General features: G+C 48.4%; 47 protein-coding genes (2 of these 47 running past the window's edge). 8 read left to right on the forward strand and 39 right to left on the reverse strand.

Translation table 11 applies throughout. The annotated features are described in order from the left end of the window. Nucleotides 1-478 carry the 3' portion of a lipid II flippase Amj family protein gene (locus HP570_RS15165; RefSeq protein WP_015893659.1) on the forward strand. 317 nt of this gene lie to the left of the window's left edge, so only the last 478 of its 795 coding nucleotides appear in the window; the start codon falls outside the window, past its left edge; the stop codon is at nucleotides 476-478. A 73-nt stretch (nucleotides 479-551) separates the two neighbouring features. Here HP570_RS15165 and HP570_RS15170 read toward each other — a convergent pair whose 3' ends face one another. The 18 genes from HP570_RS15170 to speE all read right to left on the reverse strand — a co-directional run bounded on the left by HP570_RS15170 (nucleotide 552) and on the right by speE (nucleotide 23,123). After that, nucleotides 552-2,147 (reverse strand): CTP synthase, encoded by a 1,596-nt coding sequence (locus tag HP570_RS15170; protein ID WP_015893660.1) that lies wholly within the window; start codon nucleotides 2,145-2,147, stop codon nucleotides 552-554. Nucleotides 2,148-2,353: 206 nt separating this feature from the next. Next, the gene (rpoE, locus tag HP570_RS15175) at nucleotides 2,354-2,914 is read right to left on the reverse strand and encodes a DNA-directed RNA polymerase subunit delta (protein WP_173626249.1); all 561 of its coding nucleotides are present in this window, start codon (nucleotides 2,912-2,914) and stop codon (nucleotides 2,354-2,356) included. Between the two features lie 257 nt (nucleotides 2,915-3,171). Beyond that, the gene (gene icmF, locus HP570_RS15180; protein WP_173626250.1) at nucleotides 3,172-6,423 is read right to left on the reverse strand and encodes a fused isobutyryl-CoA mutase/GTPase IcmF; all 3,252 of its coding nucleotides are present in this window, start codon (nucleotides 6,421-6,423) and stop codon (nucleotides 3,172-3,174) included. A gap of 121 nt (nucleotides 6,424-6,544) precedes the next feature. Continuing rightward, a complete protein-coding gene (locus HP570_RS15185) occupies nucleotides 6,545-7,177 on the reverse strand; it encodes a TetR/AcrR family transcriptional regulator (protein ID WP_015893663.1) in 633 nt (210 codons plus the stop codon). Between the two features lie 169 nt (nucleotides 7,178-7,346). Continuing rightward, complete coding sequence (locus HP570_RS15190) at nucleotides 7,347-8,489, reverse strand: acyl-CoA dehydrogenase (protein ID WP_015893664.1); 1,143 nt, start codon at nucleotides 8,487-8,489, stop codon at nucleotides 7,347-7,349. A 35-nt stretch (nucleotides 8,490-8,524) separates the two neighbouring features. Further along, nucleotides 8,525-9,667, reverse strand: a complete 1,143-nt coding sequence (locus tag HP570_RS15195; protein WP_173626251.1) for an acyl-CoA dehydrogenase — start codon at nucleotides 9,665-9,667, stop codon at nucleotides 8,525-8,527. 30 nt (nucleotides 9,668-9,697) lie between these two features. Next, nucleotides 9,698-10,549 carry a 3-hydroxybutyryl-CoA dehydrogenase gene (locus HP570_RS15200; protein WP_015893666.1) on the reverse strand — a complete coding sequence of 284 codons (852 nt, stop codon included), beginning with the start codon at nucleotides 10,547-10,549 and terminating at the stop codon, nucleotides 9,698-9,700. Between the two features lie 15 nt (nucleotides 10,550-10,564). Continuing rightward, nucleotides 10,565-11,743: an acetyl-CoA C-acetyltransferase gene (locus tag HP570_RS15205; RefSeq protein ID WP_015893667.1), complete on the reverse strand. Its 1,179-nt coding sequence runs from the start codon at nucleotides 11,741-11,743 to the stop codon at nucleotides 10,565-10,567. 161 nt (nucleotides 11,744-11,904) lie between these two features. Beyond that, entirely contained in the window at nucleotides 11,905-13,023 is a 1,119-nt protein-coding gene (locus HP570_RS15210) for a hypothetical protein (protein ID WP_173626252.1), read from the reverse strand. After that, a complete protein-coding gene (locus HP570_RS15215; RefSeq protein ID WP_173626253.1) occupies nucleotides 13,020-13,559 on the reverse strand; it encodes a sigma-70 family RNA polymerase sigma factor in 540 nt (179 codons plus the stop codon). The genes HP570_RS15210 and HP570_RS15215 overlap by 4 nt, the downstream gene beginning before the upstream one ends. Nucleotides 13,560-13,674: 115 nt before the next feature. Further along, on the reverse strand, nucleotides 13,675-15,750 hold the full coding sequence (locus HP570_RS15220; RefSeq protein WP_173626254.1) for a heterodisulfide reductase-related iron-sulfur binding cluster: 2,076 nt from the start codon (nucleotides 15,748-15,750) through the stop codon (nucleotides 13,675-13,677). A gap of 264 nt (nucleotides 15,751-16,014) precedes the next feature. Then, on the reverse strand, nucleotides 16,015-17,379 hold the full coding sequence (gene kamA, locus HP570_RS15225) for a lysine 2,3-aminomutase (protein ID WP_015893670.1): 1,365 nt from the start codon (nucleotides 17,377-17,379) through the stop codon (nucleotides 16,015-16,017). A 164-nt stretch (nucleotides 17,380-17,543) separates the two neighbouring features. Further along, nucleotides 17,544-18,962 carry a sigma-54 interaction domain-containing protein gene (locus HP570_RS15230; RefSeq protein WP_173626255.1) on the reverse strand — a complete coding sequence of 473 codons (1,419 nt, stop codon included), beginning with the start codon at nucleotides 18,960-18,962 and terminating at the stop codon, nucleotides 17,544-17,546. Between the two features lie 77 nt (nucleotides 18,963-19,039). Further along, nucleotides 19,040-19,432, reverse strand: coding sequence for a hypothetical protein (locus tag HP570_RS15235; protein WP_015893672.1), 393 nt, complete (start codon nucleotides 19,430-19,432; stop codon nucleotides 19,040-19,042). Between the two features lie 74 nt (nucleotides 19,433-19,506). Then, a complete protein-coding gene (locus HP570_RS15240) occupies nucleotides 19,507-19,920 on the reverse strand; it encodes a YwiB family protein (RefSeq protein ID WP_173626256.1) in 414 nt (137 codons plus the stop codon). Between the two features lie 55 nt (nucleotides 19,921-19,975). Continuing rightward, nucleotides 19,976-21,220, reverse strand: a complete 1,245-nt coding sequence (locus HP570_RS15245) for an MFS transporter (protein ID WP_173626257.1) — start codon at nucleotides 21,218-21,220, stop codon at nucleotides 19,976-19,978. Nucleotides 21,221-21,400: 180 nt separating this feature from the next. Next, on the reverse strand, nucleotides 21,401-22,270 hold the full coding sequence (gene speB, locus HP570_RS15250) for an agmatinase (protein ID WP_064200366.1): 870 nt from the start codon (nucleotides 22,268-22,270) through the stop codon (nucleotides 21,401-21,403). 19 nt (nucleotides 22,271-22,289) lie between these two features. Continuing rightward, a complete protein-coding gene (speE, locus tag HP570_RS15255) occupies nucleotides 22,290-23,123 on the reverse strand; it encodes a polyamine aminopropyltransferase (RefSeq protein ID WP_026134007.1) in 834 nt (277 codons plus the stop codon). 196 nt (nucleotides 23,124-23,319) lie between these two features. Between speE and HP570_RS15260 the strand changes: the two genes are divergently transcribed. Then, nucleotides 23,320-25,371, forward strand: a complete 2,052-nt coding sequence (locus tag HP570_RS15260; RefSeq protein WP_173626258.1) for a transglycosylase domain-containing protein — start codon at nucleotides 23,320-23,322, stop codon at nucleotides 25,369-25,371. A 49-nt stretch (nucleotides 25,372-25,420) separates the two neighbouring features. Here HP570_RS15260 and HP570_RS15265 read toward each other — a convergent pair whose 3' ends face one another. The 9 genes from HP570_RS15265 to HP570_RS15305 form a co-directional block, all read right to left on the reverse strand. Beyond that, nucleotides 25,421-25,678 (reverse strand): hypothetical protein, encoded by a 258-nt coding sequence (locus HP570_RS15265; RefSeq protein ID WP_064200364.1) that lies wholly within the window; start codon nucleotides 25,676-25,678, stop codon nucleotides 25,421-25,423. A gap of 239 nt (nucleotides 25,679-25,917) precedes the next feature. Beyond that, the gene (locus HP570_RS15270) at nucleotides 25,918-26,415 is read right to left on the reverse strand and encodes a YwhD family protein (protein WP_173626259.1); all 498 of its coding nucleotides are present in this window, start codon (nucleotides 26,413-26,415) and stop codon (nucleotides 25,918-25,920) included. An 83-nt stretch (nucleotides 26,416-26,498) separates the two neighbouring features. Further along, entirely contained in the window at nucleotides 26,499-26,831 is a 333-nt protein-coding gene (locus tag HP570_RS15275) for a hypothetical protein (RefSeq protein WP_173626260.1), read from the reverse strand. A 26-nt stretch (nucleotides 26,832-26,857) separates the two neighbouring features. Beyond that, nucleotides 26,858-29,644, reverse strand: coding sequence for a lipase/acyltransferase domain-containing protein (locus HP570_RS15280; RefSeq protein WP_173626261.1), 2,787 nt, complete (start codon nucleotides 29,642-29,644; stop codon nucleotides 26,858-26,860). A gap of 66 nt (nucleotides 29,645-29,710) precedes the next feature. Further along, the gene (locus HP570_RS15285) at nucleotides 29,711-33,436 is read right to left on the reverse strand and encodes an ABC transporter permease (protein WP_254495302.1); all 3,726 of its coding nucleotides are present in this window, start codon (nucleotides 33,434-33,436) and stop codon (nucleotides 29,711-29,713) included. Between the two features lie 261 nt (nucleotides 33,437-33,697). Next, nucleotides 33,698-34,597 (reverse strand): S-layer homology domain-containing protein, encoded by a 900-nt coding sequence (locus tag HP570_RS15290; RefSeq protein ID WP_173626263.1) that lies wholly within the window; start codon nucleotides 34,595-34,597, stop codon nucleotides 33,698-33,700. A gap of 37 nt (nucleotides 34,598-34,634) precedes the next feature. After that, a complete protein-coding gene (locus HP570_RS15295; protein WP_015893685.1) occupies nucleotides 34,635-35,030 on the reverse strand; it encodes a thioredoxin family protein in 396 nt (131 codons plus the stop codon). A gap of 184 nt (nucleotides 35,031-35,214) precedes the next feature. Further along, complete coding sequence (locus tag HP570_RS15300; RefSeq protein ID WP_064200358.1) at nucleotides 35,215-35,745, reverse strand: YwgA family protein; 531 nt, start codon at nucleotides 35,743-35,745, stop codon at nucleotides 35,215-35,217. Beyond that, on the reverse strand, nucleotides 35,738-37,033 hold the full coding sequence (locus HP570_RS15305) for an HD domain-containing protein (RefSeq protein WP_015893687.1): 1,296 nt from the start codon (nucleotides 37,031-37,033) through the stop codon (nucleotides 35,738-35,740). The genes HP570_RS15300 and HP570_RS15305 overlap by 8 nt, the downstream gene beginning before the upstream one ends. 200 nt (nucleotides 37,034-37,233) lie before the next feature. Between HP570_RS15305 and HP570_RS15310 the strand changes: the two genes are divergently transcribed. Next, nucleotides 37,234-38,085 (forward strand): CPBP family intramembrane glutamic endopeptidase, encoded by an 852-nt coding sequence (locus tag HP570_RS15310; protein ID WP_173626264.1) that lies wholly within the window; start codon nucleotides 37,234-37,236, stop codon nucleotides 38,083-38,085. Nucleotides 38,086-38,143: 58 nt separating this feature from the next. Here the strand turns inward: HP570_RS15310 and HP570_RS15315 are convergent, their stop codons facing one another. The 8 genes from HP570_RS15315 to HP570_RS15350 form a co-directional block, all read right to left on the reverse strand. After that, on the reverse strand, nucleotides 38,144-41,254 hold the full coding sequence (locus tag HP570_RS15315) for an efflux RND transporter permease subunit (protein WP_015893689.1): 3,111 nt from the start codon (nucleotides 41,252-41,254) through the stop codon (nucleotides 38,144-38,146). Beyond that, complete coding sequence (locus tag HP570_RS15320; protein ID WP_015893690.1) at nucleotides 41,251-42,483, reverse strand: efflux RND transporter periplasmic adaptor subunit; 1,233 nt, start codon at nucleotides 42,481-42,483, stop codon at nucleotides 41,251-41,253. Before HP570_RS15320 ends, HP570_RS15315 begins: the two co-directional genes overlap by 4 nt. 31 nt (nucleotides 42,484-42,514) lie before the next feature. Continuing rightward, on the reverse strand, nucleotides 42,515-43,141 hold the full coding sequence (locus HP570_RS15325; RefSeq protein ID WP_015893691.1) for a TetR/AcrR family transcriptional regulator: 627 nt from the start codon (nucleotides 43,139-43,141) through the stop codon (nucleotides 42,515-42,517). Between the two features lie 127 nt (nucleotides 43,142-43,268). Next, complete coding sequence (locus HP570_RS15330) at nucleotides 43,269-43,997, reverse strand: bactofilin family protein (RefSeq protein WP_015893692.1); 729 nt, start codon at nucleotides 43,995-43,997, stop codon at nucleotides 43,269-43,271. A gap of 14 nt (nucleotides 43,998-44,011) precedes the next feature. Continuing rightward, the gene (locus tag HP570_RS15335; protein ID WP_041749700.1) at nucleotides 44,012-44,635 is read right to left on the reverse strand and encodes a YhbD family protein; all 624 of its coding nucleotides are present in this window, start codon (nucleotides 44,633-44,635) and stop codon (nucleotides 44,012-44,014) included. Between the two features lie 125 nt (nucleotides 44,636-44,760). Then, nucleotides 44,761-45,693, reverse strand: a complete 933-nt coding sequence (locus HP570_RS15340; protein WP_173626265.1) for an RluA family pseudouridine synthase — start codon at nucleotides 45,691-45,693, stop codon at nucleotides 44,761-44,763. After that, nucleotides 45,656-46,027 carry a hypothetical protein gene (locus tag HP570_RS15345; protein ID WP_173626266.1) on the reverse strand — a complete coding sequence of 124 codons (372 nt, stop codon included), beginning with the start codon at nucleotides 46,025-46,027 and terminating at the stop codon, nucleotides 45,656-45,658. The genes HP570_RS15340 and HP570_RS15345 overlap by 38 nt, the downstream gene beginning before the upstream one ends. A 183-nt stretch (nucleotides 46,028-46,210) precedes the next feature. Then, a complete protein-coding gene (locus HP570_RS15350; RefSeq protein ID WP_173626267.1) occupies nucleotides 46,211-47,323 on the reverse strand; it encodes an aminopeptidase in 1,113 nt (370 codons plus the stop codon). Nucleotides 47,324-47,892: 569 nt separating this feature from the next. Here HP570_RS15350 and HP570_RS15355 point away from each other — a divergent pair. Further along, nucleotides 47,893-49,140 carry an MDR family MFS transporter gene (locus tag HP570_RS15355; RefSeq protein ID WP_173626268.1) on the forward strand — a complete coding sequence of 416 codons (1,248 nt, stop codon included), beginning with the start codon at nucleotides 47,893-47,895 and terminating at the stop codon, nucleotides 49,138-49,140. 78 nt (nucleotides 49,141-49,218) lie between these two features. Continuing rightward, entirely contained in the window at nucleotides 49,219-49,866 is a 648-nt protein-coding gene (locus HP570_RS15360; RefSeq protein ID WP_173626269.1) for a hypothetical protein, read from the forward strand. Between the two features lie 54 nt (nucleotides 49,867-49,920). On the opposite strand, the gene HP570_RS15365 is transcribed toward HP570_RS15360, so the two are convergent. Together HP570_RS15365 and HP570_RS15370 are read right to left on the reverse strand one after the other, a co-directional pair. Continuing rightward, on the reverse strand, nucleotides 49,921-52,569 hold the full coding sequence (locus tag HP570_RS15365; RefSeq protein WP_173626270.1) for a DUF4855 domain-containing protein: 2,649 nt from the start codon (nucleotides 52,567-52,569) through the stop codon (nucleotides 49,921-49,923). A gap of 74 nt (nucleotides 52,570-52,643) precedes the next feature. Next, nucleotides 52,644-53,801 carry a THUMP domain-containing class I SAM-dependent RNA methyltransferase gene (locus HP570_RS15370; protein WP_173626271.1) on the reverse strand — a complete coding sequence of 386 codons (1,158 nt, stop codon included), beginning with the start codon at nucleotides 53,799-53,801 and terminating at the stop codon, nucleotides 52,644-52,646. 207 nt (nucleotides 53,802-54,008) lie between these two features. Between HP570_RS15370 and HP570_RS15375 the strand changes: the two genes are divergently transcribed. Beyond that, entirely contained in the window at nucleotides 54,009-54,815 is an 807-nt protein-coding gene (locus HP570_RS15375; RefSeq protein WP_173626272.1) for an Fpg/Nei family DNA glycosylase, read from the forward strand. Nucleotides 54,816-54,827: 12 nt separating this feature from the next. Here HP570_RS15375 and HP570_RS15380 read toward each other — a convergent pair whose 3' ends face one another. Beyond that, nucleotides 54,828-55,736, reverse strand: coding sequence for a GNAT family N-acetyltransferase (locus HP570_RS15380; protein ID WP_173626273.1), 909 nt, complete (start codon nucleotides 55,734-55,736; stop codon nucleotides 54,828-54,830). 144 nt (nucleotides 55,737-55,880) lie between these two features. On the opposite strand from HP570_RS15380, the gene HP570_RS15385 reads away from it, so the two are divergent. Both HP570_RS15385 and HP570_RS15390 read left to right on the forward strand, forming a co-directional pair. After that, the gene (locus HP570_RS15385) at nucleotides 55,881-56,291 is read left to right on the forward strand and encodes a 2Fe-2S iron-sulfur cluster-binding protein (RefSeq protein WP_173626274.1); all 411 of its coding nucleotides are present in this window, start codon (nucleotides 55,881-55,883) and stop codon (nucleotides 56,289-56,291) included. Between the two features lie 33 nt (nucleotides 56,292-56,324). Beyond that, nucleotides 56,325-56,966, forward strand: a complete 642-nt coding sequence (locus HP570_RS15390; RefSeq protein ID WP_173626275.1) for a thiamine diphosphokinase — start codon at nucleotides 56,325-56,327, stop codon at nucleotides 56,964-56,966. 79 nt (nucleotides 56,967-57,045) lie between these two features. Here the strand turns inward: HP570_RS15390 and HP570_RS15395 are convergent, their stop codons facing one another. Then, nucleotides 57,046-57,671: the 3' portion of a uracil-DNA glycosylase gene (locus HP570_RS15395; protein ID WP_015893705.1), read on the reverse strand. Its footprint extends 64 nt past the window's final position; 626 of the gene's 690 nt are visible here — the last part of the coding sequence; its start codon lies off the right edge, out of view; its stop codon occupies nucleotides 57,046-57,048.

The raw sequence follows: 57,671 nt of genomic DNA on the forward strand, positions 1-57,671 counted from the left end.
CTCGCACTTGGAGACAGCGGGCTCGATTCCGCAAATGATTCGGACGGCAGTTACGGTAGAAACTATCCGACGCGTCCACCATCATGTCCGGATTCCTAGCTGGCAAGCCATCTCACGTTTTCGAATCAAAGGCGTTCCCAAACGATTGCTGTTATTAAATGCATTGGGGACAGCGATCTACACAAGCAGCGTACTGTCTGTGTTGTACGCGACATTGCTAGCCCCAGATTACAAAGCAACCGTTCTAATGTCTTCCGGATTAATCAACGGCTTTGCCACGATTTTCATGACGATTTTGGTAGACCCGCAAATCGCCCTTTTGACCGAAAAAGCGATGCAAGGGAAAACCACGCAGGAATCGATTCGCGACATGTACCTGTGGCTGATGATCTCACGTTTTATCGGAACGATTTTGGCTCAATTCCTGCTCATTCCCGCCGCCTACTGGGTTGCTTGGCTATCTCCCTTGTTCCATTGATCTGCTTTTAAAAAACACAAGACGCACCTGCGACCATACATCGCGGGTGCGTCTTTCTATTTATCGACCTATGTTATTTGTTCAGAGAAGCCTTCACGAAGTCACGGAACAGTGGCTGCGGACGGTTCGGACGGGATGTGAACTCTGGATGGAACTGTGTCGCTACATACCATGGATGTTCTGGAACTTCCACGATTTCAACCAGACGACCATCTGGCGTTGTACCCGCAAAACGCAAGCCCATTTGCGCCAATTGATCACGATATTCGTTGTTCACTTCATAACGATGACGATGACGTTCATAAACCAAGGTGCTTCCGTATGCTGCCTCAGTCAGCGTGCCTTCTTCCACTTTGGTTGGACCGAGACCCAGACGCATGGTACCGCCCTTGTCCTCGATATCTTTTTGCTCTGGCAAGAGGTCAATCACCGGATACGCTGTATTCGGGTTGATCTCGGAGCTGTTTGCGCCATCCATACCCGCTACGTGGCGAGCGAACTCGATCACAGCGATTTGCATACCCAGGCAAATTCCGAGGAATGGTACTTTATTTTCACGAGCATAGCGCGTAGCGATGATTTTACCTTCGATACCACGATCGCCAAAGCCGCCTGGTACGAGGATACCATTTACATCACCGAGCAGTTCGCCAACATTCTCTGGCGTAACTTCTTCCGCGTGCACCCATTTGATTTCTACTTTGGAGTCGTTCGCATAGCCACCATGGTACAGCGCTTCTGCTACGGACAAGTAAGCATCATGCAGTTCTACATATTTACCAACGATTGCAATGGTAGTCGTTTTGGACAGGTTTTTGATTTTTGTTACGAGCGATTTCCACTCTGTCATATCCGCATCCTGGCAAGTCAGACCCAAGTGGCGGCATACGTAATCGTCCAATCCCTGTGCTTGCAATTGCAGTGGTACATCGTAAAGGCTATCAGCATCTACACATTCCACTACCGCGTTTTTATCGATATCACAGAACAGAGCCAGTTTGTCTTTCATTTCTTGCGTCATTGGTTGCTCGGTACGTGTCACGATCACATTTGGTTGAATACCCAAGCTGCGCAGTTCTTTCACGCTGTGTTGCGTAGGCTTGGTTTTCATTTCACCTGCTGCCTTGATGTATGGTACCAGGGTTACGTGAATGTACATGACGTTTTCACGACCGATGTCACTTTTGATCTGGCGGATGGATTCAAGGAATGGCAAGCTCTCGATATCCCCAACAGTTCCACCGATCTCGGTAATCACTACATCTGCCCCGGTTTCGCGACCTGCACGGAAAATGCGATCTTTGATTTCGTTCGTGATGTGTGGAATAACTTGAACGGTTCCTCCCAAATAGTCGCCACGGCGTTCTTTGGCGATGACAGTCGAGTAAATTCTACCAGTTGTCATATTGGAGTTAGCGCTCAGGTTGATATCGATAAAGCGCTCATAGTGGCCCAAGTCCAGGTCTGTTTCCGCACCATCGTCCGTTACGAAAACTTCCCCGTGTTGATACGGACTCATCGTTCCCGGGTCAACGTTGATGTATGGGTCACACTTCTGGATGGTTACCTTCAGACCCCTATTTTTTAAGAGTCGGCCCAGAGAAGCCGCTGTAATTCCTTTTCCCAACGAGGATACAACCCCGCCTGTCACAAAAATATACTTCGTCATCGTTACGTCCCCTCTTTCCCTCACCCTTAAGTTGTTATAAAAAATCGAATGAAGACGGCTCCAAAAAAAAAGAAAAACAAAAGCGAGTCCTATCCCGTAAAGAAATGGGGTAGGGGCACTTTTGTTTTATAGTTTCCCATATTTGATCCTTCTTCATGTGAAGCCCAAGGAGTATTTTATCTGTCCCTCAAGCGGAAGTCAAGGACCTATTTCTCGTCTTCGTCGTCGAGCTCTTCGTCGGATTCCTCTTCCTCAAGCTCTTCGTCCTCTTCGAACATCTCATCCTCTTCGTCTTCGAGTTCTTCCTCGTCGATTTCTCCATCGATTTCTTCTTCTTCGATTTCAGAATCTTCGTCGACGAATTCCTCTTCGTCCTCAAAGATGACAACATCGTCGTCTTCGTATTCTTCGACACTTTCGTCTTCGGTATCGTAATCGTCGAAGTCGTCTTCCGTGACGATTTTCTTCTTCTTCGTTCCGCCACCCTCTTGAGTTTCCTCCACGGTGTCAGTTGGGTACCAACGTTTCAATCCCCATACATTGTCACCAAGGCATACGAAACGACCATCAATGTTAATTTCTGTGTATACTTGCGCGATGATTGCCATGAGTTGTTCATCTGTCAGCTTGCGTACTGCAACCAGTTCATTCATCAGCTCGCGGAAGTTGTAAGTGCGGTTAGTTTGACGCAAAATTTCATACGCAATGTCAACTAACGCCATCTCACTCAGTTTCTCGGAATCAATATGAGCAAACAATTGACTCACTCAGGGCACGTCCTTTCCATATGAAAACGATTGATTTGAATACTGACCCGGTGCCCTTTTCGGGGGACGCAGGCCTGTATAAGTCATTCATAAATGATATCGATTTCTTTGATTGTACATCGTACAACATAAGAAGGCTATCATACAGTATTCCTTATTTTAGACGAAAATGCAAGGCTTTCAAACGGGGGCCGCCTAATTCTTGTCGACATCAAAACCAAAGACATCCCTCGGCAATCGCTACCGAGGGATTTGTCTTACATATTTCTGCGGTATTGGCCGCCCACTTCATACAAGGCAGCACTGATTTGTCCAAGCGATGCTACTTTTACCGTCTCCATCAGCTCGGCAAAGATGTTCTCTCCCGCCATAGCCACTTCCTGCAAGCGCCGCAATGCAGCCGCAGACACATCCTTGTGGCGCTCCTGGAATGCACGGAGATTTATGATTTGCTGTTCTTTTTCCTCTTCGGTCGCACGAGCCAATTCAATCTCGTAATCGTCCTCAGATGCATTCGGATTGATAAACGTGTTCACCCCAATAATCGGCAGTTCACCCGTATGCTTTTTCATCTCGTAATACATAGACTCGTCTTGAATTTTGCCGCGCTGGTATTGAGTCTCCATCGCCCCGAGCACACCACCGCGAGAACTAATCCGCTCAAACTCTTGCATAACTGCCTCTTCTACCAGATCAGTCAACTCGTCGATGATGAATGCCCCTTGAAGTGGGTTCTCATTTTTCGCGAGGCCCATTTCCTTATTGATGATCATCTGAATTGCCATTGCACGCCGCACAGAGTTCTCTGTTGGGGTCGTAATCGCTTCGTCGTATGCATTCGTATGGAGAGAATTACAGTTGTCGTAAATGGCAATCAAGGCCTGCAAGGTCGTTCTGATGTCGTTGAAATCCATCTCCTGCGCGTGCAAGGAACGTCCAGATGTCTGGATGTGGTACTTCAGCTTTTGGCTTCGGTCATTTGCACCATAACGATTTTTCATCACTGTTGCCCAAATACGGCGAGCCACACGTCCAATCACGGTGTATTCCGGATCGAGACCATTGGAGAAGAAGAAGGACAGGTTAGGCGCAAAGTCATCGATGTTCATGCCGCGGCTCAAATAGTACTCGACATAGGTAAATCCGTTAGACAGCGTAAACGCAAGCTGCGTAATCGGATTCGCCCCCGCTTCCGCAATATGGTAGCCGGAAATGGACACAGAGTAGTAGTTCCGCACTTTCTGGTCGATAAAATACTGCTGGATATCCCCCATCATCCGCAAGGCAAATTCTGTCGAGAAGATGCACGTGTTTTGCCCCTGATCTTCTTTCAAAATATCTGCCTGAACGGTTCCACGAACAGTCGACAGCGTGTACGCTCTGATCTGCTTTGCTTCGTCCTCGGTAGGCTGACGCCCTTCTTTTTGGACAAAAGCATCCAGCTGCTGCTCAATCGCCGTATTCATGAACATGGCCAAAATCATGGGCGCAGGACCGTTGATCGTCATGGACACAGAGGTGCTAGGTGCACAAAGGTCAAAGCCGGCGTACAGCTTTTTCATGTCATCCAAGGTGCAAATGCTGACCCCACTCGTACCGATTTTTCCGTAAATATCCGGGCGGTAGTCAGGGTCCTCACCATACAGCGTTACCGAGTCAAAAGCCGTACTGAGTCGCTTCGCTTCATCATTTTGAGACAGGAAGTGAAATCGTCTGTTCGTCCGCTCTGGAGTACCTTCGCCTGCAAATTGTCGCTTGGGATCTTCTCCCTCGCGTTTAAACGGAAATACTCCTGCGGTGTACGGGAATTCCCCTGGAACATTTTCTTTTAACGACCACTTTAAAATTTCACCCCAATCTTCGTAATCAGGGACGGCTACTTTTGAAATGCGTGTACCGGACAAAGATACGCTGAACAGCTGGGTAACCAATTCCTTGTCGCGAATTTTCGTAACGAATTGATCCTTCCGATACGCTTCCTTCAGCTTCGGCCAATTTTCGAGAATACGTCGGCACTCTGGATGCAGCTTTTCTTCAAAGAGAACAATTTGTTTATCGAGTACCGCCGCCAGCTCGGCAGCGGCAGAATCTCCAGAGGCAAGTACGGTCTCCTTTGCACCCTGCAATTGGAACAGCTTGCGGGCAATCAACGACTGCTCTTCGGCATAGGCACGGTATTGGCGGACGGTGTTGGCAATGTCCTGCAAATAATTGATTCTCTCTGTCGGAATCAACGAAGTTTTATGAATCTTCACAGGAGTCGTATCCAAATGCTCTACAGACCAATCAACGCCAGTTTTTTCTACAATTCGATGCATCAGGGCAGCAAACAACACATTCGTTCCCGGATCGTTGAATTGGCTCGCAATCGTACCATAGACAGGAACCTTCTCATCCGGTAGCTCAAAAAGCTGATGATTGCGTCTATATTGCTTGCGAACCTCGCGAAGAGCATCCTCTGAGCCTTTGCGCTCAAATTTGTTGATCGCGATCACATCAGCGAAGTCGAGCATATCAATCTTTTCCAGCTGAGATGGTGCCCCGAATTCACTGGTCATGACGTACATGGAGACGTCGCACACTTCTGTGACCTGCGCATCCCCCTGACCAATCCCGCTCGTTTCCACAATAATCAGATCAAAATGGGCAGAACGCGTTACTTGAATGGCGTCTTTTAATGCAGCAGACAGCTCCATGCCTGATTTGCGAGTAGCGAGACTGCGCATGTAAACACGTGGTGTCGAATTAGCATTCATGCGGATGCGGTCGCCAAGTAACGCTCCACCTGATTTTTGCTTGGATGGATCGACAGACAAGATCGCAACCGTCTTCTCGGGATAAACGCGAATAAATCGACGAACAAGCTCATCAGTTAATGAGCTTTTTCCTGCTCCACCCGTACCTGTAATCCCTAATACCGGTATGGTTGAATCAGCTTCCACTAAGCTTTCTCGGAGAGGTTCTGTCCATACAGGCTGGTCCACTGCATACTCCGCAACGGAAATAAGCCGGGCAATCGCCTGATGGTTTTGCTCGCGCAAGCCTGCTACTTCTTCCTCCAGCTGCTTAACGGTTGGGAAGTCGCTACGTCTGATCATGTCGTTGATCATGCCCTGCAAGCCCAATCGTCTGCCGTCATCTGGCGAGTAAATTTTACAGACTCCGTACTCTTCCAATTCCCTTATCTCGCGTGGAACGATAACGCCGCCACCGCCACCAAAAACACGGATGTGCTCTGCTCCCCGCTCGCGTAATAGATCAATTACGTATTTGAAATACTCCACATGACCGCCTTGGTAGGAACTAATGGCAATCCCTTGCACATCCTCCTGGACAGCGGCTGTTACAATATCGTCAACAGAGCGGTTGTGTCCGAGATGGATAACCTCTACTCCCGACGATTGTAAAATACGGCGCATGATATTAATCGAGGCGTCATGACCATCATACAGACTGGCTGCGGTCACAAAGCGAACCTTGTTTTGCGGACGATACACTTCCGTTTCCATCGTTCCACTCTCCTTTTTATACGTTTAAAAAGGAGGAAAAACAGGGCCAAGCAGATCAAGGCGCAGTAGACGCGAAGTATGCTTGGCACCCTATGTTTTCCAGACTTTTCAAACTCTCTTCTTAATCGGAGACACTGATTTCGCGAAGCAACAGGGCAATTTGCTTCTCTGTGTACTCCTCAATGGTATAGTGCTTTTTCAATGCCCAGCGGCGGAAGACCCACATTTCGCCCAGCACCATGATATTGTCCGCCATCAGCTTGACGTTCTTTTCGTCAATGCGCAACGAACCATCGGCAATCCCTTTTTCCAGGATTTCGACGAAAATATGCGAAATGGCTTCTTCACGCCCCAATACATAGCGGAGTGTTTCTTTTGGCAATGATTTGGCTTCCTGATAAATAAGCAAAACGCGGTCACTCATCTGATCCATCACGCGGATCAGACTTTTAAGTGCTACCTTTAATGTTTTCAAGCCAGTTCCGTTGAAGTTGATCGCTTCACGCAAGCGCGTCTCCATCTCCGCATGAATGGCATCGCAAACAAGATAGAGAACGTCTTCTTTTGACTCGATATACTCGTACAACGTACCAATACTAAATCCAGACGCCCGGGCAATCTCCCTTGTCGTCGTTTTATGAAAACCTTTATTAACGAAGAGATGAACGGCAGCCTCAATAATCTGCTCTCGTCTTCTTTCGATCAGTTTTGGGTCCTTTACCAGGGACGGTATCGTTTTTCTCTTGTCAGACACTCCAAATCCACCTTTCCAACCGACTGAGCGTTTGGTCAGACGCCTCATAGAAAAGAAGGCGCAAACACTCTACTTTTGTATCATCGCTGATCATTATACGCGAGTAAGAGCACAAAGCCAAACTTTTCTTTTCTATGTGTGTAATCGTGTTGGAAGACGGGATAGCTTCCTACTCTTTTAGCAGGAAATTGCTGATCACGACACGTTGGATTTCATTTGTTCCTTCATAGATTTGTGTAATTTTGGCATCACGCATAAAGCGCTCCACAGGATACTCCCGGGTGTAGCCGTAACCTCCGAAAACTTGAACAGCCTCGGTTGTCACTTCCATTGCTGTATCTCCTGCAAATACTTTGGACATCGCAGATGCTTTGCCATATGGTAGACCTTGATCCTCCAGCCACGCTGCTTGGTAAGTGAGCAAACGGGATGCCTCGATCTTGGTTGCCATGTCTGCCAGCTTGAACTGGATTGCCTGCAAGGAAGCGATTGGTTTGCCGAACTGACTGCGTTCTTTGGCATAATTCCGTGCATGCTCGTACGCCCCTTGTGCAATTCCCAATGCTTGAGCGGCGATACCGTTTCTTCCACCGTCCAATGTCATCATCGCGATCTTGAAGCCTTGGCCTTCTTCGCCCAGTCTATTTTCTACCGGTACGCGCACATCTTCAAAGTTGACCGCAAGTGTTGGCGAGGAACGGATACCCAGTTTTTTCTCCTTTTTCCCCATCGTGAAGCCATCCATACCTTTTTCAACGATAAAAGCCGTGATGCCCTTATGATTCAATTCTGGTTGAGTGACCGCAAATACGATGTAGATTTCTGCTTCACCTGCATTGGTAATGAAGATTTTGGTGCCATTTAAAATGTAGTGATCGCCATCGCGTACGGCTGTCGTGCGCATTCCAGCAGAATCAGAGCCAGACCCCGCTTCGGTCAAACAGTACGCGCCCATCTTCTTGCCTTCTGCTAATGGACGCAAAAACGTTTGCTTTTGCTCCTCTGTCCCAAATTTGTAAATCGGCCAGCTCGCCAAGGAAACATGTGCAGACAGTGTTACACCGATGGAGGCATCCACACGGGAGAGTTCTTCCACTGCAATGACGTAGCTCAGGTAATCTGCACCTGCTCCGCCGTATTGCTCCGGCCAAGGAATCCCTGTCAGTCCAAGCTCAGCCATTTGCTCAAAAATGGAACGATCAAAGCACTCTTCTTCATCGCGCTCGGCTGCTGTCGGAGCTACTTGATTCTCTGCAAAGTCGCGAATCATTTTGCGCATCATGTCATGTTCTTCCGTCAGTTGGAAATTCATATGGCTCACTCCCCCATGTGCTTTTCATTTTTCTATTAATCAGCAAGCAAATGCTTGGCGATAACGATTCGCTGAATTTCGTTGGTGCCCTCATAGATTTGCGTTACTTTCGCATCCCGGAATAGACGCTCAACCGGATATTCTCTGGTGTAGCCATAGCCACCGAAGATTTGTACCGCTTCTGTGGCGAGCTCCATCGCAGAGTCTGTGGCAAAGCGTTTTGCCATCGAGGCTTCCATTCCACAAGCAATTCCTTGACTGCGCAGCCACGCCGCTCGGTATACCAGCAATCGGGCTACTTCTGCTTTCGTCGCCATGTCAGCCAGCTTGAAAGCGATGGCTTGCTGCTTGGCAATCGATTGTCCGAACTGCTTACGTTCCTGCGCGTACTCTGTCGCGTATTGGACTGCGGCCTCGCAAATACCAAGCGCTTGTGCAGCAATCCCGATGCGACCGGAATCCAGATTCGCCATCGCGATACAGAAGCCTTCCCCTTCCTGTCCAAGCAGGTTGGCAGCCGCTACACGGGCATTGTCGAATACGAGCTCTGTTGTATAGGAACCGTGAAGTCCCATCTTCTTTTCCTTTTTCCCAACCGTGAAGCCCGGCGTATCCTTGTCTACGATAAAGGCCGATATTCCCTTGGGTCCTTTTGTCGAGTCAGTAACGGCAAAGGCGATATACGTATCTGCCTCCCCGCCGTTCGTGATGAACACCTTGTTTCCGTTCAGGATGTATTCATCGCCTTTTTTCACTGCTGTGGTTCGGATACTACTCGCATCAGAACCTGCATGCGGCTCAGTCAAGGCAAAAGCTCCGAGGTATTCCCCACTCGCAAGCTTGGTCACGTATTTGCGTTTTTGCTCCTCGGTACCGAAGTAGAGAATCGGGTTCGTCCCGACGGAGGTATGCACGGACAAAATGACACCTACTGTCGCACTCACCTTAGAAATCTCGTGAATGGCCAAAATGTAGGAAATAAAGTCCGCTCCCGCTCCTCCCCACTCTTCGGCAATCGGAATGCCCATGAGCCCCATTTCGCCCATCTTTTTGAGGATCTGACGTGGGAACTGGTCCGTCTCCTCCATCACCGGGACGAATGGTGCGATCTCTTTCTGGGCAAAGTCTCGCACCATGCGGCGCATCATCTCTTGCTCTTCGTTCAATCGAAAATCCATGTCCGTCCTACCTTTCTGCGAAATCTTCGGTTAGCTGTACACGTAGAAACCACGACCGGATTTTTTGCCTAGCCATCCTGCTTTTACGTACTTGCGCAGCAATGGGCATGGGCGGTATTTCGAATCACCGAACCCTTCGTGCAGTACTTCCATAATGTAGAGGCAAGTATCCAGCCCGATGAAATCAGCCAGTTGAAGCGGTCCCATCGGATGGTTCATGCCCAGCTTCATCACTTCATCGATCGCTTCCGGTGTTGCAACTCCTTCGTACACGCAATAAATCGCTTCATTCAACATGGGCATCAGTACCCGATTGGACACAAAACCTGGGAAATCGTTGACGCTCACGGGTACCTTGCTCATTTGTTTAGACAAATCTTCTGTCAGCTGATAGACCTCATCGGACGTTTGCAGCCCACGGATGATCTCAACCAGCTTCATCACTGGAACGGGGTTCATGAAATGCATCCCGATTACTTTTTCCGGCCGCTTTGTAACTGCCGCAATCTCAGTAATCGGCAGCGAGGATGTATTGCTCGCGAGCACCGTATGCGGCGGACATACTTCATCCAGCTTGGAAAAGATTTGCGTTTTGACCGCCATGTTTTCTGTCACCGCTTCTACCACAAAATCTGCTTCAGACGCATCTGCCAGATCAGTAGACAGTGTTAAACGGCCGAGAATCGCTTCCTTTTCTGCTTCGCTGAGCTTGCCTTTTTCCACGTTGCGCGACAAGTTTTTCGTAATCGTGGCCAGACCGCGCTCTACAAATGCTTGCTGGACGTCGTTCAGAAAAACGCGAAAGCCAGCCTGCGCCGCTACTTGAGCAATCCCGCTGCCCATTTGTCCTGCCCCGATGACCATAATCGTTTGTACGTTCATGCAAAAAGGCCTCCCTTAGTCTACTTTAATCAAGATGGCGTCACCCTGTGCGGCACCGCTGCAAATTGCCGCGATCCCTAAGCCGCCGCCTCGTCTTTTCAATTCATAGGCGAGGTGCATAATGATCCGAGCGCCACTCGCGCCAATCGGGTGTCCGAACGCAATCGCTCCCCCGTTTACATTCACTTTCTCTGCGTCCCAGCCAACGATTTTGCCACTGGTCAAAATTACCGCGGCAAATGCTTCGTTTACCTCAAATAGATCGATCTCCGAAAGCGAGACACCTGTCTTTTCCAAGAGCTTGTTGATCGCAAGCCCCGGAGTTGTCGCGATATAAGGAGCCTCTGCGCCGACCGCAGCGTGTCCCAGTATCGTCGCAAGCGGCTTGATGCCCAGCTGTTGTGCTTTCGCTTCTGACATCAGCACCATTGCTGCCGCTCCGTCGTTGATTCCCGGTGCATTGCCTGCCGTGATTGTTCCGTCCTTTTTGTACACGGGTGGCAGCTTCGCCAATCCTTCCTCGGTGGTATCCGGACGTGGTCCTTCATCGACGGTTACTTGCAGCGGCTCCCCTTTTCTTTGCGGAATGGAAACCGAGACAAGCTCGTCGGCAAAAAGTCCTTTTTCCATTGCTTGTGCGGCTCTCTGCTGGCTGCGCAGCGCCCACGCATCCTGCTCTTCTCGCGTAATCCCGTTCTCTTCCGCCACATTGCTGCCGTGAACAGCCATCGCCACTTGATGAAACGGGCAAGTGAGGCCGTCGTACATCATGAGATCACGTACGGTCGAATCTCCCATCCGCATTCCGTTACGTGCATCTGGCAATGCATACGGTGCGTTGCTCATGCTCTCCATGCCGCCAGCGACGATGATTTCTCCGTCCCCGGCCCGAATGATCTGGTCCCCCATCGTCACTGCACGCATCCCGGACGCGCATACTTTGTTGATCGTCTCACTCGCTACATTCCACGGCAAACCAGCTTTGCGAGCTGCCTGGCGTGAGGGCACCTGACCCGCACCTGCCTGCAAGACCATACCCATGATCACTTCGTCCACCTGATCGCCGGAAATGCCAGCGCGCTCAACGGCTTCCTTGATTACAATGGAGCCGAGCTCTACTGCCGACAGCGCTTTCAAAGAGCCACCAAACTTACCAAAAGGGGTACGCGCTGCCCCTACAATGACCGTTTTCATCGAATGCCCTCCATTCGGATGATGTTTCACATTAATAAAAACTAAATTGATCGAGCGTTCGTTCATTTTGCATACTTTTATTTTGCCGTCTTCCGTACGAATAGTCAATCAATAATGAAAAAAAGAACAGCCTGACTTTTGTGAGAGTCAGGCTGTTGTTGCTACTTCTGCGGTCTCCATCTTATTTTCCAGATACCCTGGTCGTCTTGCCGCATGATATATCCCGTTGTCTCGTGGCCTTTATCCTTGTACTCAGTCCAGACGATTGTTTCGTCGTCTTTATGTTCAACCCAAATTTTGCTCCCCAGCTCAATCATTTTTTTATTACTTCTCCACAAATTTCGTTCTCCAACTGGATTTTTCTTCACTTCTTCCAAATATTGCTCGAATCTCGGCTTCTCCACGCCTTCATCCACGATACGCAAGGCGTACTGCATTTCGAGCTGTCCATCTTGCACTGCTCTTACATAAAGCTTCACAATGTCAGTCGGGGACAGCCCACGCAATAGTTCATCCTTTTTTTCATACATGTAATTGTAATAACGATCCTCTTCCTCAGGCTTTAAATCGAATATGGACGGAGCAGGAGGTGTTTGTATGCCATCCTGGGGAACATCTACGACATTCTCAGTAACGGTACCGTTACTATTCAGTTTGAAAAGATAGACCTCTTTGCCTTGGACATAGCTTATGGTATACCAATAAAGCTTTTTATCCTTCCATCCAACTAACATCGCCAAGCCCACGTCTCTTTTTAGCAGAGCCTCCGTATCGATCATTGTCCACTCTTTTTGCTGATATCCTTTTTTTGCGAGAATCGAATAGCCCCAGTACTCTTCTGTGCCATCGTCCCCGCTTCCGCCATAATTGTCTACAACTGTGTAAGGGAACGAAATCTTGGCCTTGATTTGGTCTTGTGTCATCCCAACACGCAAGACATCGATGATCTCATCTACCGTTCCCATAATCACCTGATCATCAGAAGCTGGGTGAGCTTTTGGATCAGGCTTTTGATGGGTCCCTGGCTCGGCAGACGTTCCCTTCGGCGTATGTGTACTCGTCGTGCTTTCCTTTTGCAGTATATAAGGGGTAAACCCGATGACAAGCGCAACCGCAACAAGTGCTGCACTTACAGGGTAGATGAAACGAAACCTTTTCTTGCCCTTCTTCTCGATATTCATGCGAATCCGCTCCTCCAAGCCAGTCGTATCGTCCATTCCGCGCAACAGTGTCCGGTCAGCCGTTTCCTTGAATTCCGCCAGCAATTTATCCAGATTCATTCGATCCCCTCCTTTTCCAGGAGCACTTTGAGCTTCTGGCGTGCGCGGTGCATTTTCGTATAAATCGCTCCTGCGGACGTGTCCAAAATGACTGCGATCTCCTCTACGGACAACTCCTCGTAGTAGTGAAGGACAATCAACTGACGATAGCTATGCGGCAGCTTCATGACCAGACGGGCAAAACGGGCGCGAAGATCATTTTGCAAAACAGCCGACTCTGCCCCCTCGACTACCTCTATGTCCACTTCCGATTTGAAAAACAGGTGACGGAACGACCACGAGCGCAGATGTTTTTTCGCTTCGTTGACAGCGATTCGGTACACCCATGTCTGCATCGAGCTCTCTTGTCGGAATTTCCCCAAGTTTTTGTAAGCTATCAGGAACACTTCCTGTGTGATATCCTCTGCCAGACTGCGGTCCTTGACCATCAAATACACGAGTCGCAGCACCTTTTTCAAATAGTGCCGGATCAATTCATCAAATAATGCTTCCTTTGTTTTGGTTAAGCTTCTCTCTGTAAGCTCCAGCTTCCTCACTCCCTTCCCACTCTTTTTGATTCAGCTGGCTCCATTATCTTACAGTTTTTTTGCAAAAAAATAATGCGCAAGCCTCGTCGCTTGATTAGCACCGAGACTTGCGCATGATATGAACCTAGATGGCGTCTGCGAGAATTTCTGCGACGTCGCGTGTTTTGACGTGATCTTCCTGCTCTTTGGTCTTGATTCCATCGTTCATCATCGTCAGGCAGTATGGGCATGCACTCGCGATTTCCGTGGGGTTAACCTCCAGAGCTTGCTCCGTACGTGTGACGTTGACACGAGAGCCCTCATGTTCCTCCATCCACATCAAGCCGCCGCCCGCTCCGCAGCACATACTGTCGCAGCCGCTGCGCTTCATTTCGACCACCTCTACGCCAGGGATGGCTTCGAGGATCACGCGTGGCTTGTCGTAAATTTCGTTGTAGCGGCCCAAGTAGCAGGAATCGTGGTAGGTGATGCGCTCCTTGACTTCCTTGGTTGGCTTCAATTTGCCTTCCTTCACCCACTCCGCCAACAGCTCAGAGTGGTGGTACACCTCTGCCTTCAACCCAAACTCCGGATATTCGTTCTTAAACGTATTGAACGCATGCGGGTCGCAGGTGACGATTTTTTTGACTTCATACGCTTCAAACAGGGCGATATTTTCCTGGGCGAGCTGCTGGAACAAGAATTCGTTACCAATACGGCGAGCCGTATCGCCAGAGTTCTTTTCCTCGTTGCCCAAAATGGCGAACTTCACACCTGCTTCGTGCATGAGCTTCACAAATGCCTGCGAAATTTTTTGGCTGCGCAAGTCAAATGATCCCATCGAGCCTACCCAGAACAAGTACTCGAATTCCTCGACCTGCTTCACAGTTGGCACCTCGTACTCACCGTTCAGACCTTCAATCCATTTCGTCCGGTCTTTGCGGTTGATTCCCCACGGGTTGCCTTGGCGCTCGATATTGTTCAAGGCGCGCTGCGCTTCTGCTGGCATGCTTCCTTCTGTCATGACCAGGTAGCGGCGCATATCGATGATTTTATCTACGTGCTCGTTCATTACCGGACATTGGTCCTCACAGTTGCGACAGGTCGTACAAGCCCACAGCTCCTGTTCGGTAATGACATCGCCGATCAAGCTTTTCTCATAGACCGCGGTTGCTCCTTCCGCCGTCGCTGCTACTTCAGATGCTTGGAACGCAATTTGATTGGCAGTCGTCTGTGAAAAAGCGAAGCTCGGCATCCATGGTGTACGCGATGTCACCGAAGCACCTTTTTCGGTCAAATGGTCGCGCATTTTCGTAATCAGATCCATCGGGGAGAGCATTTTTCCCGTTCCAGAGGCCGGGCACATATTTGTGCAGCGACCGCACTCCACACAAGCATACAGGTCGATGAGCTGCGTTTGTGTAAAATCCTCGATCTTGCCGACACCGAATTCTTCCTGTGTCTCGTCCTCGAAGTTAATGCTGGTCAGCTTGCCTGGCGGGTCCAGCTTTTTGAACCACACATTGACAGGCGCAAACAGCAAATGCGCGTGCTTGGACTGCGGCACGTAAACCGCAAAGCCGAGCAAGATGATCAGATGCAGCCACCAGAAAACGTAAAAGCCTACCACTGCACCCGTTGTCCCTACTCCAATCGCAGATAATACGATCGCAAAAACAGAAGAGATCGGAGCGAACGCCGATGGCTCATGTCCGAGCCAAATTTGTTCAAAAGCGAGCGAGAGCAAGACAGTCGCCATCAGAGAGGAGATCAGCAAGAGAACAATCCCTGACTTGAAGCCGCGCTTCAGACGCTTGAGCTTTTCGATATAGCGGCGGTAAAAAGCGTAGCCGACCGCAGCCAAAATGAGAAACGTGGTGATCTCCTGCATGACAGAGAAGTATTTGTGAGCGCTGCCAAAAGGAAGCTCGTAGCCTTTCGAAAGCCCTTTGATAATCAGCTCGATGGCTCCGAATTGCAGGGTGATAAAACCGTAAAACATCACGACGTGCATCACGCCGCTCTTCTTGTCCTTCAGCAGCTTCTTGTGGAAAATGACGTTGTCCAGCATCAGATTGATGCGTGCCCCAAAGTCATTTTTCACATCCGGCTTTTTCCCCAGCTTGATAAACAAGTATCTGCTGTACACGACATGTCCGGCTAAATAAAGCCCGTAAGCAAGAACCAGGAAGAAGGCGATCAAATTAATGAGTGCCAGCATGTTTTCTACTCCCCTCTATTGCGAGTTTGTCTTTGGACGTGGAAATCGTTTTTTCTATCTTATCAGAATCATGGAAATAAATGAATGAGTATTCAGTCAGTCTGTTTATTTTTTTCGAAAAATGAAACGATACTGAGCGACCGCTCATAATGGGTACAACTCGATCTTAACACACAAGTTGCGAATCATCCATCCTCTTCGAAGAGTTGGAAATATTCTTACGAAAAAAACAGCTACCTTTATACCGGTAGCTGTTGATCCTACTTATTTTCCTGAAGCTTCCTTGGTCTCGGCAGTGGTGTGCTCTTTCTTGGACTTTTGCTCCGAGCGTACGTCCGCGAGTGATTTGACCTTGGTTGCCTTGATGCGCTTGTTGCGCGGCAGATCAGTCGGCTCCAGATTGTCTACCTCGTCTTGCATGAGTGCTGCGATACCAACAGCTTTGCCTTTTGCAGCCTTACAGTATTCGCAGTTTTCTTCATCATGCTCGTGGTATTGCTTCGGCTCTGGATAGGACGTGATAACGCCTTCAAAATTACGCAGGACGACTTTATCGGACGCTTGCGAAATGATGTAATTCGGGCTGACAGGAATTTTACCGCCGCCGTGTGGAGCGTCTACTACAAAGGTCGGAACTGCATAGCCGGAAGTATGGCCGCGCAGGTGCTCAATGATTTCGATACCTTTGCTGACAGGTGCGCGGAAGTGTCCGATTCCCTCTGACAGGTCGCATTGATAGATGTAATACGGGCGAACGCGGATTTTCACCAGATCCTGCACCAGCTTTTTCATCGTATTCGCGCAATCGTTGATACCGGCCAAAATAACTGCCTGGTTGCCGAGCGGAACACCAGCATTGGCGAGCATCTCGCATGCCAGCTTTGCTTCCGGTGTAATTTCTTTTGGATGGTTGAAGTGTGTATTAAGCCAAACCGGATGGTATTTTTTCAGGATATTGCACAGGTTTTCAGTAATGCGTTGCGGGAATACAACAGGTGCACGCGTTCCGATCCGAATAATTTCAACATGCGGGATATCGCGCAGACTGCTGATGATGTACTCCAGTACGCGGTCATTGATCAACAGACCGTCTCCACCGGAGAGCAATACATCGCGGACTTCTGGTCTTGAGCGAATATAATCGATACAGGCATCCAACTGTTTCTTTGGCACGCCCATGCCGATCTGGCCAGAAAAGCGACGACGCGTACAGTAACGGCAATACATGGAGCATTGGTTCGTCACCAGGAAAAGCACGCGATCTGGATAACGATGCGTCAGACCAGGTACAGGAGAATCGGTATCCTCGTGGAGCGGGTCTTCCATGTCGTATTTGGTACGAACCATCTCAGAGGACAAAGGTACAGACTGCATGCGAACCGGATCGCTTGGATCGTCTGGATCCATTAGATGAGCATAGTACGGTGTGATGTTGAGTGGAATCGTTTGCGTAGAAATACGTACGCCCTCTTCCTCTTCCGGTGTCAGGTTGATTACCTGCTTCAAATCATCGACCGTCTTGATGGTGTGCGTAAGCTGCCACATCCAGTCATTCCATTGCTCGTCCGTGACATCCTTCCAAAGTTCTATCGAACGCCAATCGCGTTTTGTCGCTACTGTCATGTGCATCCCGTCTCCTCTCGTCTTATGGTGAACCTCTTCGCTTCACTCAATTAACAAGAGATGCAAGTGCCATGCCAACAAATCAAAAGATTTAGAAAATAAGGAATAGAGCGTTTTGTGAGCGCTTCTTATCCATTTGATCCTTCGCGAGTCTGCCGAATTTTCGGCACTCAACAGGGAGGGATCATCCGCTGCGAGAGCTTGTATTGCAGCGTCTGTCTTGGGATGCCCAAGAGCTTGGCGGCGCGAAGTACATTGCCGTCCGTTTGCTGCATCGCCTCTTTGATCACCTTTTCCTCTACCTCACGCAAAATTTCAGGCAGCGTACAGCCTTCCTTGGGTAGGAGTTGAGCTGAAATTGGCGCTTCCTTTTTCTCAGGCTGCGAGCGTTCCAGCAAATGAGCCGGAAGATGATCCAACAAAATCATGTCCGACTCCACCATATTCATGGCTGCTTCTATGACATGCTCCAGTTCACGGACATTCCCCGGCCACTCATACGCAGCAAACAAACTAGCCACTTCACTGCTGATTCCACGCACATTCATACCGAAGATCTGGTTGAACTTTTCCAAGAAATGATCGATCAGCATATCCACATCTTCTCTGCGCTCTCGCAATGGAGGCAGTTCAAAAGAGACGACGTTGATCCGATAGTATAGGTCGGTTCGCATGACACCTCGTTCCACGAGTGACTGCGGTGCTTCGTTGACTGCTGCGATTACCCGTACGTCCACTTTGGTCGAATGGCTCCCACCGATCCGTCTGATCTGACCGTCCTGGAGGACTCGTAGCAGCTTTGCTTGCAAATCGAGCGGCATACTGTTTAGTTCATCCAGAAATAGAGTACCACCGTCCGCCAGCTCGAATAACCCTGGTCGATCATCGGCTCCCGTGAAGCTTCCTTTTGTCGTGCCAAACAGCAAGCTTTCGAGCAATGCGGCCGGAAGCGCGGCACAGTTTTGTGCGATGAATGGCTTACTACTGCGGACAGATGCGTGGTGAATAGATTGGACAAACAGTTCTTTTCCCGTCCCGGTTTCGCCGTATATCAACACAGGAGAACTTGTCCGGGCAGATTTTCGAGCGCGTTCTTTGAGGCGGTTCATTTTTTCACTCATCGTCAAAATATCTTCGAAATGGAAAGTTGTTTCATCTACCGCGCGTTTTGTCCGTTTCGGCTTGCTAATTTTGGCCTGAAGATCAACCAAGCGCTCCGACAGTTCTTTTAGCTTGCCGATATCCTTCGCCACCTCGACTGCACCAACTAACCGTTTGCCTACTCTCACCGGAAGTGTCGTGTTGATTGTCTCTACACGCATTCCCTTCCAATTCTTATATGTCTGTGTCTGGTTGTAGATTGATTCGCCACTATCGATAACACGAAGCAGAGTACTCGACTGTCGATCAAGTGAAGGAAAAACCTCCAACAATGGCTTTCCCAACACCTCTTCTGAGGTCAACCCATCGAGCTTGGCTGCGACGTGATTGTAGAAAATCGTAATGCCATTTGCGTCCACAACGTGAATTCCTTCATCGATAGCACCCAAGATCGCCTGCAACATTTCTACCGTATCTGACAACGGCATCCTGGCTTTCACTCCTTCCTTCCATTCATGCTGCCAAAAAATCATCACTTCGCCGAATATTCGGCACTTTTACGCTATTATCGATTACGCCCTACCTGAATGGCAAGCATAGCGGTATACAGTAAATGTCCCAATATCCAAATGAGGAACGCTGTCATACTGATCGGGGATTTACTTAACACACTAAATGGGAAAAACGCGACAGAAAAACCGAGCATCCAGTACAGCAAGTATCGTACCGATCGGGCTTTTCGTTCCCACGGGTAAAAGTGCATGAGAAAAAAGGCGACGATCACACTAATCAGCAGATGAATCAATAGTTCTACAATAGAGGGCAGGTTTTCCATACCCGGTACATAGCTGACATCAATTAAAACGGGAAAGGTATTGGTATCAAACAAACCATCCCCGAGTGCCAAAAAAGCAGCAAGACCCAGACCGGCTATTAGTCCATTTGTGAGTACAAACATGCTGTATCCCCCTCTCACTTCAGCCGCAAGTACTCCTATTGTACGTGCAAAAAACCGCCCTTGCAAAGGGCGGCTTATTTTCCTAGCTCTATTTTCAGCTCATGCTCACCAGCGTACTGCTCATTCATCCATAGCTGGTACGCGATTTCTACCTGTACAGGAACCTCTGCCTCGTAGCGAATTCGCAGCTTGTTCGTATGCGTCTCCATTGCGAACGGGCCATAGGGACTTTGATAGGTAGAATGGGTGCTGGCTCCTTTTTCGAATTGCTGCCTGGTTGAAACACCACCCTGACGGACCAGCGTAATAGACGTATCTGTCAGCTTCAGTGTCGTGCTTACTTCGCCAACGTCCTCCATCTGCTCTTTGTAGGTCAGGTACCACGCGGATGCTTTTTGTATGCGCTTGCCTTCATAGCTGTGGGTCGTTTCTTCCCAGTTGCCTTCGACATGATGCCGTGCCGTCAATTTCACTTGTATGTCTTGCATGCTGCTTCCACACTCCACTTTCTTTCGCTTCCCTTTTATCCCTACATTCTACCCTTCACCGCTCTTCTGTGGCAACCGCCGCCTCCGATTTGGCATCCGCCAGCAGGTATTTCATGGTAGCAGCAACCCCAATCGCCGCAAGCAACAGCAGACCCGCCAACACCAAGTATCCGACTCCTGCCCCCGTGTAATCGATCATCGCCGTAAACAAACCGATCAGGACCAGACGCATCATCATGCCGATGGAGTTGAAAAAGCTCATCACCCGCCCCATCTGATGCTTCGGCACAACTGTCATATAGAGCGATTGCCGAATCAATCGCACAGAAGCGTTACTCCACCCGTAAAACGTGTACGCCGCAATCAGCGCCCAGCCATACGGCAAAGCAATCATGACGACAATGGCAATCGCGAATAGCAACGTATTGCCGATCATGGCTGCCAGCTGCCCCATCTTGCGTACGACGATCGCAACGAGTAAACCTGCCGCCACAGCACCTAGCGCATACGTGACCTCTCCTAGCGAATAAACTGAGACACCCGCCTGCAACGTTTGGCTTATGTAAACCGGTTTCAATAAGTTCGTCGCCATAACAGCAATGAAGGGCATAAGTGCGGATATACCAAACAGAAGGAATCCTTTCTTTTGCCGAATGTACCGCCAGCTTTCCATCAGCTGCACCGTCCACGCGACACCCTGGTTTTGCTTCGCTTCTTTTTCCAGTGTGAAGGTATACGTCATGGTAGACAGCAGGGTAAAGGCGAACAAGTACGTAATCGCATTGAAAATAATCACCACATGCAGCCCGTAGGAGCTCAGCAAAATCCCCGCAAACGCGCCAGCAAGAACGGATGCTGTCTGTCCTTCGATCTCGAGCAGACTGTTGATGCTATTGTAGTGCTTGGGCTCAAACGTCTCCTGAACCAACGCGGATTGCGTCGGGTAATGAATCTGGTACATAAAGGTCGTCGTCAAATAGATAACAATCAACATCCACTCGGTGTAATCTCCGAAAAAGCCCCAGATCGCGAGCAGGCCAAGTACGCCAAATCCGATCAAGTTTTCGATTAGAAGCATTTTCTTGCGGGAGTAACGATCGATGAGCGTCCCGATATACGGCCCAATAAAAAACATCAGTACCGCAGAAGTAAACATGGTGGAGCCCAAAAGTTGAGCAGAGCCTGTCGTTTCCACGAGGAACCAGGCAATCCCGATCATCGTCATGCCTTGCCCAAAACCGGAGAACAAATTGGAAAAGAACAGCTTTCGAAATGGTGCGTAGGCAAATACCTCTCTCATGCAGACAACTCCTTTGTAAGAAAACCTCCGTCGACTTTTCAATCATCTCACTATTATGATTGTACTGACTATTTTATACTTTGTAAACTAAAATGTTTATTAATTTAGTTCAATCTCTCTCACCAATAGAAAAAGCCTCCGGTTCTTTTCCAAAACCGGAGGCTTACTTACGTAGATAGCTTATTTTACAAAGCTCAAGAGCAGCTCGCGAACGAATTTGGACGCCGCGATTTGCGTCATTTCACTGTGGTCATACACAGGAGCAACCTCCACCAGGTCACAACCGATGACATTCGCACCGTTGTTTGCCATGAAGTGAATCGTATCGAGCAGCTCACGAGATGTGATGCCGCCTGCTTCTGTTGTACCTGTTCCTGGAGCGTGCGCAGGGTCCAATACATCGATGTCAATCGTCAGGTAGATCGGACGGTTGCCGATGGTAGGCAGCACTTGCTTCACTGGCTCCAGTACATCGTATTTGTACAGGTGCATGTTTTCTTTTGCCCACTCAAACTCGTCCTTCATCCCGCTGCGGATTCCGAAAGAGTATACATTTTTACCGCCGATCAGGTTGCATACCTTTTTGATCGGGGTGGAGTGGGAGTATTCGTATCCCTCGTAGTTGTCACGCAGGTCTGTATGCGCGTCAAAGTGGAATACGACCATGTCCTTGTACTTTTCATAAACCGCTTGGAATACTGGCCAGGAAACCAAGTGCTCTCCGCCAAGACCCAATGGGAATTTGCCATCTGCCAATACTTTTGCCACGAATGTACGGATCGCGTCCAGACTACCTTCCACGTTTCCAAAAGGAAGTGGAATATCGCCAGCATCAAAGTATTTGATGTCTTCCAACAGCCTGTCCAAGTACGGGCTGTACTCTTCCAGTCCGATAGAAACCTCACGAATACGGGCAGGACCAAAACGAGATCCCGGGCGGAAGCTCACTGTCCAGTCCATCGGCATCCCGTAAATAACCGCTTGGCTTTCTTCGTAATTCCCGTGACTACGGATAAAGACATTTCCAGAGTATGCTTCGTCAAAACGCATAGGTGTAGTTCTCCCCCGATTAGTCGCGGGTCAGCTCAGCCACAAAGTTAGGCAGTTTGAAAGCAGCGTGGTGAACTTCCGCATTGTAGTATTTGGTGCCCAGATCTTTGATTTTGGCTGGGTCTACTTCCAACGGATCATGTTGCTTGGAAGCGATGGTGAAGCTCCACAGTCCAGATGGATAAGTAGGGATGCTGCAAGTGTAGAGACGAGTAACCGGGAAGATCGATTTCAGGTCTTTGAACACACGCTTGATCAGTTCACGGTTGAACCAAGGAGATTCCGTTTGAGCAACCATGATACCGTCTGGTTTCAAAGCATCGTGGATGCCTTGGTAGAAACCTTTTTCGAACAAACCTACAGCAGGTCCTACTGGCTCTGTAGAGTCGACCATGATCACATCGTACTCACCTTTGTGGTCATGAATATGTTTAATACCATCGATGACTTGTACATCTACACGCGGATTACCTGTCAATGCACTCGCAATCTCAGGGAAATATTTTTTGCAAGACTCAATGACGCCACCGTCGATTTCAGCCAGAACTGCTTTTTCTACAGACGCGTGCTTTACGATTTCACGAATAGCACCGCCATCGCCGCCGCCTACAACCAGAACCTTTTTCGGGTTTGGATGCGTATTCAGCGCGATATGAGAAATCATTTCATGGTAGACAAACTCATCGACATCGGTAGTCATAACCATGCCGTCGAGCACTAACATGCGACCAAACTGCTTCGTATGAATTACGTCGATTTGTTGAAACTCGGATTTCTCACTGTATAGGGTCTCTGTAATTTTCGTTGTTATCCCGTGATTTTCCGTCTGTTTTTCGGTGTACCACAATTCCATGTTCATGGCTATGTAACCTCCTTCAATTAACCGCATGAAAATACAATATAACAAGAAAATTATAGTAGCTGTCTTCCAAATTGCAAGATATTTTTCTAGCAAGGAAAGTTTAACCAGCTTACAAGCGACACATACTACTAGTAACGTAGTATGTCCTATTTTATTTATTCAACCGCAGAAAGGAGGAGAGGCACACATGGAAGTCATTCGCGAAGCCCCATTGCTGCGCTATTTGCGTTGGGCTAAGAAATTCGTAAAATTTACCATTCTCAGCCTATTATGTTTCTCTTTTGCCATCTTGCTGCTCATTTTGTACTTACGCTCACAACCACTCCCGGAAACATTTGTGAAGCAAACCACGACGATTTACGCTTCCAATGGAGAGGTTTTGGATACGATGCACCGTGGCGAGAACCGGATTTCTGTGCCGCTTGCAGAGATTTCACCAGCATTGCTTGATGCGACCATTGCTATCGAGGACCGTTCGTTCCGCGAGCATTTCGGTTTTGATTGGAAACGATTAGCCATGGCTGCTTATGTCGATGTCGTTAACATGGACATGCGTCAAGGTGCCAGTACCATCACCCAACAATTGGCGAGAAATCTATACCTCAGCTTGGACAAGACATGGGAGCGAAAAATCAAGGAAGCCCTGCTTGCGATTCAGCTTGAACTGAATTACAGCAAGGATGAAATATTAGAAATGTACGTGAATCAGATTTATTACGGTCATTCAGCCTATGGCGTACAAGCTGCTGCCCAAACCTATTTCGGCAAGGACGCCAAAGATTTGACGGTTGCAGAGAGCGCCATGCTCGCAGGCATCCCTAAGGGTCCTACTTATTATTCACCTTTTGTCGATTTGGAACGCGCCAAAGCCAGACAAAAGCTCATTTTGGATGCGATGGAGCGCGACAATCTACTGACATCGAAGGAAGCAGAGCAAGCCTACGCGGAACCAATCAAGCTGAAACAGCGAGCAAACGATAAGGTAACCGAGCCAGCTCCTTATTTCCGTGATTACATCGCTACTTTGGTAAAAAACAAATATGGCATTGACGAAGAAAAATTTATTCATGGCGGTCTAAAAATCCACACGACCCTTGATCCAGTTGTACAAAAAAAGGCCGAGGATATTGTTGCCTCCGTCTTACCGAAGAATAATCCGAATTTGCAGGTTGCCCTCGTCGCCATGGACCCTGCTACCGGCTATATCAAAGCGATGGTAGGTGGACGTGACTACAAGGCGAGTCAGTTCAATCGCGTGCTTGGCAAGCGCCAGCCCGGTTCCTCCTTCAAGCCGATCATGTATTTGTCAGCCTTGCAAAACGGCTATACACCGCTCACGTTGATGAAAAGCGAACCGACCGTTTTTACCTACGACAACAATAAGCAGTACATTCCCGGCAATTTTGGTGGAAAATATCCAAACGCACTGATCAACATGCGTGAAGCAATCAAAACCTCCGACAATATTTATGCCGTCAAGACCATTGATTTTCTCGGGCCGCAAAAAGTGGTTGATCAGGCAAAGCAATTAGGTATTACCAGCTCAATGCAAGCAGTTCCCTCTCTCGCACTAGGAACTTCACCTGTCTCTCCCTTAGAGTTAAACGCAGCTTATGCAGCAATCGTCAACAAGGGACAAGCAGTGAAGCCCATTGCGATCACTTCTATTGAGGACAGCGAGGGCAACCTTTTGGTTGAAGAAAAACCAGAGAAAACGCAGGTAGCCGATCCTGTCGCATCTGCTCTTTTAGTCAATATGATGCAAAGTGTATTTGAACAAGGCGGTACGGGATATCGCGTAGCTGGTGAAATGAACCGACCAGTAGCAGGGAAAACAGGATCTACGGATTATGACGCTTGGCTGAGCGGATTCACTCCGCAGCTGGTTTCGACCGTATGGGTAGGTTACGACAAAAATCAAAAAGTCGACGATGTAAAGGAAGGCTATCTGTCCAAAAAAATCTGGGCCCAGTTCATGGAAAGTGCGCTCAAAGGTCAGCCCCCTGCCCTCTTTGACATGCCTGCTGGTGTTGTTTCTGTCTATATCGATCCCGCTTCTAGAAAACTGGCGACCGAGCATTGTCCGAATCCACAGCTCTTTTATTTCGCCAGCGGAACAGAGCCTCAAGATTATTGCATGAATCACATCCCCAAAAATGAGACACCAACACCTTTAAAGCCGCCAGATTCTTCAACCTTTTGGCAGCGCATGGGCAGTTGGTGGAAACCAGATCACTAAAGAAAAAAGGACGTTTCTCTTAATCGAGTACGTCCTTTTTGTATGCCTATTAACCTAGCGTGTTCTGATTGTCCCCGCCGCCCACGACTCCATCTCCATCGGCAAATACATGGTCGTTGACGATCGTAATCAGACCGGCATGATCAAGCTGTTCCAGCACTTCAAACAAGCTGTCCCTTTTTCCAGCAGGGAGCTTGCGCACAAAATTGTTTATCTCGGTCGGAGTCACATGTGTGCGGAAATGGACGCCACCGTGCCTCACAAAATGATCATGCGATTGTTCATTACCACGGAGATCTTCTTCCAATGGGTACCGCCCCTTCCGTCAAACAGTTTGGTTCAATCCCCATTAGTGTTCCGCGATTTCCCAAAAACTATGATGAACGCTGACAATTATATAAGACAAACAGGGAAAGAGTGACGGCTCTCTCCCTGTTTGTTGACCAAGTGTACATGTAACACAATATGGAAATAAGTTTACCTGACTTCAATTGTGTGAACAATTGATTTCACGATTTGTTCACAGACCGTTCACGATTTCCAACTTTAGGACAAATTTCGCTTTAATTCCTCGGTAGAATTCTCATACATAGCCTCGTTATTTTCAATCAAAAGCTTTTTCAGAGCAGCTTTTTCCTTCTCGGATAGATCGGTCAGCATAATACGTCTCTTCATGGAGTAATCCATGCGATTCACGTGATCCGCCAAAATTTTGTAGCCCCTACGCGCTTCCCGATCGATTTCCATGTAGCACGCAGTCGCCCCTGCATAGTAAGGACCGGCTTCATTGCGATCGACTGTTACCCAAACGAGCCAATAAGGCTTTCCATTTGGTACTTCTTCTTTATTTGTCGTCCATTTGATGCCCTTTTCAACAGAACTTTTGGCATGTAAGGCACCCATGTCAATGTACGCTTCGTCCCCATCGATAATGACCGAGGACACAGCATTCAGGTCGAGCACACCTTGACCAAAACCGCCGTGTACATCGGTTTTTCCACTCATGATGGTAAAGCCGCCTTTTTTATTATCAAAAATATCCATTTGAATAACCTCCAGACAATCATTCTCCTTCCTTTTATTCTACTCGAAAAACGTATGATGACGCAATTTGCCTATGTGCCCAGTTATTTATCCATGGGCTTTTGGGTGTTTCGTTTTTTGTTTATGAGCTGGATGATTTTTTCGATGCCCCACATGATCAGGATCGTTACGATCGCTGTATGGACGGCCATGGCAACCTTCATGACTAACAGTTCGCCTAGCATCGTGTCAGAGGGAACAATAAACAGGTAGTACACAAAGCTGATACAAAGAACACTTAGAAAGATCAACCAGCGTCGAAAGCCTAGCGTGAAGCGAATGAAAGCACCGATGAGCAAACCAATCAAAGGCCCCGCAAACATCAATGAGAATACGAAAGGACCGAGTATGAACCAGACAATCCAATTATCATCCATTGTCTTACACCCTTTGCTTTTGATGATTACACATCATTGGAATCCGTAGTTTCTTCTACCTCAGCCAGTCCACGCTCATCAAGCACGTAACGTCTACCTGTTTCTTTGTAACGCTCCGAATCATCTGATGAGAAGCGTTTGATCAGAAAGCGCGCTGGCTCCGCACCCTCTACAGCTACAGGCGGCTGGAATTCCAAGTCTTCACCATCTCGAACATGGATAACAACGATACGATCGTGATACTCAATAGACAGGTCTTCCCGGACTTCTTTTTTATTGGCGTCGAGCGTAAAAGTCTGGCCTGATTTATGTATCGTCACTTCAGGAAAGCTTTTGTCATCTTGTGCAATGATGTAATACAAGTAGTCCGCATTTTGATCCGGAGCATTGCGTAACCCTGGTTGTAATTCGTCATCTCCCTGTAGCAATCGCGTTACTTGGTCGATGACCTCTGGTATGGTCGGCAGCTTGGCGTGTTCGCCTTTCACGTAGTATCGTTTTTTCATATCCTTCTGGGCGTAATTGGCACTCATATACGGAACGGTACCGTCCCCAACGCCAGGATCCAGAATCGGGGACCATTCGTTATAAAAAGAATCATAAAAGTAACCGAGCAGTGTTACTTGGCCGGTACCCACGATGGAATACTGTGGAACATTGATCGTTTTGTTATCCCACTTTTCATGCATCTGGCCGCCATGTCTGACGAGCGGCGCATAGTCGAGGCGAATATTTTTGTCCTTTAAAAAATCGTCATAGGTGTAGTACTGAATGTTACTCCTTTTCAGGAAGCCAACCGATTCAAAGTATTTTTTAGAGGGTAGCAGCTCGTAAACAGCAGGTGCATAGGAGGAAATCACTTTCCCTGTTTCCTCATCCAGCCAAGGGATTGAAAAATTGTATCCGTGCTTAAGAGCCTGATATGCCCGTGGAGAGCCAAGGAAGGGTGTGCCCATGTATACGACACGATTCACTTTGCGCTGGTAGGACACATTGGATAGAAGTGTTTCTTTTACCAAGAGCCCACCCATGCTATGTGCCACCAAATGCACCTGGTTTGCCCCACTTGCCTTTAGTGCAGCATCGATTTTCTCTTTTAGAAGCTTGGCATTTTTGGTGCTGCTGTACCGCCAATCGTACGGTAGTGCAAATAAGGTGCGGTGCTTTTTGTATCCCGCCTTTTCCAGTTCCTTTACCATGCTGTAATACTGTTCGGTAAGTTCTTTTAAAAACGGTGCATAGGAAAGATATTCGATGGCGTAAAAATCATCCTTTTCCGGGTGGATCGTCGCATCACGGGCGACTGGCTGTACATCTATACTATTTGGCTTGATCGGCTCCAAAGAGAGTAGCCGGCGGTGTTTAGGATCATTAATACCAATGAGACTATCGCCAAGTCCCAACCATATTTCCGATCTCTTTCCATTCTGCTCTACTTCGAGTCGGGATCCACCCACTCCTGGGATTAGGATAATCGGAATCGTTCTGTCTCCTATATAAAGACTGTACGAGTTAGCGGTAAAACCCGAGCGTTTGCTGGCCATGACCTTGACTATGTAGGTGCCAGGATAGGCATTGAAGATAATATGTTCATCCGAATGCTTCGCTTTCTCGGAACTAGCGACGACTTTCCCAGCCTCGTCGAGCAGAAATATGTCCATATCCATTCCAGTAGGGATATCCTTGAGAGAGATCTCCACAGTAGAGGAGAGCGGAAAGGATAAGCTGTAAAAATCTACATCCGTTTTTGAATGAAGATTTCCTACGATATTTCGGTTATATGCATCCAGCTTGTATGCCGCTTCCATTGTGTCATTCGGCTCGTATCCATCTGCCTTGCCCCCTCCATGATCCGCGGAAAAATCAGCTCGCAAGCGGTAGTAGTAATCTTTCGAAAAAGAGCCCTGCTTTCCAACGACCTTGATGTAGTACCATTTGTCTTTTTCCAGTGCCAGTCCCTCGATTAGCTCAGACTCATTTCCATGCTGCTCCGAACGGGCAAGCTCCCTTTCCCCCTCATCATACACATACAAGTCGTAGTCTTCGTTCGCTGGAATATCTGTGAGGGAAATATTCATCTGTCCATTTGTTGTTCCTCTGATTTTCCAAAAATCCACATCATTCTTGCTGCTAATCTTTCCATGGCTGTCCTTTCCATCAAATAGCCAGTCTGATTTGCTGCCCAAGGTATCATTCGGTTCTACCTCAAAGCGAACTTCTCTATTTCGCAGTTCCGCTTCTCCTGGCTTATTCTCGCCTGAAAAATGCGCATAAAATTCCTCTGCTAGCCGCGAAAGCTCTTCATCGGAGGCATCCTGCTCCTGTTTTTGTTCTGCCTCTTCTGCTGGAGCCTCGTTTTTGTCTTCGCCCTCTCGTTCGACCAACATTAACGGCTCTTCCTGATCGGCAGCTATTTCATCCCAAGGCGACTTTTTGATTTTTATTTTTTCTACGGTCGGTTCTATGTGTTCAGGTAACGATAGCTCCCAGCTACGTAACGGCCCTTCCGCATCATCTATGGACATCGTTATCTGGATAGGGCTATCATCCATAGGCATGATAGCGAGGGAAATCTGAGACTCTTCGTGAAAAGAACGGATTTTACTGACGCTGCCCTGACTGACAGAAAGTTCGACTTTATCCGGAGTACCTGATAATTGTGCCTGAAAACGCACCTCTCCCTCGTCGATCCATGCCCACGCCTCCTCTACGAATATCTCCCGTTCTTTTGCCCAGCCCTGTTCCACTGTATTTCCCAAGCATAAAGCGAATAGGAGAAGCACACAAAGCAAGCGCCGCGTGATTATTCCCACAAAAATCCCCCTCATCCTTTTTCTAGCTTTACAGTAGAAAAAGACAGAGAGGGGGTGCAAATATTTTTACTGTGTCGTATGGTTGCGGATTCCTTGTCGTTCCCATGCATTTGCAATGATACGGAAGGGTAGCGCATAATCTTTTATTTCGTGCCCTTGCCCAGAAGCTTTATTTTGATAAGGGAAGCCCTTGTTCACGTCAAAACGAAAGGAAACAGAGTAATAGACTGCGTAGCTCGCATCCTTTTGGAAGCCATGCTGTTTATCCCCCATCAAAGGCGTATCTACACCCACTTCACGAGCTCCTAGCTTGGAAGCGGAATAGGAAGGGCCTCTCCAGAGCTGAGGAGTCGCTTGTTGCAGGACTAACAACGACTGTAACGGCGTTTGGCGTAAGCCTGTTTCTGAAATCCATGCCCGCGCAGCTGTCACGACAGGAAACTGATTACTCACGGGATGGCGGTGTCGATCCTGTAGCTCCACTTGTGTCAAGATGCGCTCACCCGCGTAGTAATCATTTGGCTGGCTGTTTGGATACCGGTCTCTGGCATGATACGCTGCCCATTCGGCTGTATGACGAATCGAGCCTGCTGCATTCGGCTCAAAGACCTCAAAGGAGCGCTCTCCCCCTTTTACCGTAATGGTATAGCGTCCTGCCATCGTTTTGGAGAGGTTCCGAGGCTCACACACCTCTTCATCTTCGGCGTTCATAGCGCAATTCTCGTAGGATAGTTCAAAATCGACCTGATAATCCATCACGATGACAAAGCCGTTGATTTCAGCCTTGTATTTTTGCGATTGGAGTACTTGGCGCCAAGTCGTCTGTGTTGGGACCGTGGTTCCTGTATACACGACCTCTGAGCCTGTAGATGCACTGCTTACCTGCCATTGCATCGGCGCTCCGGGGCCTGTCAGCTTCAGATCAAGCTGTGGTGGCGTATAAACCGCCATGCTCTTGGCATCTGAAATCCACCCCGGATTCGCAGTGACAGTTACGTTTTTGATCGTGTCCCCGCTGACTGAACTCTCCAATTGCGCTTTAAATTGCGTGATTTTCTGATTGATCTCCTGTTCTGTTTTTTGGAAGCCTTCGTTTATTTTCGACTGATCAATGACCACGCGAATCGTAGCAGGCTCACGTTCCCACACGCCATCTGCATGTAGCGGCAGTTTTTGTAGCTGTCGACGATCACTGTCATAAATCTCTAAACCAATTTCACCGCCATCAAAATCGCCTCCACCACCAGGCGACTCCGGAACTTCTCCACCGACAATCTTCACTGGCCAAGCCGCACGATTATCCGTCCAGATCGTCTCGTTTTCCGGCATGGATTTCCCAGGGTTGATATGGGCGATAAAATCCTCGGATTTTTGCGGATACTTCGTCGGAACCGTGATCTTACGCACCTCACCCGGCTTGAATTCATTCACGTCCAAACGAGTTTCCTTTTCTGAGTTCGCCCAGCGAACAGCCAATTTCGTATCATGCGTTAATTTCCCGGCATTCTTCACGTTGAATGTAATCGTCGCATCGGTTCCTGCGGCTTGAGGGCTCTTCGGATCAATTTGAAAGCTCGATTTCACAATGAGTAAATTCTCTCCATCCGGTTTTGGAACGCCTTTGCCGATTTGCACAAAAAAATGACCGTCGCAGCCGTCACTCTGGGTTGAATAAAATTGCACCTTGTACAGTCCTTCTAAAAGAAGACCATTTTCGTCTCTCGGGAAATACACCCAGTGGCTATTTGTGGAGGTGTTTGAGCTATCGAGTGCCTTTCCGTTTCGCTTTCTTTCCCAGGAGCCAGACGCAGGATCAAACCATCTCATCGAAAAGTGACTATCGTCCGACAAAAACATCCGAAACCGATACTTGTCTGGAATCTCATCTGCTGCCATTTCAATGGTTTCACCACGTTGAATATCCTTGCTCCACTTTTGGTTGTTTCGGTCGATTTCTACTGACGCGAGAATATCCCAGCATTTTTGGTCGGATTCAATGGTGAATCGCACCTCACCCGTACAGCCCGTCTCGGACTCGAACAGCAGTACGATTTCATCGCCAACATCTACGCTTGCCGGCAACATGAGCCTGAATGGCTCGTCCGCTGCAAGTTTGTCGGTTAACGCTGTTTTTCCTTCAGGGCTCTTCCAATACCAAGTACCAGATACCTTTGAGGAAAACGATAGATTGGTATCGTATTGATCTCCAGCCTTCGTAAAGTACTTGATGTATACGGGGTCTTTCAATGTAAATCCTGAACTGACCGATCCATTCATGCCTTCACCTTCAGGAGAAAATGGCAGAGGTGGCTCGCTATGTACTAAAAATGAAACCTTTTTTTGATCAGCGATCGAGCAGGAAGCATCTTTTACCACAATCGTTATTTCCCAATTGCATTCAGGTCGCTCCCCCCACTTTGTCCCATCGAGGTTTAGCTTTAGTTTGTACGTTTTTCCTCGCTCGAATGGAAAATAGTACGGGTTATAAACATTTCCGAACGGAAGCTTTAAACTGGAGGAATCATAGGGTCCCCATCTGCCATTGTCATTTTCCTTGACTGGCAAGGTATAGGTTTTTCCGTTTGGAAGGGATACATCCCACTTGAGCGATGCCTCCGAGCTATCTCCGTATTTGGTTGTGTATTTGGCCCGGAACGTAAGCGTATCGAACGGCATAATCTCAATGGTTTGACCGTTTCTTACTGCAGATGCTGACAGCGTAACGATGGGGCATGAGTCTTCACCATCTGGCGACTCCACTCTAAAATATTTCTCCCAACACTCTGTTCCATCATCACTGGTGTAGACGACTTTTACCCGTCCAGAGCTACCGATGCTTCCTGTCCCGACTTTCCTGTTGCCATTCGCTCCAGGCTTCATGTCATAACCATTCATCGTGTATTTTCCTGGTTTATTGGCAGAGAGAGTGATATCTGCATTTTTTTCGACAGCAATATCTGAGCCGCCGCTGGCAACAGCATTGTGGTCTTTAATATCCTTGTCGCCAACGACTTGAATGTTCAGTTTGGTTTTTGTTGATCCGATTGAACATGCTGGACCTGGATCAGGCTTTTCGGGATCAGGCTTTTCCGGTGGGGTTACATCACCCACTGTGAATTGTGCTGTATAAGGTGTCGAAACGCTTATGCTGCTTGATCCTTGGCGGCTTCTTTGATGCAGGTCAGAGATGGTTAGCGATATTTCATACAGGCCTGGCTCAGTAGGCTTATAGTCGGTATTTTTAAAGGTCCACTTGTAGCCCGGGGGACTGCTTGTCTCGTTTACCTTGGGAACGACCGTGCTTGGATCGTTGAATTTTTGATTAGACAAGATGCTCTTGTATCCACGTCCTGTTGTCTTGTTGATCACGCTTAAAGACCATACAAAAATGCCGCGGTCATAGTAAGAAAAGTCCGTGGCATTTGCATGGATCTCAACTGTTTCGTTGAGGTTGTATTTTGTTTTGTTGGTGGTTATGCTGCCGCTGGGTTGTGGGGTGGTTCGGAAGTGGCCTACCGAGATGTACCCGCCTTTGCCGTCTGGGACGAGGTTGTCTCCTTTGGTGTAGCCTGCGCCGCCTGAGGCGGAGGCTAGTTCTGCGAGGTTGTAGGCTTGGTAGGGTACGAAATTCGGTACTGAATCACTAGAGACTTCCTTACTATAAACATTACCCGTTCCTCCAAGAATGTAGTTTGGATTTCCTCCGAACCGTTTAATCCAATATGACGCTTCGTTTTCGTCAACAAAGTACCACCCTCTATCTGCCTTTTGGTTTACATCAGCAAAGCCCAATACTCCATTAGTATCAATAACTCTGTCTACTTCAATTTGAGAAACTGTTGCTCCGAGTTGTCCTTCTATTCCTTCGATTAAAAGAAGATAAAAACGCCCTTTGGGTGCAAGCTCTTTATTCGAATCAACAGTTGCTACTTTAATGTTGTGATAATTAGGCGAACCATACGTCGAGTTTGGGTAAATAATAAGAAAAACGCACAATAGGAAAAGAGAAAGCACAGAATAAACTATTCTATGCTTAGTTAAGTGGATATGCATTTACTTCGTACCCTTCGTTTTATAGAATTTTCGGGTGTTATTAGTTTTCTCTAAAGAAGGTAATTTGGTATACAAGTATATACCTGCATCAGTCGAGTCATTGTTATTTATGACATTAAAAGAAAAAGAACTTGTGTTGTTTAATGGAATGTTAAAAGATTGATTGTTTATGAAACCTTCCAATTCATTTTGCTTTGTAAAAAATTGTACTAATATCATAAAATTACTATCACCCTTAGGCACCTTCCCACTAATCTTCCCATTCACAACCTTCAAGCTCTTATGAAACTCATCCGCATACTTCGCCCCTTGCTCAAGCTGCCATTTATCCTTCCACAAATAACGCAAAATCTCCGCCGCTTCCCCTCGAGTCACAGGCAAATCCTCACGAAATTTAGGCTGACCACTTGGCGCTGGCTTCATCCATCCCCACGTGATAAGCGCCCCGGTATTGGTTAAATTCGGATTCTTTTCACCCCGAATCGGCTTCCACGCTGCATACACCAGCGCTGCCGTTTCTTCCTTCGTCAACAGCCTGTTCGGCTCTACCTTCACCCCCGCCAAAATCCCCGCCTTCTGCGCCTTCTCATAGCTCATCTTCGCCCAATGCCCTTCTGGGAGCTCCGGAACGGGGGCTACCTCCTTCAATCCGCGAATCGCTACTAAACTCGCAATAAACTGCCCTTGCGTGATTTGGTTATTCGGATAAAAGTTCCCCTTGCTATCCAGCCATAAGTATTTCTTCTGTACACCGAAATCAATGGCTTCCCTTGCTGTATGTGAAGCGTAATCCTTCGCTGACGCAGCAGCCTGTACGTTTTGACTATCTTCTACTCCAGTAAGCCCTGCCACTGCGAGAACAGCTGCTAATAGGTATGACATGATTGTACGTTTGTTCATGGAATGACCCCCCTCTTTACTGGATATTTTACCTATATTATCCATTTTTAGAAAGAGTCTGATTTAGGTTCCTTTGCAAAAAACTCCGCAACGTATTCTCGGGCACCGCCCCTTCCAGCTTGTCGATCACCTTACCTTGTTCGACGACAAAAACAGTGGGGGTTGCCTCTGCCCCGAGGCGCGACGCTTCATCCAGCTCTTTCTGCTCATGGATATCCAGTCGTTGGATCATTTCAGGTGGATACTCCTTCACGACTTTCTCAAATGTCGGGCCGAACTCCGTACAATATCCGCAGCTATCACTATAGACGTACACCACTTTTACTTCTTCTTGTGCACTGGCTGTACCCCACCACGCACTTATACCGACGGCAAGCATAACAACACCGAGCAGGATCCACAGCCACCATTGCTTGCTTCTACTCACGTCCATCTCCCTTTCGCGAATCAGAATGTTTCATAACGTATGCACTTGTCAAAGAACGATACCCGTATTATGCAGCTCCGAGCTGAGACAAAAAAAGCCAGCCCCATTGGACTGGCTGACATGTATAAAAAAAAGACGTACCACAACTCTTGCAAGTTCGTACGCCGTGCTTTTCCTCGTATGATGTTTCCTATTGCATAAGTGAACTGCCGCCGTCTTCCTTCATCAATGCACGCAGTTCTTCAATAAACGCCTGCCCTTTTTGAATCTCTTCCTCGGTGTAGCGCTGCTTGCTCTTAAACGTAAAGATTTTGCCCTTCATTTCCTCATAGGGCAGGTGGCTGAAATACAGAATCGTAGAAACCAGCTCGAGAAAACGGGAATTCTCCTCGTTCATACGCAAAATCGCACGTTCTCCACTACCGAAGTCAACCTCATGAAACTTGAGAAAATCATGACCGGTTTCGTTCAAAGAGTAACGATACATATGAATGGCACCTTTACTCTCCATTTGCTCATCCAGAAGCCCCATGTTGCACAGCTCATCTACTCTGAGCGTCAGCTCTTCCGAATATGGACCGTACATGTGAAACTCGTAGCGCTCATCGAAATCCATCTCCAGATGTTTTCCTATGTACACCATCTTTTGTAATTTTTTTCGCCCGCTCACTTCGCCGACTATCTCAATCAGGCGTATGATCTTGGCGTGACGATTAAGCATCCTCCATCACTCCCAGACGTTCTCGAATCTTACGGGAGAGATCCCCCGGCAAAGCCATGACTTTATCCAATGGAAAGTACAGCTTGTAATCAAAACGCCGCTTTCCGCTAATGGCCTGTACAATTTCTGACTTCTGTGACAGCTCGACAAGTTCGCCTGAAGGCATTTGGAGCATAATCGGAATGCGCTCCTCTTCTTCTCCGGCACGGTAAAAATCATACGGAAGATCAGAGGTCGTGTCTACCTCCAAATAATACATCGGATCAATTCCGGCAGATTGAAATAGTTCTTTCAACTCAGACAGCAAGCGAAAATCCCTCGGATTATATTCGACGTATTTAAAGAGATTCCTGTCCAAAAAACGGGCGCACAAATCTTTCAACACAGGGTCTTGCTCTCTGCGCCAGAGCTGCATATAGAAAAGAATGATCGACTCATCAAGCGCCAAATAGTCAGCCAGCTCTACTTTTTCCTGCAAGAAAGGCAGCAGCATAACAGGCTCCTGCATGAACGGATAGCCTTGGGAAAACAAGAGCTTCGCCCGTTGAAAAATTTTGCACAAGATGACTTCGGCACTTCGCGTCACGGGATGGAAATAGACCTGCCAGTACATTTGATAGCGAGACATGATGTAGTCTTCGACAGCATGCATCCCACTGAATTTAAAGACAATGCCATCCTCCTGCGGCCGCATGACACGCAAGATACGCTCAATCTCGAAATTGCCGTAATTGACACCCGTATAGTAGGCATCACGCAGTAAGTAATCCATCCGATCGGCATCGAGCTGGCTGGAGATGAGACTTACGATCAGTTTATTGTCATATGTCTTATTAATCACTTCTGCCAATTTCTTCGGGAAGCTATCATCAAACCGACGAAGAATTCGGTTGATTTGCGTATCTCCAAGCAAAATGGCGCGCGTCCAATCCTCGTGGTGATACTTGAACACCTTTTCAAACGAATGGGAAAACGGACCGTGGCCCACATCGTGGAGCAAAGCCGCACATAGACACAGCAGCTTTTCCTCGTAGGTCAACTGAATACGGCCTTCGAACGTCTCCAAAATTCTGCGCATCAGTTCATACACGCCAAGCGAGTGGTTAAAGCGGCTATGCTCTCCACCGTGAAACGTAAAAAAGCTGGTGCCCAGTTGCCTGACTCTGCGCAAACGTTGGAATTCTGCCGAGTTGATCAAATCCCAAATGAATTTGTCCCGCACGTGGACGTAGCGGTGGACAGGGTCTTTGAATACCTTTTCTTCATGAAGAAGCTGGGGCTGTTGCATCCTGGACACTCCCTTCCTGTACTGCTTTTTCTATCTATTACTGACAGTGAATTTTGATTCTATCATATCATACGTCTGATACCATTTCTTGCTTAAACAAACTCTTACAAAAATCTGAAGAATGCCATTTCCATCTAGACCGAGTAAAAGGCATGTAGGATTATATAGGAAAAAATGGTTGGAATGAGAGGTTTATTCAAATGTGGACAATTACACTTCGATATATAACCAAAAACCCACTTTTACTCCTTCTCTTGATAATTATGCTCTTTCTGCCCCTGCTCGCCTCCTGGGGGCAATTTCTCTCCTCAGGTTTTTTCGGACAAACTGTTTCCGTTTCTCTACTCTTCTGGCCGAAAACCGACTGGAAGGTCGCTGTCCCACTTCCTGGCTGGCTTATTTTTGGTGTGATCTCGCTGATTTACGCTGGCGGCATCTTATGGCTTGTGCGGGGGAAAAAGTTGGGGCAAGCATTTCTGTTCATCCTTGCCGGGCTCTTATTGGCAAAAGCGGCCGGAGCTGCCTTTCAGGCGATTAGCGGATGGTCTACTACGCAGCCAATTGGTGCTCAGTCACTCGCTGGCAAAGCAAATCTGCTTGTGTTTGCCACCTGGCATAATCCTTTGTGGGAGGAGCTTGTCTTTCGCGGCATCCCGTTTCTCTTGCTAACACTCATCTATCGAAGGAGCACAGACCTGCCCACTGGTGCGAAGTGGATGTATCTACTCATTCCTTCCATGATTTTCGCCTACTATCACGTACCTGGGCATGGTCTAGGAATTCTTTTTGAATCGTTTCTCATTGGTGTTTTGTGGGCATGGGCAGCACTTCGCTGGGGATTGCTAGCTCCGATCATCCTGCACATTTATGCGGACGCGATGATCATCCCTTCTCTCCCCAAAATGAAAAACATGCCTCTGGAGGAGATTCCCTGGCTGGTCAACCAAAGCATGCTGCTACAGTCAATCTGGGCTTTATGTGTACTCGGTTTTCTCATACTGGTTCTTGCTCTGTTGATAATCGGCTGGCGAAAAGCAAGAAGAGCTTACTAAAAAACAGCGACAAACTCCCGAAAGAAATGAATCGGAAAGTTTGCCGCTGTTGCATGTATTATAGAGTCTCTGCCTCAGGCCCATACAAATCCGGGCGCTTCGCGGCTTTTTTCGCCAGCTTTTTGATCTTGTGCTGCGTTAGAACGGTATAGAAGGACGGCACAACGATCAAAGTCAAAAGTGTCGAGAATGCCAAGCCAAAAATAATGGTGACCGCAAGTGGTTTGAACAAAACGTCACCTGAAATAGCTAACGGCATCATACCAGCAATCGCTGTAAGCGAGGTCAAAAGAATAGGCCGTAGTCGTGCCTCACATGCAGAAATAACTGCCTGCTTCAGCTCCATGCCTGTATGACGTGCTTCCTCGATGAACTCGATCAACACGATCCCGTTACGCACCACGATGCCCGCCAGCGCAATAATCCCCATCATTGTCATAAAGCCAAGTGGTGTCTGGGTCACGAACAAGCCGATCAAGCTCCCCGAAACAGCGAGATAAATCGTACTTGTAACCAGTACAGGGATCGTCAAGGAATAGAATTGCATCGCGATCAAAATCAAGATCAGGAAAACAACAAGAATCGAGAGTTTGCCCATGTCGATAAAAATATCAGTCTGTTCGGAAGTCTCGCCGCCAATCTCATAGCGGTATCCTTCTGGCAAGGACATACTATCGAGCATCGGCTTGATCTCTGCCATTACGTCTGTCGCCGTTCTCCCTTTCAGATCACTGGTAACTGTCACGCTCCGCGACAAATCGCGATGCGGAATCGTCTGTGTACTGAAAGTCGGTTTTACCTCCGCCAGCTGTGATAACGGGATCAGCTCTCCACGTGCATTGGCGATGCTGAGCCGCTGGAACAGCAATGCAGGGTCTTCCTCGCCTTTTTGCAAGAACAGCTTCATATCGATCAGGTCTGAGCCTGTATCAAACTCGCTGACGGTGATGCCTTCGCTCACCAGACGCAATGTCGTGGACAAGTCTGTATAGTTGACGAGCTTTTGCTCCATCAGCTCTTTGTTCACGACAAATTCCAAGGTGTAGCGTTCTACCCCGAAATCGTCTTGCACATTGTACGTGCCCTCTAATCCGGCAACCTTTTCTTTTGTTTGCGCAGAAAGAGAGCGCAGCGTCTCAATATCCTCTCCGTAAAAACGAATCACGACTGGTTTTCCAACCGGAGGACCTGCCTCCAGCTGCTTCGTCAAGATACTCGCTTCCGGATACAGCTTTTTGAATTCTTCCGTCCACGGCTCCAGCATGTTCTCGAGATGGGTCTCTTTTTCATTATAACGAACCACTAACTGTCCGACGGTAATGCCGCTTCCAGCAGCTGTATCTCCACCGAACATTTTCGGTGCACTGCCTCCCGCGTATGCAGATACCGCCTCGATACCAGGCTGCTTCAACACCCAATCTGCCGTCCCACGCACCACCCGGTCTGTTTCTTCCAGACTGTTGCCCACGGGGAGACGGATATCGATGAGAAACTGCGGGCGATCATCGTTCGGGAACAATTCCACCGGAGTGAGCGGTATCAATCCATATGCAGCCGTTCCGATCAAAACGCCAATCATTCCTGCCAAAAGTGGTCGCTTCAAAATTTTCGGCATGACCTTGCTCGCATACCACTTGGTCAGCTGCAACAATTGTTTTCCCAAAAGTCCAGCGGGCTTGCGATACCCTTCTACGCCAGCCTTTCTACGTTGCTCATACCATTGGCGAAAGATCGGGATGATCGTCAGTGACATGACCATTGACGCCAGCATCGTCATCGAAATAATGACGGGAACCGGACGAATGAACTGCCCGACGTTTCCACTAAGAAACATCAAAGGAGCAAATGACGCAATCGTAGCCAGCGTAGCGGTCGTGATCGAAATCGATACTTCCTTGGCGCCATTAACCGCCGCAGCCATCGGTTTTTCACCCAGGACAGACAGTCTCCGCTCGATATTGTCATTGACCACCACGGCGTCATCGACCAAGATCCCGAGCACAATGATCAAGGAAACGATCGAGATCATGTTAAGTGAAATACCCATAGATGGCAGGAACATAAGCCCCACAGCCAAGGAAATCGGAATCGCCATCGCTACTACCAACGATGTGATCAGGTTTAATCCGAGCGCACACACCACCAAAACTGCGACAATGGCAATCATCATTTCCCGAGTCAGGTCGCCAAAAAGCTCATCCACACGTTCATTCTGACTATAAATCGAGTGTCTCTCGGCCCCTGCCGGAAGTGTTTTATCCAGAGTCACCATCATCTCGTCTACGCGCTTTTGCAAGGACGGTACATCGCTTCCCGTCTCTGCATTAACGCTGATCGTGATCGAAGGCTTCCCATTGAAATACGAAGTTGTTTTCACCGTCTCCGTCGACATTTTGACCGATCCGATGTCCTTTAGATAGATCGGGAAGCCCTCTTTTGAACGAGAGATAATGACTTTGTTCAGTTCTTCGACATCTGTATTTTCCGCCAGCTTGAGCTGGTAGGTCCGTTTTTCTGTGGTCAGGTCGCCAAGCGGGATTTTTTCATTTTCCTTTTTGACTGCCATCATCACCTGACTCCATGTGATCCCGTATTGGCTCAGCTTTTGCGTATCAACCTCGATGTGGACTTCCTGCTCCGGTAGACCTTCCACCAGTACATCCGCTACGTTTGGAATGGTGCGCAGCTGTTCCTTCCACGATTTCAGCATGGTACGCATGCTGTACAATTCCTCGCGCGAGTCAGCGGTGACCGCAAACGATTGGACAAACGTACGGTTTAAATCATCATTGATGATCGGTTGTTTCGCATCTGCTGGCAAATCAGCCTCTGCGTCCTTTACCTTCTTCCGCAATTCATCCCATTTTTGCTTCGGGTCTACGTCACTCTTTGCTTCCACCATGATAAAAGAGACGCCGAGGGAAGATGAGGATGATATATAGTTAAGTCCTTGCAATTCGTTGATTTTTTCTTCCAGCTTTTTCGTAACAGCCTGCTCGACCTTTTCCGGCGAAGCTCCCGGATAAACCGTCGTGATCGTCGCCATGTTCACGATAATATCCGGCATCTCTTGCTTAGGCAGTTGAAAAAAGCTGAGGGAGCCTACAAGTACAATCATGCTGAAAAACAGGAGCGTGATTTTGCGCTTTTGTACGATGTACTTGATCACGGCTGTGTACCTCCTGCCGCCTCGATTGGGTCACCGTCAAACAAACGGTCCACCCCTTTGACGATCAGTTGGTCTCCTTCTTTTAATCCGCTCTTGATCTCGAGCTTGTCACTTACAATCTGCCCGATGGCTACGCTTGTTTTGACAGCCTTCCCGCCTGCATTGACGAAGACATGCGCGTCATCTTTGCCTCTACTGATGACTGCTTCTACCGGTACGTAGACACCTTCCTGCCCCGTTACCGTTTTCGTCGCTTTCACCACCTGACCAGCAAACCAGTCACGAGCTTGGTTGGCGATTTGAACCTCTACGCCAATCGTTCCGGTATTTTGGTTCGTGGCGGGAAATATTTTGGTCACTTTGCCATCCCGTTTTTGACCATACAGGTCTAAGGAGATCGCCTCGCCTACTTTCCATGCAGAAATCTCACGGTCAGGAACGGGCAATACGACTTTTAATGTATCGATGTTGCCGACTTGATAGACAGGGGTACCTGAACCGACCAAGTTGCCCGCAGACGAGAGCTTGGCGATGATCGTCCCGTTAATCGGCGAACGGAGCTGCGTTTTGGCAAGTGTATTGGCTGCCACTTCTTTGGCGATAACCGTCTGATTGTAGACAGCCTGTGTCAACTGTTTGTCTTCCGAACGAGCTCCTTGAGTAATCAGGGAATAAGACTGCTGTGCGTTTTGCAAATCCTTTTGCGCAATCGTCAGTCCATTTTGTGCACTTTCATACTCGCTTTTGGAAATGGCGTTTTGCTGGTAGAGCTTTTCAATCCGATTGAAATCATCCTGCATTTTTTGGAGACCTACTGTTGCCTTCTCCACAAGCAAACGCGCCTGCGTCACTTCTTGCTCTCTCGCACCATTGTTTACCTTGCTAAGATTTGCTTCACTCTGCTGCACGGCAGCGCTGGACGAAGCAACCTGGAGCGAGTAATCTGTGGCATTCACTCGGGCAAGCACATCGCCCGCTTTGACCGTATCTCCTTCTTTTCGGTTCATCTCCACAATACGACCGCCTACTTCAAAAGAAACGAGTGCTTCCTCCAAAGGAGCCAGCGTACCAGACAACTCCGTGACGGTAACAGCCTGCTCCTTCTTTACTGGTGCAACGACGACATGCTTCAACTCCTTCTGAGGTGCTGAAGCAGGCTGTTGCTCGCTGCAAGCCGTCGTTGCCAATAGTCCGATCATCATTACAGATACAAGCCATCTTCTCTTCATGACTTCCTCCGCCCCTATGTAGCTATGCTGTTTATTTGAGTCCTCTGATGCCTTGTAGCAAGATTTCAGAAGCATTTTCAAAAAGCTCTTCTTCTACCATTTCGAGATCGAGATTAACCCGATACTTCGCCATGAAGGCATAGAAGAAAGTGGAGACGAACATAAGAGCTGCCGTGAACGGAACAGCCTTTGGCAAATGACCTTGCTCCTGAAACACTAGGAGCTTGTTGGACAATACCTCGACTGCGGTCATCGGCAGGCTGCTGAACATCTGCACGACTTCTGGGTGATTATCCGCTTCAATCATGCAGATCATGAAAATTTCTTTGCGCTCGACTAATAAGCCGTAATACGTACGTGCGTAGCTAACCAGCATTTCCTTGAGATCAGCAAACTCGCCTTGCAACCCTTGCTCCAGCTGCTCTCGGACATCCATGATTTCTTTCAGGAGTTCAGTCAGGATGCCTACCTTGTTCTTGAAGTGACGAAATACCGTCACCTCATTCACCCCAGCAAGCTCAGAAATCTTGCGTGTAGTCGCTCCCTTGTATCCCTTTTGTGCCATTAGCTGACGTGCGGCCGATAAAATTCGCTCACGGGTTTCCTGTTCCTCTTCGCCTCTCCCCCCCAGCTTCTGTTCTATATCTGGGTGATCCATGACGCACCTCCGTACCAAGCAAGCAATTACTTGCATTTTCATTTTTTTCCAAACTCATTATATAAAGAGACTGCATGCATGTAAATACTTGCATGCAGTTTGAAATATTAATTTTTCCTTGCCACCCTTATCGTTGTGTCAGCGTCTTAACCTGGGAGCTTTGGTCTTGCTTGCATTCTGTGCTGTATTCAACCAGGTCAATTTCGCAGTCTGGCCCAATCTCGACCTTGTTGCCGCGAACGACCTTGGCCTTTGTGTTTTCCAGGTAGATTTCGTCTCCTTCAATCGTCTCTACAGTCAAGGTATTATTGAGAAAATGCTTCAACAGCTTGCCCAAAGTGCTATTGCCTGTTCGGCGCACCTCGATGTACTCTCCGCCTATTTCTTTTGCCTCGCAGCTACCATGCAGTATGACCTCGATTCGCCCCGCATTCAGCAGTCCTCCGATACTAAACGCACCGTTTGCCCGGAACACTTCTGCTTCGCAATCCCCTGCGGTTTTCAATGATCCGTGAACCTTTACATCCTCTCCTGCCATATTGCCCTGTACCTTGACATTGCCACCGACTTTTAGACTCGTAAAGTTCAAATCGTCCGCAACATCAAGCTGACCGTATACAGACAATGTATCCATCTTCACTTTGCCTTTTATCGATGCGTTGCCTTCTACTCTTGCCGAAGAGCCAATGAGATCTCCCGTGATACTGACATGTCCCGCACAATGAAGCGACTCGCACTCTACGTCGCCATTAATCTTGCCGTAACCTTGCACATCTACTTTGTTGTATACGCCACCCGTAGCATTCACTGCCCCATGAAAGATCAAATCTAGCTTGTTCTTATTCTCGTTCTGCATGGTATGGTCTCCCCCTATAAATATTTTCCTTTTAATTCCTCTATGCAATTGGCTAGATCGAGCCGCTTCACTACCTTTACACCGCTATCAAAATACATTTCGGTAGAGCTAGACACCAACACGAACGTGGAAATCCCCATCTTGCGCATAAAGATCAGCTCACAAGGCTTCCCTTCGAATTTGGGATAGTGGCTAGCCAGTACCTGCAACAATCCGCCGCCTTCATCGACACTCAAATCTCCTGCGGCCAAAAGCTTTTCTAACACATAGGCGTATAATGCCTGCTGGAAGGTAAAGGTCCGTAAGCTCCCGAGAAACACGTTAAACACTTCTAAAGAAGTAGTCGAAACAATGTTTCGTGCCAATAATTCCTCTGCTGTCAACGATGTTCCACTCATACTTGGTGAAAACATGTCCGCCAATTCATCCAGCGACAGGTCGTCTTTCATGTTCAGGATCTTGTCGATTCGAGCCAAAATCTGTTCCCGTGGGAAAAAGGTTTCTTGCCCTGTAAAAGTGGCTCGACGAATGAACCATTCCTCTGGAATCAAGTTCTTTCGTTTCCAACGGTACAATTGTCCGTACGAAATGCCGGTAAGCTCCAGCAGGTCCTTCTTCGAGATTACATTTGCGTCCAAGTGAAGCACCTCCAAAAACAATGTAACATAACACTGTTACGTTATTCAACTACAGATTGTTTGACACTCGGAGGACTTTTGCACATAAAAAAGGACTTCTGTCATCGAAGTCCTTCTATCCGTTCTTATTTAAACTCTGCTTGCATCAAGCGTTTCATATCCAATGGTATCGGTGCCTCGACTACAATCTCTTTTTCGAGAAGCGGATGTAAAAAGGACAATTTCGAAGCATGCAGAGCCTGTCGGCGTAACAAGCCTCTCGCTCCCCCGTACATCGTATCACCAGCAAGCGGGTGTCCAATGTGGGCAAAGTGAACGCGAATTTGATGGGTACGACCCGTTTCCAGCCAGACGCGAGCAAGCGTCATTCCCTCAGAGGTCTGTTGTACCTCGTAATGCGTGATGGCAGGATCGCCACTCTCCACGACACGGCGTTTCGTCGGATGACGCGCATCTCGGCCGATTGGCGCATCGATCGTTCCCGCTCCCTCTGAGAACACACCACTGGCAACCGCAAGATACTCGCGATGAATGCCTCCTTCGCGCAGCAGCCTGTCAGCCAATTGATGACCATAGCTGCTTTTGGCTACGAGAATCGCTCCTGATGTATCTTTATCTAGCCGATGCACTGGATGTACGCTCGTCTGCTCACCACGTGCCGCCAGTACGGCAGCGAGTGCATGTACCAATGTGTCGGTCTCCTGTTTAATCGGGTGCACCATCATGCCTGCCGGTTTGTTTGCAATCAAGAGATGATCGTCTTCGTACAAAATGTCGATGGACGGCATTGGTTTGTTCGGCCCCTCGGGCTTCGTATCATGCTGGGGCTGCCTAGGCACTTGCTCTTGTCTCTCAATGACACGAACAGCGATTGTATCTCCTGCTTTTACTTGTCTTTGCAGGAAGGGCTGCTTGCGATTGAGCAAAATTCCCTTGCTTCTCGTCAGCCGCTGCATCATACGACCCGACACGTTGAGCTTTTGCCGGACGATTTGTTCCACGTTCATTCCCGTGTCTTCTTCACTGACGATGTATTCGATCCAATCTTTGCGGCTCACGTCTAATCCCTCTGTTCCATGCTTTTTTCTTATTGTAGCAAAAGGATGCTTGAGATGCTCGTTTGTAGTCGTCCAACGTTTGTGGTTGGGGAAGCCCTGTCACATGTCTTCCAGTCGCCTGTATCCTCTCTGCGTTCGGGCGGTCTCCTTCCAGACATGTGACAGTGCTTGCGGACAGCTTGTGATTACTTCGTGCTTTTAGAGCGGTTTGGTTGTTATTCAGAGCAGTATGTAGGGTAACCAAAAGCAACGTAGGAAGAAGCGCATTTCCAGTCCAAGCGCCTCTGGAGCCCAACTCAGCGTAGGAATAAATGGCGGGGGTTTTCAGCTTCATTTATGAAACCCTTCCTCGAAACTTCTACGTTTGAAGCGCTCCCGCCATTTATTCCGGAGCGAACAGTCAATCCCCCTTTGCGGGGCGTAGGCCGAAGCGTAGACTGGAAATGCGCTTCTTCCCTCACAGATAGCTACGTAAAAAAAGCCACCATGCTAAGCATGATGGCCCCGTCATTTCGCTTTACCCTTTTAAGTTTTCCGGATTGAGTCCTTGCAGCTCTGGCAATACGAACAAACCGTCTTTGCGAATCAGCACATCATCAAACCAGATTTCACCGCCGCCGTACTCAGGACGCTGGATGTTTACCATATCCCAGTGAATTTGGCTGCGGTTGCCGTTATCTGCGTTGTCGTATGCACGGCCTGGTGTGAAGTGGAAGCTGCCGGCAATTTTCTCATCGAACAAGATATCATTCATTGGATGCAGGATGTACGGATGTACGCCAATCGCGAATTCCCCAATGAAGCGCGCTCCTTCGTCTGTATCGAAAATTTCGTTGAGTCTCTTGGTATTGTTAGAAGTCGCCTCGACAATTTTTCCGTCCACAAACTTCAGACACACGTTTTCAAATTTCGTGCCCATGTAGCTTGTTGCTGTGTTGTACGTAATGGTTCCATTCACGGAATCACGCACAGGAGCTGTAAAAATCTCACCGTCTGGAATATTGCGCAGCCCGGAGCAGATGACACTCGGAATGTCCTTGATCGAGAATTGAAGATCCGTCCCTGGTCCCACGAGACGCACTTTGTCTGTACGATCCATCAATTGCTGCAAAGGCAAAAAGGCTTCGTGCATCTTTTTATAGTCAACAGAGCATACGTCAAAATAGAAGTCTTCAAAAGCAACAGTAGACATGTTGGCATTTTGCGCCAAGCCCGTAGTCGGGTAGTTGAGCAGTGTCCAGCGTACATTGTTGGTCAGGTAGTCATGCAATTCTTGCATCACACTCTGATGCGCACGACGACGATCTACGGGAACATCGGCCATCTCACTGTCGTTGGACGGACCATTAATGACGATATATGTATCCAAATCTTTGTACATTGGCTCTTCCCATTTCGCCAAATGAGTCGCACGCTCTGCACTTGCACCGAGCATCAGCTCACGTTGGATAGACGGGTCAATAATCCGTACGAACGGATAGGCACCCAAGTCGTATGCCTGCTTAACCAATTCTTTCGCCAAGGCGTGACCCTCGCCACGAACTTCAATCAACAAGCTTTCTTTTTCCTTCAGGCGTACAGAATGGCTCAGCAAATTTGTAGCCAACTTGACGATGCGTGTATCCAGCATGCGATATCCCCCACATTCCTAGCATGATTTGATTAGTGTTAAAAAATATTTTACCGAATGGAAGCCCCTTTTTCAATTATCGATGTTCTTGGTACTATTCGAAAAAAACCAAAAAATTATCTTGCATAAATTCGACTCTTTCGAGTATTCTAATCAACAAGAGTTTACCTATGTAAAAAATTTGAAAGACGGGAGTGCTGAGTTCATGGTGTGTTCTGTAGTTATCTTCGCTTAGGTGGGGCCTCTCTTAAGGGGCACTGCCTCTTACAACCCTATCAAAAGCTAGAAGCTGCAGGATGCCTGAACCGCTTCCGTCTTTTTCCCGATATGAATTGCGGGCCATGTTCTTGGGTGAACAGTCGGTTTACTGTACCTAAAATTAATGGTATATAACCGTCTCTCTTTTGTCCCCCTTTGAACTGGTTATTTCCCGCCACCCTTGTATCGTTTGATAAAGCGCAAGCGGAAGAGCATTGTCTCTACCCCGTTTGTGCTTTTTTACGTGGAATTTTTCCAAGAAGAGAATCGAGGTCAAGGCACCTGCCGAAATGAATGGAGGAATTCGTGTCATGATTTGGCGTTCGTGGGATCTTAACTTGAAGGTACGTCTCTTTGGTGAATTGATTACGCACACCTTCTTTTGGATGTACTTTCCGTTTATGGCGATTTATTTTAGTGATACGTTTGGAAAGGATGTAGCGGGTCTTCTCTTGATGGTACCACCGTTGCTCGGGATGCTGTCCAACCTGTTTGGCGGATATTTGGCTGACCGGGTAGGGCGCAGATTCACCATGCTGCTCTCGCTCTGTACATCGACGGTGATGTTCGCGCTGTTTGCGTTCTCACCGTCTCCCTGGATCGACTACATTGCCTTCATCGGGATCGGGATCGCTGGGGCTCTCTACTGGCCTGCCAGCTCCGCCATGGTGGCTGATTTGACCACAGAAGACGATCGCAGAATTGTATTTGCCACCTTTTACACAGCGATGAACATCGGGGTGGTCGCTGGTCCCGTATTGGGTTCTGTCTTTTTCGTCCATTATCGCCCGCAGCTGTTGATGTTCTGTACCTTCGTTGAACTGCTTTTTGCGATTACAGTCTTCTTCCTGATCAAAGAAACGCTGCCTGAACACGTCCGTCAGGAGAAGGCAAAGGAGCGTTTTTCCCTGATTCAGCAATTCCAGAGTTACGCCATTATTTTCCGAGACAAAGCTTTTGCCCTGTACATTGGCGCAGGGATATTGATCGCCATTGGATTCATGCAATTGGATATTTACATGGCTTTGTATGTGAAAGAGCATGTCATGCAACAAGCATTATTTTCTTGGGGCAATTGGACTTATTCTGTCGGGGGAACCAGCGCATTCGGCTGGCTCATGGCCTTAAATGGTTTTTTGGTGGTTCTGTTTACACTGCCAGTCACACGCTGGTTCGAAAACTGGAGTGATCGCAACAGCCTCGTCATCTCCTCCATCTTATTCGGTGTCGGTCTGTTCTTGATGGCCTTTACGACGAATATCTGGCTCCTGTTCGGCTGTATGGCGATTTTGACATTCGGCGAGCTGATGCGTACACCAGTCGCCCAGAGCTTTATCAGTAAATACTCGCCTGAGGATGCACGTGGTCAGTACATGGGAGCTTCTTCGCTCCAGTTCTCGATTGGTCGCTTTATCGCTCCCCTTACGATCGGTCTATCTCAATGGCTCGCTCCTGTTGGCGTATTCAGTGTCGTCCTGGGCTTAACCCTAGTCAGTGCTTATCTGTATATTATTTTGTTCCGCATGATCGGTGCCGAAGAAGTTAGCAAAAGTAACTAGAGTAGAGCATGTCCGTTCTACCAAATTCCCTCCTCTCATATAAATGAAGCATAGATAGCTTGACTAGGAGGGGATCGTATGAACCAGCCGAATGCCTTTGCTACCTTTAAAGAACACCGAGGAGTCGTCTACCGAACTTCTACCTATCTTCAATGGGGACCGAATTCAGAGGGTCATCATTCTCTTGGGAGCTGTCTCTTACTGAATCCTGGTAGTGCCAAGCTTTTTCGTGAAAGACCTGCATCCAACCATAGTATCATGGGTCAAACCACACTCGATCCCACCATGCGACAATTGATCCGACTGGTGGAGGCGATTTACGGAAAACGGGCATTGGTAGGCAGATTCCATATTTACAACCTGTTTTCCGTACAAAATGCTGCTGCCGTGAGTGCTATCTCTCATTTTGAACAACTCATTGATGAGAAAGAGACAACGCTCGAGGCTCAGCTCGTATCTACGCAAGAACTGCAAAAGCATCCGTGGCTCCTGCTCGGTTGGGGGCTTTCCCATCACCATTCGTGGCAGCATTTTTCTTCCCTCAAGAAACAGTGGAAACAACGGATCGCAGCAGCAGGGATACCGACTTTTGGCAAGCCCTGCCCGAAAGGAATGGATTACTACCATCCGAGTCCCCCTCTACATGCGACGAAGGAAAAGATTGTGGAGGAGCTGGTGGAGATCTATCGGAAAACGATTGGGCGAAAGTCTGCCCATCCGCTTTAGACAAAAAAAGAGTCTGTCTTCCCTCCAAACGGGAAACAGACTCTTTTCCATTCACTACGGCATCTCGCTACCTTCGAAAAATTCTGTTCTGTCAAAACGGCCGCGCATCCATTTGTACGTATCATCATAGATGGCGCGCTTGACAGGGTCCGTGCTCTTGACAGACTCTAGCAATGTCTTGGAGCCGAAGTAGTAAGCGTGCACGTTGTTTTTATCCATCCCCAGCTTGTGGGTGGCAACTAGCTGATTGTAGTAGGTCTGATAGAACTTCGGATCATTGTACATCTTCCAGTCGCCTTCTATCTCGATGTCCATGTTGTACTTGTTGACGACCTCCAGTACCCCTTGAATACGGTCAATTCCTACCGGCTTGTCGCTGTAATAGCTCGGCTGCAGGAATGCCTTATCGAAATAAAGAGATTTCCATTCGGACACTCCCGGTGAACCGAAATACGGAATCCAATAGTAGCGCAACGCCTCGTCATGCACCATGCTTCCCATGTCACGAATCAATTGGCGCTCTTTCGGTGCGCTATCCTCCACCAGCTCATGGAACCAATAAATTCCTTCCAGCTTCAGATAGGCGTATCCTTCCTTGTTCCAGCGCTTCATGAGCTCCTGGAAGTACCACTCCATCGCAGCTTTGCGATTCAAATACGCTTGCTCTTCTCCAATTCCCGCAGGGTTGAAGGAGAGGGATGGTTTCTTTTCATCCAACTGACCAAAATTGGTCTGATTGGCATTCGGATACGGCAGTGCCAGCACGACATTTTCCTGTGTCGGTGTCGAATACAGCGTTCCGCGCAGGCGGTTGTACTCCCGCATAGCCTGGTTGAGAGCATCAAGCTGCTTGTTTGAGCCGAACAAATCATTCATGTACTTTTTCCAGCTTTCTTTCGTCGCTGGAATGGTCTGATACGGCAGGAACAGAATCGTGTCAAACATCTGGTCACGCATATAGCCATCTACGGTGCGGTAGCCAACCATCGGGAGGAAATCTTCTTTGGTCCATGTCCCGAGTTCGTCATGCTCCCCGGTATAAGCGAGTAGCATATTTTCCACACGACGCCCAGCTTGTTTGGCTTCTTCCAGCTTCGCCGGGTTTGGTGGCGGCAGCAAGACAGCTCCATTGTTCCACTCGCTATCCGGTTTTGCCCATACCTCCAGCTGGCGAGCGAACGTAAATACTTTCACTGGGAAGGATACCCGAACATACCGGGTGTTGACGTCAGGCAAGGTCACGCTCAATGTGCGTGTAACCAGCTTGTCCTCTTTGGCGGAAACATCGTGAACAGCTCTTCCCGCATACGACCAAACTTTCCCGTCGCGAGATACCTCGACTTCCATGTATTCTGGCATCGTGATGCCCGAGGTCTTCTGCTGCTTAAACGTCAGCGCAACTCTCTCCAATGGCTTCGCCTCGTCGAGCTCAACGGTCACCTTGCGCCCAAACTGACGGTGGTATCCCGTCCAGTCTTCTGTAGGCGTAACAAGTCCACCTACTGGACCCGGATACTGCTTCTCCAGCTCTTGGAAATACGAGTCTGGTGCTCCAAAAGTAGTCACCGATGTATAACTGCCGGGCGCGATATTGACCAGTTCGTCCTTCTCCGCTGGCTCCTTCGCCTCTTCTTCTACTACCGTCTTGCTTTCATCGACTTTCGTTGCCGAGTCATTGGAGGAAGTCACCGGAGCAGTCTTTGAGGTGTCCTCTGCCTTTTCGACTGCTGGCTCACCAGCGTTCTTGATTTCAACCGGAATTGTCGTCGTGTTGTAGCCGACTGTCACCGTGAGATTTCCTTTTCCCGCCGTATGACCAGCAACAAAGGTTCCGTCTGCCGAGATGGTTCCCAGCTCAGGACGATCAAAAGCGAAAATAGGTGTAAAAGGCAGCTCATCTCCCCCGATGCTGCTTACCTTCAAGCGTTGGCTCGTGCCAGCAGCCAAGCTCAGCCGCTCTACATCTACTTTGTATTTCACCTGTTCTGCTTGCTGGTAACGTGCATCCAAGACGCGCTCAGCGATCACAGCCGCCTCCGCACGCGTGACGGTTCCTGACGGATTAAACTTGCCGCCAGCACCTTGCATCCAGCGCTGATTCGTCACTTCTTCCACAGCCGTTTTAGCGTAGTCGGCGATTTCTTCTTCATCGTTGTATGTAACAGGAGTCTGACCTGCCACTTTGGTCACAGATCCCTCTTTCATCAAGCGAGACAGCATGACAGCCAGCTCTTGTCTTGTAAGCGGGTCTAGAGCACCCATGGTATGTTCACTTCTGCCGTTCATCACACCCAACTCGGAGAGTCCATAAACGTACGGTGCATAAGGATTTTCCAAAGGAACATCTTCAAAAGCGGCTTTCTCAATTTCTGTTGGTTGAAGACCGATTACTTTTGTCAAAAGTACCGCAATATCTTGTCGAGAAATCGTGTTTTGCGGGTTGAAACGGTTTTCTCCCTGACCACTGATCATATGAAGGGCTGCGAGTCTGTTTACGGCTTTTCTAGCGTAACTGTTGCCCAAATCCGTAAACTCCGTGTGTGCTTCTTCTTGTTTTTTGAACTGATCTTCCAGCTTCTTGGTGTCTACTGCCGGTTTCTTTGGCTCTGTGGCAGCATGAGTCAACGGCGTACTTTGGACCAGTAATGTAGTCGCTGCCAATAAAGCAAACAACATTCTGCTCCCGAATCGTTTCTTGCTCATTACATTTTCTCCTCCAATATGCCCCTTCTGTAGAGGTGGTTCAAAAAGCCATCCGTTGAACACACCCCTTATGTCTACTCGGTTGGGGTAACCATTGGTCCGCGCGGCGGTCTAGGTCCGAAAAACTGATAGTAGTCTACCTTGATATTCCCGTTGTAGAGCTTGCGCTTCTTGCTTGCTGTACGACCAAAATGCTCCTCAAACTGCTCGTCTGACGTAATAACGTAGAATGACCAGGTATCCATGGCAGCAAAGGTTTTCCCCATTTCGCCATACATCTTGGCAACCTGCTTCCATTCTCCCAAGCGCTCTCCATAAGGTGGATTGCAAATCAAGTAGCCGTACTTGCGCTTGGTTCGAACATCTCGTACATCCATTCGCTGAAAATGAATCAGGTCATCTACACCAGCCTCCGTCGCGTTGTAGCGGGCAATTTTCAGGATCTCGTCATCCATATCTGTCCCGATAATCTCCAGCTTTTGATCATAGCGCGCCAAATCATGCGTTTCTGCACGGGCTTCACGCCAAGCTGTTTTCGGAATGATAGGCCACGTCTCGGAAACAAATTCCCGGTTCATCCCCGGAGCGATGTTTTGTCCGATCAACGCCGCCTCAATCGGAATTGTACCCGATCCACAGAATGGGTCCATGAATACCCGATCAGGCTTCCAACGAGACAGCATAATCATCGCAGCAGCCATGGTTTCTTTTAGTGGCGCTTGTCCGATCAATTCCCGGTAGCCTCGCTTGTGCAGACCCGGTCCTGATGTATCAATCGTGAGCGTCGCCACATCCTTGAGAAGTGCCACCTCGATCTTGTACAGCGGCCCTTGCTCATCGAACCACTCGCGCTTGTAGGTCTTTTTCAGACTTTCTACGACTGCTTTTTTCACGATGGCTTGGCAATCCGGAACACTGAACAAGGTAGATTTGACCGATTTCCCTTCCACAGGAAATGTCCCATCCTCTGTGATCCAATCGGCCCACGGTAGTGCTTTTGTCTTTTCAAACAGCTCGTCAAACGTAGTTGCTTTGAACTCCCCTATCTTTAGACGCACGCGGTCGGCAGTTCGTAACCACAAATTTGTGCGGGGAATCGCAGAAATATCTGCGGTGAACGTTACCTTGCCGTTCTCCACCTGTACGGGTCCGTATCCGAGCGCCTTCACCTCTTCTGCTACTACTGATTCCAAACCAAAAGTCGCCGTAGCGATCAATTCTACTTTTTGCATATGTAATCTCCTGTCCGTCCAATAATCCTTCGGGCCATGCCCTCATCCTACTACCTTACATATTATATTACCCCATTTCCGAATAGCGTTGGTAAACTTGTCTAAATTCAAAAGACCCATCACCGAAAAACAGTGACGGGTACGGCATGCGAATCATCCCTATGGGAAATCCTACAAAAAAGACCTTGCGAACGGGAGGGAGTCAGCATGCCAGAATTACCTGAGATGGAGAACTATCGGCGACTGCTACAGGAGAAAATCGGTGGCGGAACGATTACGGCCACACACGTTCAGCGGAAAAAAACGATTAATTTGCCTCCTGCGGAATTTGCTCGTCTTTTGCAAGACAATCGCCTGACGCTCGTCGACCGCCGTGGCAAGCATCTTCTCTTCCATCTGGAAAGTGGTCATGTCCTGCTGCTTCACTTGATGCTCGGCGGCTTTCTATACCTGGGCTCTGCGGAAGACAAGCTAAAGAGAACCGCTCAAGTGACTCTTTCCTTTGGAGAACGCCTTTTATATTTTCACGGCCTCCGTTTAGGCTACCTGCATTTACTCACAAACGTTCAAATCGACGAAAGACTGGCTCCTCTTGGGCCCGAACCATTGGACCCACTGTTTACCTTTACCCGATTTACGGAGCTGCTCGCTGACAAACGCAGTGTCCTCAAAACAGCGCTAGTCAATCAGCATTGGCTCGCGGGCATCGGCAACTGCTATGCGGACGAAATCTGCTATCATGCCGCCATCCTGCCTACCCGGACGATCCCGACCCTTTCTCTCGAGGAACAAAAACGACTATATCATTCCATGCAAACCGTGCTTACAGAAGCGATTCGATTCGGCGGTTACATGCAGCCGCTTTTTCAAGGCGATTCCCTGACAGGTGGCTTCGATGAGCGCTGCCAGGTGTACGATCGCGGTGGTGAGCCTTGCCCGCGCTGTGGACAACCTATCGAAAAGAGTGAGCTCTCCTCCCGCAAGGTATTTGCCTGCGCGAACTGCCAGCATTGACAGCTTCACTCCCTAGACGACAGGGGTCTGTGCAGCTTCCATCTGCTTGATCATAAACACCTGCTCTGTTTCGGAAGGGCTGAATCCTGCCGCTTGGAGTATTTCAACAAGCAAGGTATCAGCCGCACGCAAATTAAACGTAGACCGGCGGCATTCGTGTGCAAGCGGCCCATACACATGCCCGAGTGCGGTTTTCAAAATGTCTAGTGCATCAGGATGCTCTGGCTGCGCTACACATTGACGAAGCACGATCCCGCTGACTTTGCCTTCTTCGTTTACCACACACTTGTACATCGCATAGCCGACCGCCTGACCCTCTCTGTCTTCTACGAGCACGGCCTGCGAATCTCGCAAGTTCATCCAATAATTTTGCCAAGGGACATCGGTTACGTAAAACGGCAGCATGGCGGCTTCCTGGGCCAAAATGCGCCTAACCCGATAATCAGCCTGTTCATTTGTCTGAAAGGCCTTCTCTGCCAGCGGTCCACTCTGCTGCAAAAACAACAGACGATCCACGACGTCATAGCCTTTTTGCTCATACAAAGCAATCGCTTTGGTATTTTGGCTCAATGCTTCCAAGGTAGCTACTTCCACCCCAGCTTCTCTGTATAAATCCAATGTCGCTTCAATTAGTTGCTTCCCTACTCCCTGTCGACGATATTCCGTGGCGACACCCGTACCACCATTCCAGGCGACTTTTTTCCCTGCAACAGTCCTCATCCCACTGGCCACTAAGCCAATCGGCTCTGTGCCGTCAAAAGCAACTACAGACAGGGACAGCACGTATCCCTCGCCCCCCAGTCGCTGGACAAGCATTTCTTCTGTCATCGTAAACTCGATAAAATAGCCTTCGAATCCTCTGTTCCACGCTTTGGTCACTTCTGCAAAGGTACAGTCGCTCATCCGTTTGATGGTAATCATGGTATCACCTTCCTGGTTTTTGATAAAATTATTTTAATTGATAAAATCTAAAAATTCAATCATCTGTAGGACACTTTCTCCAGCTTTGTCACCCATACGCCTGACATGGTAATATGAAAAAAATCACTTACTCGGGAGGTTCCTATGCGCAAACAGCTTACGGTCGGCTCGCTCATCCCTGGACGATCTGACGTACAGATGTCGAGTCCAGCTCCCGTTCCCGTGCAACCACAAACGTCGGTGAAAAAAACAGAAATAAGCCCGGCTCGCCCCCAATCAGAGCAGAAGCTCGTACAGGTGAAGCAACGCTCACAAACGCTGCCAGTCCGGTACACTCCCTCTCAGACATTATTACAAGCTGCGCTCACGCAAGCTCAACCCATCGCTTACAAATGCCAACAAGGGCATTGCGGCAAGTGCAGTGTACAGATCTTAGCTGGTGCATCCTTACTCGACACCCCAACCGGACAGGAGAAAGCAAAGCTGGGAGAAAAGCTCGCTACAGGCTATCGCCTCGCTTGTCAAAGCACATTTCGCTCTTCGATTCCTACATAGAGGATATTTTTATAGAAAAAAGGTGGCCGTAGCATGAATCCTACACGCATCCTACTATTCGCTGGTGGCAATCTGGGCAACTGGGCGATCCAAGAGATACGCGAAAATGATTGGCTCGTCGGTGTTGACAGAGGTGCCTTGTTCCTCGTTCGCAACGGTCTCGTACCAAAATTGTCGATCGGTGACTTTGATTCTGTCAGCTCCGAGGAAATGGCAGAAATTGAACGCCACAGTATGCACGTCTCCTCCTGCGATCCCGTTATGAAAGATTTGACCGATACAGAGATGGCCCTTACTTGGGCAATCGAGCAACAGCCCGAGGAAATTGTGCTGCTCGGTGTGCTCGGCTCTCGTTTTGATCATATGCTGGCAAACGTACACTTGCTGAACAAAGCTTTGCAGACGGGCTCCAACTGCCGCATCCTCGATGAGACCAATGAAATCCGGCTGATTGACCGCCAAAGTACGATAGAGCAGGATCATTTCGATCATATCTCTCTACTGCCCTTTACACCAGAAGTCACAGGGATTACCTTAACCGGATTCCTCTATCCGTTGAAGGACGCAACCCTGCGGATCGGCGACACGCTTGGCATCAGCAATCTGTTAACGGAACAGACTGGAACAATCACGATTCAAACGGGCAAGCTGCTCGTTGTCAAAAGCAAAGACTAATCACTAGAATAAAGAAAGGATCTCCTTTGCATGGTGCAAAACAATGGAGATCCTTTCCTTTTCCCTGCACAAATACAGGCTACTCTTCCTCAACCTGCATCGGCAACTGCCAGTCAATCTCTTGAAGCCCGCGTGAACGCAAAAACTCATTCGTCCGCGAAAAAGGACGGCTGCCAAAAAAGCCGCGATTCGCCGAAAACGGGCTCGGATGCGGGGAGGCGATGACGAAATGCTTGTTTCGATCAATGAATGCCGCCTTCTCCTGCGCATGCTTACCCCACAGGATGAAAACGAGAGGGGTCTCCCGGTCGTTCAACAAATGAATAATCCGATCTGTAAACGTCTCCCACCCAATGTCCTTGTGCGAATTCGGAGTGCCGCGACGAACCGTCAGAACGGTGTTCAGCATCATAACGCCTTGCTTCGCCCAATGGTTCAGGTAACCATGCTGGGGGATTTCAAAGCCGACATCACTTTTCAGCTCTTTATAGATGTTGACCAGAGACGGTGGCGGCTTGATTCCCGGCTTGACCGAAAAGCTCAATCCATGTGCTTGTCCTGGTCCGTGATACGGGTCCTGCCCCAAAATCACTACCTTTGCATTCTGATATTCTGTCAGGTGCAGCGCTGTGAATATATGAAACATATCTGGGTAGATTGTCTGCGTCTGATACTCTTCCTTCAACGTCTGACGAAGCTTTACAT

This window comes from Brevibacillus sp. RS1.1, assembly GCF_013284365.1.
In the GTDB taxonomy this organism is placed as follows: domain Bacteria; phylum Bacillota; class Bacilli; order Brevibacillales; family Brevibacillaceae; genus Brevibacillus; species Brevibacillus brevis_D.

Bases quoted from the DNA above. Each gene is read 5' to 3' on its own strand.
- HP570_RS15170 (WP_015893660.1), bottom strand. From the start codon at position 2,147: ATGACGAAGTATATTTTTGTGACAGGCGGGGTTGTATCCTCGTTGGGA.
- icmF (WP_173626250.1), bottom strand. From the start codon at position 6,423: ATGGAAACGGAAGTGTATCGTCCGCAAAACAAGGTTCGCTTTGTGACC.
- HP570_RS15190 (WP_015893664.1), bottom strand. From the start codon at position 8,489: ATGAATTTCCAACTGACGGAAGAACATGACATGATGCGCAAAATGATT.
- HP570_RS15195 (WP_173626251.1), bottom strand. From the start codon at position 9,667: ATGGATTTTCGATTGAACGAAGAGCAAGAGATGATGCGCCGCATGGTG.
- HP570_RS15200 (WP_015893666.1), bottom strand. From the start codon at position 10,549: ATGAACGTACAAACGATTATGGTCATCGGGGCAGGACAAATGGGCAGC.
- HP570_RS15205 (WP_015893667.1), bottom strand. From the start codon at position 11,743: ATGAAAACGGTCATTGTAGGGGCAGCGCGTACCCCTTTTGGTAAGTTT.
- HP570_RS15210 (WP_173626252.1), bottom strand. From the start codon at position 13,023: ATGAATCTGGATAAATTGCTGGCGGAATTCAAGGAAACGGCTGACCGG.
- HP570_RS15220 (WP_173626254.1), bottom strand. From the start codon at position 15,750: ATGCTGGCACTCATTAATTTGATCGCCTTCTTCCTGGTTCTTGCTTAC.
- kamA (WP_015893670.1), bottom strand. From the start codon at position 17,379: ATGCACATGACAGTAGCGACAAAACGCGATTGGCGTTCGATAGAACTT.
- HP570_RS15230 (WP_173626255.1), bottom strand. From the start codon at position 18,962: ATGCCGTTGTCAGATACGGTAGAAATGTTGCAGGCGATCTTGGGTGCT.
- HP570_RS15235 (WP_015893672.1), bottom strand. From the start codon at position 19,432: ATGTTTGTACTCACAAATGGACTAATAGCCGGTCTGGGTCTTGCTGCT.
- HP570_RS15240 (WP_173626256.1), bottom strand. From the start codon at position 19,920: ATGCAAGACATACAAGTGAAATTGACGGCACGGCATCATGTCGAAGGC.
- HP570_RS15245 (WP_173626257.1), bottom strand. From the start codon at position 21,220: ATGAGAGAGGTATTTGCCTACGCACCATTTCGAAAGCTGTTCTTTTCC.
- speB (WP_064200366.1), bottom strand. From the start codon at position 22,270: ATGCGTTTTGACGAAGCATACTCTGGAAATGTCTTTATCCGTAGTCAC.
- speE (WP_026134007.1), bottom strand. From the start codon at position 23,123: ATGGAATTGTGGTACACCGAAAAACAGACGGAAAATCACGGGATAACA.
- HP570_RS15260 (WP_173626258.1), top strand. From the start codon at position 23,320: ATGGAAGTCATTCGCGAAGCCCCATTGCTGCGCTATTTGCGTTGGGCT.
- HP570_RS15270 (WP_173626259.1), bottom strand. From the start codon at position 26,415: ATGGATATTTTTGATAATAAAAAAGGCGGCTTTACCATCATGAGTGGA.
- HP570_RS15275 (WP_173626260.1), bottom strand. From the start codon at position 26,831: ATGGATGATAATTGGATTGTCTGGTTCATACTCGGTCCTTTCGTATTC.
- HP570_RS15290 (WP_173626263.1), bottom strand. From the start codon at position 34,597: ATGAACAAACGTACAATCATGTCATACCTATTAGCAGCTGTTCTCGCA.
- HP570_RS15295 (WP_015893685.1), bottom strand. From the start codon at position 35,030: ATGGACGTGAGTAGAAGCAAGCAATGGTGGCTGTGGATCCTGCTCGGT.
- HP570_RS15300 (WP_064200358.1), bottom strand. From the start codon at position 35,745: ATGCTTAATCGTCACGCCAAGATCATACGCCTGATTGAGATAGTCGGC.
- HP570_RS15305 (WP_015893687.1), bottom strand. From the start codon at position 37,033: ATGCAACAGCCCCAGCTTCTTCATGAAGAAAAGGTATTCAAAGACCCT.
- HP570_RS15310 (WP_173626264.1), top strand. From the start codon at position 37,234: ATGTGGACAATTACACTTCGATATATAACCAAAAACCCACTTTTACTC.
- HP570_RS15320 (WP_015893690.1), bottom strand. From the start codon at position 42,483: ATGAAGAGAAGATGGCTTGTATCTGTAATGATGATCGGACTATTGGCA.
- HP570_RS15325 (WP_015893691.1), bottom strand. From the start codon at position 43,141: ATGGATCACCCAGATATAGAACAGAAGCTGGGGGGGAGAGGCGAAGAG.
- HP570_RS15330 (WP_015893692.1), bottom strand. From the start codon at position 43,997: ATGCAGAACGAGAATAAGAACAAGCTAGATTTGATCTTTCATGGGGCA.
- HP570_RS15345 (WP_173626266.1), bottom strand. From the start codon at position 46,027: ATGAAGCTGAAAACCCCCGCCATTTATTCCTACGCTGAGTTGGGCTCC.
- HP570_RS15350 (WP_173626267.1), bottom strand. From the start codon at position 47,323: ATGCTGGATACACGCATCGTCAAGTTGGCTACAAATTTGCTGAGCCAT.
- HP570_RS15355 (WP_173626268.1), top strand. From the start codon at position 47,893: ATGATTTGGCGTTCGTGGGATCTTAACTTGAAGGTACGTCTCTTTGGT.
- HP570_RS15360 (WP_173626269.1), top strand. From the start codon at position 49,219: ATGAACCAGCCGAATGCCTTTGCTACCTTTAAAGAACACCGAGGAGTC.
- HP570_RS15365 (WP_173626270.1), bottom strand. From the start codon at position 52,569: ATGAGCAAGAAACGATTCGGGAGCAGAATGTTGTTTGCTTTATTGGCA.
- HP570_RS15370 (WP_173626271.1), bottom strand. From the start codon at position 53,801: ATGCAAAAAGTAGAATTGATCGCTACGGCGACTTTTGGTTTGGAATCA.
- HP570_RS15375 (WP_173626272.1), top strand. From the start codon at position 54,009: ATGCCAGAATTACCTGAGATGGAGAACTATCGGCGACTGCTACAGGAG.
- HP570_RS15380 (WP_173626273.1), bottom strand. From the start codon at position 55,736: ATGATTACCATCAAACGGATGAGCGACTGTACCTTTGCAGAAGTGACC.
- HP570_RS15385 (WP_173626274.1), top strand. From the start codon at position 55,881: ATGCGCAAACAGCTTACGGTCGGCTCGCTCATCCCTGGACGATCTGAC.
- HP570_RS15390 (WP_173626275.1), top strand. From the start codon at position 56,325: ATGAATCCTACACGCATCCTACTATTCGCTGGTGGCAATCTGGGCAAC.